This is a genomic window from Streptomyces sp. NPDC026394 (assembly GCF_055567735.1).
Genome location: NZ_JBVHPX010000005.1, coordinates 1 through 56,517 on the forward strand (window position 1 = coordinate 1; position 56,517 = coordinate 56,517).

Annotated in this window: 48 protein-coding genes, 1 rRNA gene and 1 pseudogene; 34 read left to right on the forward strand and 16 right to left on the reverse strand. The window is 73.2% G+C overall.

Features of this window, described 5'->3' with window-relative positions:
- The first annotated feature begins 195 nt into the window (after nucleotides 1–195).
- The 3 genes and pseudogenes from rrf (at nucleotide 196) to ACZ4QV_RS13735 (ending at nucleotide 2,581) form a co-directional block, all read left to right on the forward strand.
- Nucleotides 196–312, forward strand: a 5S ribosomal RNA gene (gene rrf, locus ACZ4QV_RS13725).
- Between the two features lie 802 nt (nucleotides 313–1,114).
- Nucleotides 1,115–1,708, forward strand: a pseudogene (locus ACZ4QV_RS13730) (hypothetical protein); the annotation flags it as partial.
- 24 nt (nucleotides 1,709–1,732) lie between these two features.
- On the forward strand, nucleotides 1,733–2,581 hold the full coding sequence (locus ACZ4QV_RS13735; protein WP_361154626.1) for a hypothetical protein: 849 nt from the start codon (nucleotides 1,733–1,735) through the stop codon (nucleotides 2,579–2,581).
- Nucleotides 2,582–2,669: 88 nt separating this feature from the next.
- Here the strand turns inward: ACZ4QV_RS13735 and ACZ4QV_RS13740 are convergent, their stop codons facing one another.
- The 5 genes from ACZ4QV_RS13740 to ACZ4QV_RS13760 form a co-directional block, all read right to left on the reverse strand.
- Nucleotides 2,670–4,493, reverse strand: a complete 1,824-nt coding sequence (locus ACZ4QV_RS13740; protein ID WP_361154565.1) for an IucA/IucC family protein — start codon at nucleotides 4,491–4,493, stop codon at nucleotides 2,670–2,672.
- Complete coding sequence (locus ACZ4QV_RS13745) at nucleotides 4,487–5,059, reverse strand: GNAT family N-acetyltransferase (protein ID WP_125057089.1); 573 nt, start codon at nucleotides 5,057–5,059, stop codon at nucleotides 4,487–4,489. The genes ACZ4QV_RS13740 and ACZ4QV_RS13745 overlap by 7 nt, the downstream gene beginning before the upstream one ends.
- The gene (locus ACZ4QV_RS13750) at nucleotides 5,056–6,378 is read right to left on the reverse strand and encodes a lysine N(6)-hydroxylase/L-ornithine N(5)-oxygenase family protein (protein ID WP_361588141.1); all 1,323 of its coding nucleotides are present in this window, start codon (nucleotides 6,376–6,378) and stop codon (nucleotides 5,056–5,058) included. Before ACZ4QV_RS13750 ends, ACZ4QV_RS13745 begins: the two co-directional genes overlap by 4 nt.
- A gap of 64 nt (nucleotides 6,379–6,442) precedes the next feature.
- The gene (locus ACZ4QV_RS13755) at nucleotides 6,443–8,029 is read right to left on the reverse strand and encodes a pyridoxal phosphate-dependent decarboxylase family protein (protein WP_467762923.1); all 1,587 of its coding nucleotides are present in this window, start codon (nucleotides 8,027–8,029) and stop codon (nucleotides 6,443–6,445) included.
- Between the two features lie 272 nt (nucleotides 8,030–8,301).
- Complete coding sequence (locus ACZ4QV_RS13760) at nucleotides 8,302–9,564, reverse strand: DUF1015 domain-containing protein (RefSeq protein WP_361640434.1); 1,263 nt, start codon at nucleotides 9,562–9,564, stop codon at nucleotides 8,302–8,304.
- 141 nt (nucleotides 9,565–9,705) lie between these two features.
- On the opposite strand from ACZ4QV_RS13760, the gene ACZ4QV_RS13765 reads away from it, so the two are divergent.
- Nucleotides 9,706–10,734 (forward strand): HAD-IIA family hydrolase, encoded by a 1,029-nt coding sequence (locus ACZ4QV_RS13765; RefSeq protein ID WP_361588146.1) that lies wholly within the window; start codon nucleotides 9,706–9,708, stop codon nucleotides 10,732–10,734.
- Between the two features lie 128 nt (nucleotides 10,735–10,862).
- On the opposite strand, the gene ACZ4QV_RS13770 is transcribed toward ACZ4QV_RS13765, so the two are convergent.
- Both ACZ4QV_RS13770 and ACZ4QV_RS13775 read right to left on the reverse strand, forming a co-directional pair.
- Entirely contained in the window at nucleotides 10,863–11,750 is an 888-nt protein-coding gene (locus tag ACZ4QV_RS13770) for a siderophore-interacting protein (RefSeq protein WP_361620415.1), read from the reverse strand.
- A gap of 103 nt (nucleotides 11,751–11,853) precedes the next feature.
- Complete coding sequence (locus ACZ4QV_RS13775) at nucleotides 11,854–12,879, reverse strand: ABC transporter substrate-binding protein (RefSeq protein WP_361154550.1); 1,026 nt, start codon at nucleotides 12,877–12,879, stop codon at nucleotides 11,854–11,856.
- A 185-nt stretch (nucleotides 12,880–13,064) separates the two neighbouring features.
- Here ACZ4QV_RS13775 and ACZ4QV_RS13780 point away from each other — a divergent pair, with 185 nt between their 5' ends.
- The 3 genes from ACZ4QV_RS13780 (at nucleotide 13,065) to ACZ4QV_RS13790 (ending at nucleotide 16,128) form a co-directional block, all read left to right on the forward strand.
- A complete protein-coding gene (locus tag ACZ4QV_RS13780) occupies nucleotides 13,065–14,105 on the forward strand; it encodes an iron chelate uptake ABC transporter family permease subunit (RefSeq protein ID WP_467762924.1) in 1,041 nt (346 codons plus the stop codon).
- A complete protein-coding gene (locus ACZ4QV_RS13785; protein WP_467762925.1) occupies nucleotides 14,102–15,214 on the forward strand; it encodes a FecCD family ABC transporter permease in 1,113 nt (370 codons plus the stop codon). The genes ACZ4QV_RS13780 and ACZ4QV_RS13785 overlap by 4 nt, the downstream gene beginning before the upstream one ends.
- A 116-nt stretch (nucleotides 15,215–15,330) precedes the next feature.
- Nucleotides 15,331–16,128, forward strand: a complete 798-nt coding sequence (locus ACZ4QV_RS13790; protein WP_361154547.1) for an ABC transporter ATP-binding protein — start codon at nucleotides 15,331–15,333, stop codon at nucleotides 16,126–16,128.
- A 54-nt stretch (nucleotides 16,129–16,182) separates the two neighbouring features.
- Here ACZ4QV_RS13790 and ACZ4QV_RS13795 read toward each other — a convergent pair whose 3' ends face one another.
- Nucleotides 16,183–16,530, reverse strand: coding sequence for a sterol-binding protein (locus ACZ4QV_RS13795; RefSeq protein ID WP_030024178.1), 348 nt, complete (start codon nucleotides 16,528–16,530; stop codon nucleotides 16,183–16,185).
- A 76-nt stretch (nucleotides 16,531–16,606) separates the two neighbouring features.
- On the opposite strand from ACZ4QV_RS13795, the gene ACZ4QV_RS13800 reads away from it, so the two are divergent.
- Genes ACZ4QV_RS13800 through ACZ4QV_RS13810 form a run of 3 tightly spaced genes read left to right on the forward strand, consistent with a single transcriptional unit; the run spans nucleotide 16,607 to nucleotide 18,817 of the window.
- Nucleotides 16,607–17,017, forward strand: coding sequence for a hypothetical protein (locus ACZ4QV_RS13800; RefSeq protein ID WP_361154544.1), 411 nt, complete (start codon nucleotides 16,607–16,609; stop codon nucleotides 17,015–17,017).
- A gap of 7 nt (nucleotides 17,018–17,024) precedes the next feature.
- Nucleotides 17,025–17,840 carry a TlyA family RNA methyltransferase gene (locus ACZ4QV_RS13805; RefSeq protein ID WP_361588149.1) on the forward strand — a complete coding sequence of 272 codons (816 nt, stop codon included), beginning with the start codon at nucleotides 17,025–17,027 and terminating at the stop codon, nucleotides 17,838–17,840.
- The gene (locus ACZ4QV_RS13810; protein ID WP_361638227.1) at nucleotides 17,837–18,817 is read left to right on the forward strand and encodes an NAD kinase; all 981 of its coding nucleotides are present in this window, start codon (nucleotides 17,837–17,839) and stop codon (nucleotides 18,815–18,817) included. Before ACZ4QV_RS13805 ends, ACZ4QV_RS13810 begins: the two co-directional genes overlap by 4 nt.
- 328 nt (nucleotides 18,818–19,145) lie before the next feature.
- Here the strand turns inward: ACZ4QV_RS13810 and ACZ4QV_RS13815 are convergent, their stop codons facing one another.
- Both ACZ4QV_RS13815 and ACZ4QV_RS13820 read right to left on the reverse strand, forming a co-directional pair.
- Complete coding sequence (locus ACZ4QV_RS13815; RefSeq protein WP_361638225.1) at nucleotides 19,146–19,577, reverse strand: CPBP family glutamic-type intramembrane protease; 432 nt, start codon at nucleotides 19,575–19,577, stop codon at nucleotides 19,146–19,148.
- 360 nt (nucleotides 19,578–19,937) lie between these two features.
- Complete coding sequence (locus ACZ4QV_RS13820; protein WP_361638223.1) at nucleotides 19,938–21,425, reverse strand: S41 family peptidase; 1,488 nt, start codon at nucleotides 21,423–21,425, stop codon at nucleotides 19,938–19,940.
- Between the two features lie 396 nt (nucleotides 21,426–21,821).
- Between ACZ4QV_RS13820 and recN the strand changes: the two genes are divergently transcribed.
- The 4 genes from recN to ACZ4QV_RS13840 all read left to right on the forward strand — a co-directional run bounded on the left by recN (nucleotide 21,822) and on the right by ACZ4QV_RS13840 (nucleotide 26,764).
- Nucleotides 21,822–23,558: a DNA repair protein RecN gene (gene recN / locus ACZ4QV_RS13825; protein ID WP_361154616.1), complete on the forward strand. Its 1,737-nt coding sequence runs from the start codon at nucleotides 21,822–21,824 to the stop codon at nucleotides 23,556–23,558.
- A gap of 135 nt (nucleotides 23,559–23,693) precedes the next feature.
- Nucleotides 23,694–24,476, forward strand: a complete 783-nt coding sequence (locus tag ACZ4QV_RS13830) for a hypothetical protein (protein WP_361618459.1) — start codon at nucleotides 23,694–23,696, stop codon at nucleotides 24,474–24,476.
- A 270-nt stretch (nucleotides 24,477–24,746) separates the two neighbouring features.
- Nucleotides 24,747–25,889, forward strand: coding sequence for a glycosyltransferase family 4 protein (locus tag ACZ4QV_RS13835; RefSeq protein WP_361618456.1), 1,143 nt, complete (start codon nucleotides 24,747–24,749; stop codon nucleotides 25,887–25,889).
- 197 nt (nucleotides 25,890–26,086) lie between these two features.
- Complete coding sequence (locus ACZ4QV_RS13840) at nucleotides 26,087–26,764, forward strand: LysE family translocator (RefSeq protein ID WP_361588157.1); 678 nt, start codon at nucleotides 26,087–26,089, stop codon at nucleotides 26,762–26,764.
- A gap of 22 nt (nucleotides 26,765–26,786) precedes the next feature.
- On the opposite strand, the gene ACZ4QV_RS13845 is transcribed toward ACZ4QV_RS13840, so the two are convergent.
- A complete protein-coding gene (locus tag ACZ4QV_RS13845) occupies nucleotides 26,787–28,412 on the reverse strand; it encodes a PucR family transcriptional regulator (RefSeq protein ID WP_361154522.1) in 1,626 nt (541 codons plus the stop codon).
- 130 nt (nucleotides 28,413–28,542) lie between these two features.
- A complete protein-coding gene (locus ACZ4QV_RS13850; RefSeq protein ID WP_361638220.1) occupies nucleotides 28,543–29,616 on the reverse strand; it encodes a LacI family DNA-binding transcriptional regulator in 1,074 nt (357 codons plus the stop codon).
- Between the two features lie 173 nt (nucleotides 29,617–29,789).
- On the opposite strand from ACZ4QV_RS13850, the gene ACZ4QV_RS13855 reads away from it, so the two are divergent.
- Nucleotides 29,790–30,755 carry a glycoside hydrolase family 16 protein gene (locus tag ACZ4QV_RS13855; protein WP_361638218.1) on the forward strand — a complete coding sequence of 322 codons (966 nt, stop codon included), beginning with the start codon at nucleotides 29,790–29,792 and terminating at the stop codon, nucleotides 30,753–30,755.
- Nucleotides 30,752–31,918, forward strand: coding sequence for a beta-1,3-glucanase family protein (locus ACZ4QV_RS13860; protein ID WP_361638216.1), 1,167 nt, complete (start codon nucleotides 30,752–30,754; stop codon nucleotides 31,916–31,918). Before ACZ4QV_RS13855 ends, ACZ4QV_RS13860 begins: the two co-directional genes overlap by 4 nt.
- Before the next feature lie 147 nt (nucleotides 31,919–32,065).
- Here the strand turns inward: ACZ4QV_RS13860 and ACZ4QV_RS13865 are convergent, their stop codons facing one another.
- On the reverse strand, nucleotides 32,066–33,877 hold the full coding sequence (locus ACZ4QV_RS13865) for a glycoside hydrolase family 15 protein (RefSeq protein WP_361154511.1): 1,812 nt from the start codon (nucleotides 33,875–33,877) through the stop codon (nucleotides 32,066–32,068).
- A 436-nt stretch (nucleotides 33,878–34,313) separates the two neighbouring features.
- On the opposite strand from ACZ4QV_RS13865, the gene ACZ4QV_RS13870 reads away from it, so the two are divergent.
- The 11 genes from ACZ4QV_RS13870 to ACZ4QV_RS13920 all read left to right on the forward strand — a co-directional run bounded on the left by ACZ4QV_RS13870 (nucleotide 34,314) and on the right by ACZ4QV_RS13920 (nucleotide 47,574).
- Nucleotides 34,314–36,011 (forward strand): CTP synthase, encoded by a 1,698-nt coding sequence (locus ACZ4QV_RS13870; protein ID WP_361154613.1) that lies wholly within the window; start codon nucleotides 34,314–34,316, stop codon nucleotides 36,009–36,011.
- 125 nt (nucleotides 36,012–36,136) lie between these two features.
- Nucleotides 36,137–36,763: an NUDIX hydrolase gene (locus ACZ4QV_RS13875; protein ID WP_361154508.1), complete on the forward strand. Its 627-nt coding sequence runs from the start codon at nucleotides 36,137–36,139 to the stop codon at nucleotides 36,761–36,763.
- Nucleotides 36,764–36,936: 173 nt separating this feature from the next.
- Entirely contained in the window at nucleotides 36,937–39,165 is a 2,229-nt protein-coding gene (locus ACZ4QV_RS13880) for a tetratricopeptide repeat protein (RefSeq protein ID WP_361638214.1), read from the forward strand.
- A 157-nt stretch (nucleotides 39,166–39,322) separates the two neighbouring features.
- Nucleotides 39,323–40,447: an alanine dehydrogenase gene (ald, locus tag ACZ4QV_RS13885; RefSeq protein WP_361154502.1), complete on the forward strand. Its 1,125-nt coding sequence runs from the start codon at nucleotides 39,323–39,325 to the stop codon at nucleotides 40,445–40,447.
- A 489-nt stretch (nucleotides 40,448–40,936) separates the two neighbouring features.
- Entirely contained in the window at nucleotides 40,937–41,953 is a 1,017-nt protein-coding gene (locus ACZ4QV_RS13890; protein ID WP_030019435.1) for a ParA family protein, read from the forward strand.
- The gene (locus ACZ4QV_RS13895; RefSeq protein WP_361638212.1) at nucleotides 41,950–42,531 is read left to right on the forward strand and encodes a hypothetical protein; all 582 of its coding nucleotides are present in this window, start codon (nucleotides 41,950–41,952) and stop codon (nucleotides 42,529–42,531) included. The genes ACZ4QV_RS13890 and ACZ4QV_RS13895 overlap by 4 nt, the downstream gene beginning before the upstream one ends.
- A gap of 180 nt (nucleotides 42,532–42,711) precedes the next feature.
- Nucleotides 42,712–43,866 carry a segregation and condensation protein A gene (locus tag ACZ4QV_RS13900; RefSeq protein ID WP_467762926.1) on the forward strand — a complete coding sequence of 385 codons (1,155 nt, stop codon included), beginning with the start codon at nucleotides 42,712–42,714 and terminating at the stop codon, nucleotides 43,864–43,866.
- Nucleotides 43,863–44,522, forward strand: coding sequence for an SMC-Scp complex subunit ScpB (gene scpB / locus ACZ4QV_RS13905; protein ID WP_361154496.1), 660 nt, complete (start codon nucleotides 43,863–43,865; stop codon nucleotides 44,520–44,522). Before ACZ4QV_RS13900 ends, scpB begins: the two co-directional genes overlap by 4 nt.
- Nucleotides 44,522–45,706, forward strand: coding sequence for a pseudouridine synthase (locus ACZ4QV_RS13910; RefSeq protein WP_361154494.1), 1,185 nt, complete (start codon nucleotides 44,522–44,524; stop codon nucleotides 45,704–45,706). Before scpB ends, ACZ4QV_RS13910 begins: the two co-directional genes overlap by 1 nt.
- A 79-nt stretch (nucleotides 45,707–45,785) precedes the next feature.
- Complete coding sequence (locus ACZ4QV_RS13915; protein WP_361638208.1) at nucleotides 45,786–46,796, forward strand: ADP-ribosylglycohydrolase family protein; 1,011 nt, start codon at nucleotides 45,786–45,788, stop codon at nucleotides 46,794–46,796.
- Nucleotides 46,789–47,574, forward strand: a complete 786-nt coding sequence (locus tag ACZ4QV_RS13920; protein WP_361154491.1) for a nucleotidyltransferase domain-containing protein — start codon at nucleotides 46,789–46,791, stop codon at nucleotides 47,572–47,574. The genes ACZ4QV_RS13915 and ACZ4QV_RS13920 overlap by 8 nt, the downstream gene beginning before the upstream one ends.
- Here ACZ4QV_RS13920 and ACZ4QV_RS13925 read toward each other — a convergent pair.
- Nucleotides 47,527–48,255, reverse strand: coding sequence for a nucleotidyltransferase domain-containing protein (locus ACZ4QV_RS13925; RefSeq protein ID WP_361638206.1), 729 nt, complete (start codon nucleotides 48,253–48,255; stop codon nucleotides 47,527–47,529). The two genes, ACZ4QV_RS13920 and ACZ4QV_RS13925, sit on opposite strands and share 48 nt — an antisense overlap.
- Nucleotides 48,256–48,396: 141 nt before the next feature.
- On the opposite strand from ACZ4QV_RS13925, the gene ACZ4QV_RS13930 reads away from it, so the two are divergent.
- From ACZ4QV_RS13930 to der, 6 genes are all read left to right on the forward strand, one after another.
- Nucleotides 48,397–48,852: a YidB family protein gene (locus ACZ4QV_RS13930; protein ID WP_361588167.1), complete on the forward strand. Its 456-nt coding sequence runs from the start codon at nucleotides 48,397–48,399 to the stop codon at nucleotides 48,850–48,852.
- Between the two features lie 238 nt (nucleotides 48,853–49,090).
- Nucleotides 49,091–49,453 (forward strand): chorismate mutase, encoded by a 363-nt coding sequence (gene aroH, locus ACZ4QV_RS13935; RefSeq protein ID WP_361154483.1) that lies wholly within the window; start codon nucleotides 49,091–49,093, stop codon nucleotides 49,451–49,453.
- Nucleotides 49,450–50,535, forward strand: a complete 1,086-nt coding sequence (locus ACZ4QV_RS13940; RefSeq protein ID WP_361154481.1) for a prephenate dehydrogenase — start codon at nucleotides 49,450–49,452, stop codon at nucleotides 50,533–50,535. Before aroH ends, ACZ4QV_RS13940 begins: the two co-directional genes overlap by 4 nt.
- A 147-nt stretch (nucleotides 50,536–50,682) precedes the next feature.
- The gene (cmk, locus tag ACZ4QV_RS13945) at nucleotides 50,683–51,396 is read left to right on the forward strand and encodes a (d)CMP kinase (RefSeq protein ID WP_361154479.1); all 714 of its coding nucleotides are present in this window, start codon (nucleotides 50,683–50,685) and stop codon (nucleotides 51,394–51,396) included.
- Nucleotides 51,345–52,073 (forward strand): lysophospholipid acyltransferase family protein, encoded by a 729-nt coding sequence (locus ACZ4QV_RS13950; protein ID WP_467762927.1) that lies wholly within the window; start codon nucleotides 51,345–51,347, stop codon nucleotides 52,071–52,073. The genes cmk and ACZ4QV_RS13950 overlap by 52 nt, the downstream gene beginning before the upstream one ends.
- A 65-nt stretch (nucleotides 52,074–52,138) precedes the next feature.
- On the forward strand, nucleotides 52,139–53,599 hold the full coding sequence (gene der, locus ACZ4QV_RS13955) for a ribosome biogenesis GTPase Der (RefSeq protein WP_361154476.1): 1,461 nt from the start codon (nucleotides 52,139–52,141) through the stop codon (nucleotides 53,597–53,599).
- 104 nt (nucleotides 53,600–53,703) lie between these two features.
- Here the strand turns inward: der and ACZ4QV_RS13960 are convergent, their stop codons facing one another.
- Together ACZ4QV_RS13960 and ACZ4QV_RS13965 are read right to left on the reverse strand one after the other, a co-directional pair.
- Entirely contained in the window at nucleotides 53,704–54,015 is a 312-nt protein-coding gene (locus tag ACZ4QV_RS13960) for a hypothetical protein (RefSeq protein ID WP_361154474.1), read from the reverse strand.
- 263 nt (nucleotides 54,016–54,278) lie between these two features.
- Complete coding sequence (locus tag ACZ4QV_RS13965; RefSeq protein ID WP_361154604.1) at nucleotides 54,279–55,091, reverse strand: SH3 domain-containing protein; 813 nt, start codon at nucleotides 55,089–55,091, stop codon at nucleotides 54,279–54,281.
- Nucleotides 55,092–55,694: 603 nt separating this feature from the next.
- Between ACZ4QV_RS13965 and ACZ4QV_RS13970 the strand changes: the two genes are divergently transcribed.
- Nucleotides 55,695–56,357 carry a LysM peptidoglycan-binding domain-containing protein gene (locus ACZ4QV_RS13970; RefSeq protein WP_361588172.1) on the forward strand — a complete coding sequence of 221 codons (663 nt, stop codon included), beginning with the start codon at nucleotides 55,695–55,697 and terminating at the stop codon, nucleotides 56,355–56,357.
- Nucleotides 56,358–56,517: the final 160 nt, after the last annotated feature.

Consider the following 56,517-nt stretch of genomic DNA (forward strand, 5'->3'; position numbering starts at 1 on the left):
GGTTGATAGGCCAGATATGGAAGCCTGGTAACGGGTGGAGTTGACTGGTACTAATAGGCCGAGGGCTTGTCCTCAGTTGCTCGCGTCCACTGTGTGGTTCCCGGGTTGCGAACAGTCGCAGCGTCGGTTGAACCAAGTTCCACTGTTTCATTCTTTAATTGAAGAGTGTGCTTGTTCGCTTGAACCCGATAGGGTTTCGGTGGTCATAGCGTTAGGGAAACGCCCGGTTACATTCCGAACCCGGAAGCTAAGCCTTTCCGCGCCGATGGTACTGCAGGGGGGACCCTGTGGGAGAGTAGGACGCCGCCGAACAATCTTTGGAGGACCCTTGGTCCCAGCGTTCACGCTGGGGCTGAGGGTCCTTTTTTGTTTGGTCGAAGCGCGCCGGAGTGGTCGGTGCGCGAGAATGTTTGCAGTACCGAAGACAGGAGTCACGTCGATGTCCCCCAACTCTTCCGACGATCGCTCGGAGCGCCGGCCCCAGCGGCGCGAGGGCGGTGACCGCGGCGGTTTCCGGCGTGACGACCGCGCCCCGCGCCGCGACGACCGGGCCGGCCGGCCCTCCGGCAGCGGCTTCGGCGGTGGACGCCGGGACGACCGCGGCGGCAGCTTCCGTCGCGATGACCGTGGCCCCCGTCGTGACGACGACCGTGGCGGCCGCCCCACCGGTGGCGGCTTCGGCGGCCGGGACGATCGCGGCCCGCGCCGCGACGACCGCCGGGACGACCGCGGCGGCTTCCCGCGCGACGACCGTGCCCCGCGCCGTGACGACCGTGGCGGTTTCCGCCGCGACGACCGCCCTGGCTTCTCGCGTGACGACCGTGCCCCCCGCGGCCCGCGCCGCGATGACGACCGCGGTGGCAGCTTCCGTCGCGACGACCGTGGCCCCCGCCGGGACGACCGCCCGCGCGGCCCGCGCAGGGACGATGACCGTGGCAGCTTCCGCCGTGACGACCGTGGTCCGCGTCGTGATGACGACCGTGGTGGCCGCCCGTCCGGTGGTGGCTTCGGCGGTGGCCGGGACGACCGTGGCGGTTTCCGTCGCGATGACCGTGGTCCGCGTCGTGATGACGACCGTGGTGGCCGCTCCTCCGGTGGTGGCTTCGGCGGTGGCCGGGACGACCGTGGCGGTTTCCGCCGCGACGATCGCGGTCCGCGTCGTGATGACGACCGCGGTGGCTTCCGCCGCGATGACCGTCGGGACGACCGTGGTCCCCGCCGTGACAACGACCGTGGTGGCCGCCCGTCCGGTGGTGGCTTCGGCGGTGGCCGGGACGACCGTGGCGGTTTCCGCCGCGATGACCGTGGCCCGCGTCGCGACGACGACCGCGGTGGCTTCCGCCGGGACGATCGCGGTCCGCGCCGTGACGACGACCGCGGTGGCTTCCGCCGCGACGATCGCCGGGACGACCGTGGTCCGCGCCGTGACGACGACCGCGGTGGTCGCCCCTCCGGTGGTGGCTTCGGCGGTGGCCGGGACGACCGTGGCGGTTTCCGCCGCGACGATCGCGGTCCGCGCCGTGATGACGACCGCGGTGGCTTCCGCCGCGATGACCGTCGGGACGACCGTGGTCCCCGCCGTGACAACGACCGCGGCGGTTTCCGCCGCGACGACGACCGGGGCGGGCGCCGCCCGTACGGTGCCGGGCGTGGCCGCGACGACCGGGGTGACCGCGGCGGTTTCCGCGACGACCGCCGGGACGACCGCCGCGACCGGGAGCCGATCAAGCGGCTGCCGATCCCGGACGACGTCACGGGCGAGGAGATCGACAAGGACGTACGGCAGGAGCTGCTGAGCCTGCCGAAGACGCTCGCGGACGACGTCGCCAGGAACCTGGTCATGGTGGCCAAGCTGCTCGACGAGGAGCCGGAGAAGGCATACGGGTACTCCCGCGTGGCGCTGCGGCTCGCGTCGCGGGTTCCCGCCGTGCGCGAGGCGGCCGGCTTCGCCGCGTACGCCGTGGAGAAGTACGGCGAGGCGCTGGCGGAGTTCCGTGCGGCCCGCCGGATGACCGGCAGCGTGGAGCTGTGGCCCGTGATGGCCGACTGCGAGCGCGGTCTGGGCCGTCCCGAGAAGGCCCTGGCGATGGCCGGTGAGCCCGAGGTGCAGAAGCTGGACCGGGCCGGTCAGGTCGAGATGCGGCTGGTCGCGGCCGGTGCCCGGCGCGACCTGGGCCAGACCGACGCGGCCGTCGTGACGCTGCAGAGCCCCGAGCTGGCGTCGAACTCCGTCCAGCCGTGGACCGCCCGTCTGCGCTACGCGTACGCCGACGCGCTGCTGGAGGTCGGCCGCGAGGACGAGGCACGCGAGTGGTTCGCCAAGGCGCTGGAGGCCGACCAGGGCGGCACCACGAACGCCTCGGACCGGCTGGCCGAGCTGGACGGCGTGGAGTTCACCGACGCGCTGGACGAGGACGAGGGCGAGGACGGGGACGACCGCGAGATCACGGACGCGGCCTCCGAGGCCGGGAACGTGGCCCAGGCCGCGACCGATGAGCCCGCCGCCCCCGCGCTGCCGGACTCCTCCGAAGGCGGCGCCACCGCGGACGCCCCGCGTGAAGGGCGCCCCGAGCAGGGCTGAGGCCGTCGCGGCCCGGCCGCTTGACGGCACATGAGTGAAGGGCGGGACCCCACCGGGGTCCCGCCCTTCACTCATGTCCGCCCGGGTGTCAGGCTCCGGCGGTCGGGGCGAAGCGGGCGATCGGGTTCTCCAGGGTGCCGATCAGCTGGAGGGCGCCGGCCGGGTCCTGGAGGTCCACCATCTGCTCGTTGTTCCGCAGCTGGAGGCGGTTCAGGCAGGACAGCGCGAACTCGTCCGCGAACATGTCGTACTGCCGGAACTTGTCGGCGAGCTGCGGGTTGGCCTCCTGGTAGGCGGTCACGCAGTCGGCGACCGTACGCCAGAAGGTGTCCTCGTCCAGCACGTCCTGGGTGACCAGGATGCCGCTGAGGAAGCGGAAGAAGCAGTCGAAGACGTCCGTGAAGAGGGAGAGGAGTTTCTTGTCCTCGGGGACGTCGGCGCGGATGCGCTCGACGGCCGGCGGCAGCACCGCGTCCGGGTCCATCACCGCGATCTCCTCGGCGATGTCCTTGAAGATCGCGCGCTGTACGGTGCCGTCCTCGATGACCAGGATGACGTTCTCGCCGTGCGGCATGAAGACCAGGTCGTAGGCGTAGAACGCGTGCAGGACGGGCGTGAGGTAGGCGTCCACGTAGCGGCGGAGCCAGTCCGCCGGGGCCAGGCCGGACTCCTCGACGAGGGCGGCGGCCAGCGAGCCGCCCTCGGGGTCGGTGTGCAGCAGGGACGCCATGGTGGCGACCCGCTGGCCGGGTTCGAGGGTGGGCACCGGGCTCTCGCGCCACAGGGCGGCGAGCATCTTCAGGTACGGGGAGCCCTTGGCGGTGGCGGCCTCGTACTGGCGGTGGTGGTAGCCGATGGCGGCGCGCTCGCGGATGATCGAGAAGCGGACGGCCCGGAAGGTCTCGTCGCTCGCGATCAGGCCGGCCAGCCAGTCGTTGATGGCCGGGGTGGCCTCCATGTAGGCGGCGGACAGCCCGCGCATGAAGCCCATGTTGAGGACCGACAGCGCCGTCTTGACGTAGTGCTTGGACGGGTCGCTGGTGTTGAAGAACGTGCGGATGGACTGCTGCGCCAGGTACGCGTCGTCACCGGGGCCGAGGCAGACGAGGTGCTGCTGGGCGACCTCGGCGGCGAAGGTGACGGAGAGCTTGTTCCACCACTGCCACGGGTGGGCGGGGATGAGGTGGTAGTCGGCCAGGTCCAGGCCGAGATCGCGCATCGTGGCGGCGAACCGGTCCAGGGTGGCGCCGCCCAGCTCGGCCCGTACCAGCCCGTCGTAGTCCAGGCCCTCGCCCGCGGTGAAGGTGGAGCGGTCGCGGCGCGCGGCCAGCCAGATCAGATGGACCGGGCTCGCGGCCTCGGGGGCGTACGCGTGGTACTCGTGCACGCCGAAGCCGAGGCGGCCGTTGTTGGCGACGAAGCAGGGGTGGCCCTCGGACATGCCCGTCTCGATGGCCTGGAAGTCGCCCTTCGCCAGCTCGGCGGCGGACGCGGGGCCCGCGGCCAGCTTGTACGCCGTACCGGAGAGGGTGGAGCTGATCTCCTCCAGGTAGACGGGGAGGATGTCGTCGCTGAGGGCGAGGGTGCGGCGCAGCTCGATGAAGAAGTCGAGGGCGTCCAGGGGGGCCTCGGCGCCGTCGCGGCGGCGGGTGATGTCGTCGGCGTCGATGTGCCAGTGGTCCAGGCTCAGCCGGCGGGCGGCGAAGCGGTACTCGACACGGTCGTCGTCGCTGCGTACGACGTAGTGGCCGTCCTGCGGCAGGCGTTGCGGGGTCAGCAGGCGCTCGTGGGCGAACTCGGCGAGGGCCTTGCGGACGAGGAGGCGGTTGGCGCGCGCCCACAGCTCGGGGGTGAGGTGGCGGACGGCGTCGGGTGCCGCGGCCTCGGTGGTGTCCGCGGTGGGGTTCAGCATGGGTTTTCTCCTCGGGCGGCCAGGAACTGGTCGCGGGTGCAGGTGCTCAGGTACGCCTCGCCCTTGGGCAGCGTGACCGTGCGTTCGATCTCGAAGCCGACGGCCTTGTTCAGGGCGTGTACCGCGGTGTTGCCGGTGGCCGGTTCGACGACGACGCGCCGGTTGCCGGGCTCGGCGAACAGCGCGTCCATGACGGTGGTGATCACGGCGAGGGTGAAGCCGTGCACCGGGGTGTCGGTCGGCGCGGTCAGGAAGTGCATGCCGATGTCGCCGGGCGCGGCCTCGTGGACCTCGGTGACCTCGCGGTGCGCCGGGTCGTAGCGCTCCATCAGGAAGGCGGGGACGCCGTTGTGCAGACCGATGAAGGCATCGTGGTACGGGTCGGCGTCGATGCGAGCGAACTCCGCCTCGACGGCCGCGAGGTCCGCGTCCTGCATCATCCAGTACACGGCTTTGGGGTGGGTGACCCAGCCGTGCAGCAGTTCCGCGTCGCCGGCCGGGTCGACCGGGCGCAGCGCGAACTCGCCGAGCGAGGCGTGGGTGCGGGTGAAGACGGGCGCGGTCATACGGGCGAGACCTCCACGGGGTGGTGCGGGCCGGCCGGAGCGGCGAACTCCTGGAAGGCGATGGACTTCTCGACCGGGTAGTACTCGCGGCCGAGCAGCTCGCGGATGATGCAGGAGTTGCGGTACGCGGCCATGCCCAGGTCGGGGGTGACGAAGCCGTGGGTGTGCAGTTCGGCGTTCTGCACGAAGATGTCGCGGCCCGCGGTGTCGACGCTGTAGTTGCGGGCGACCGCGTAGCGGCCGGCGTCGTCCCAGGCGATGCGGTCGGTCAGCGGGGCGAGGAACTCCGGTGTGGCGTACCGGTATCCGGTGGCGAGGACCAGGCCCTGGGTGGCGTGAGTGAAGTCCTGGCCCTGTTCCTCCTGGCGCAGGCCCAGGGTGTACGTGGCGGAGGCCGCGTCGTACGAGGCCTCGGCGAGCGCGGTGTTGGTGAGCAGCCGGGTCGGGCAGGGGCCGTGCAGGTTCTTCTGGTAGAGCAGGTCGAAGATCTCGTTGATCAGCTCGGAGTCGATGCCCTTGTAGAGGTTCTTGTGCGAGGCGTTGAGCCGGTCGCGGGTGGCCGCGGGCAGGGCGTGGAAGTAGTCCACGTACTCCGGAGAGGTCATCTCCAGGGTGAGCTTGGTGTATTCGAGGGGGAAGAACCGCGGGGAGCGGGTGGCCCAGGTCAGGTGGTAGCCGTGGCTGTCGATGTCCTGGAGGAGGTCGTAGTAGATCTCCGCCGCGCTCTGGCCGCTGCCGACGATGGTGATGGAGTCCTTGGCCTGGAGGGTGGCCTTGTTCTCCAGGTAGTCGGCGTTGTGCAGGAAGTCGCCGCCGAGGCCCTGGCAGGCTTCGGGGATGTGCGGCGGGGTGCCGGTGCCGAGGACGAGTTTGCGGGCGCGGTAGGTCTTCTTCTCGCCGGTGGGCAGGTGGTCGGCGTGGACGACGTAGACCTGCTCGGTCTCGTCGTACTCGACGGTGGTGACCTGGTGGCCGAAGCGGATGCTGTCCAGCTTGGCGGCGGCCCAGCGGCAGTAGTCGTTGTACTCGGCGCGCAGCGGGTAGAAGCTCTCGCGGATGTAGAAGGAGTACATCCGTCCCGATTCCTTCAGGTAGTTCAGGAAGGAGAACGGGGAGGTCGGGTCGGCGAGGGTGACCAGGTCGGCCATGAAGGGCACCTGGAGGGTGCTGGTCTCCAGCATCATGCCGGGGTGCCAGTCGAAGGACGGTTTGTTGTCCAGGAACAGGCCGTCGAGTTCGTCGATGGGCTCGGTCAGGCAGGCGAGGCCGAGATTGAAGGGCCCGAGGCCGATGGCGATGAAGTCGTGAGGGGCGGACACGTGGGGTCTCCGTTTGCGGGGTGTCGGTCGGCCGTCGGCTGTGGGGGCCGGTCGGCGGGGACGGTCAGCTCGCGGCGCTGAGGGCCGGTTCGGGGCGCGCGGCGAGGTACGCGCCGGCGTGCTCGGCGATCAGGTCGAGGACCGTGGCGATGTCGGCCAGCGTGGTCTCGGGGTTGAGCAGGGTGAACTTCAGGTAGTGCCGGCCGTCGACGACGGTGCCCGCGACGATGGCGTCCCCCGAGGCGAACAGCGCTTCCCGGGCGTGCAGGTTGACCTCGTCGCTCAGCACCGGGTCCCGGTCGTCGGTGTACGGCAGGTAGCGGAAGACCAGGGTGCTCAGTTGGGGTTCGACCACGACCTCGAAGCGCGGGTCGTCGTTGAGGATCTTCCAGGCGTCGGCGGCGCGGTCCACGACCTCGTCGAAGAGTTCTCCGATGCCGTCGGCGCCCATGGTGCGCAGCGTCAGCCACAGTTTGAGCGCGTCGAAGCGGCGGGTGGTCTGGATCGATTTGTCGACCTGGTTGGGGATGCGGCGCTCGGCCATCCGCGCCGGGTTCAGGTAGTCGGCGTGGTACGTGACGTGCCGCAGGGTGGCGTGGTCGCGTACCAGGACGGCGCTGGAGCTGACCGGCTGGAAGAAGGACTTGTGGTAGTCCACCGTCACCGAGTCGGCACGCTCGATGCCGTCCAGGAGGGCGCGGCGGCGGGAGACCAGCAGGCCGCAGCCGTACGCGGCGTCCACGTGCATCCAGGTGCCGTACCGGGCGCACAGGTCGGCGACCTCGGGCAGCGGGTCGATGCTGCCGAAGTCGGTGGTGCCCGCGGTGGCGACGACGGCCATCGGGATCAGGCCCTCGGCCTCGCAGCGGGCCAGCTCGGCGGCGAGCGCGTCGGTCCGCATCCGCTTGTCCGGGCCGCACGGCACCGCGATCACGGCTTCCGCGCCGAGGCCCAGCAGGGTGGCGGCCTTCTCGATGCTGAAGTGGCCGACCTGGGAGGCGAAGATGCGCAGCCGGGGCAGGATGTCGGTACGGCGTACCGGAGTTGCCCCGCCCTGAGGGGTCATGTCCGGGTCGTTCTCGCGGGCGAGAACCGTACGGCACGCCTCGTCGCGGGCCAGGAGCATGGCCTGGAGGTTGGACTGGGTGCCGCCGCTGGTGAAGATGCCGTCGGCGCGTTCGCCGAGGCCGATGCGCCGGGCGGTCCAGTCGATCAGGCGGCGCTCGATGAGGGTGCCGCCGGCGCTCTGGTCCCAGGTGTCCAGCGAGGAGTTGACCGCGGACAGCACCGCCTCGCCCACCAGGGCGGGGATGACGACCGGGCAGTTGAGGTGGGCGAGGTAGCGCGGGTGGTGGAAGTAGACGGCGTCGCGGAGGTAGACCTCTTCGAGTTCGTCGAGTGCGGCGGCGGGGTCGTGCAGCGGCTGTTCGAGGTCGATGCCGGCCACCGTGGGGGAGAGGCCGTCGACCGTGACGCCGGTGAAGGGGCGTTCGGTTGCGGATATTTTGTCGGCTATGCGGGCTACGCCTTCGGCGACGGAGCGGCGGTAGTGCTCGGTGGTGCTGTCGTTGAACAACTGTGACCGGCTGTCCGGCGCCCCGGTGTGTGCGGCGGGCGACGGGTCCTCGGCGGAGTGCGCGAGGAGACTCATGAACGTGTCCTCCCTGATGCGGACTTGCTCACGTGGGGGGATGCGCATGGAACGCCCGCGCTGGGGCAGAAGACCGTCGGCGCAGGGGGGAACGGCTCCATCCGCTTACGTGATGAGGTAAGCCTAACCTAACCTGTGTGGCGAGAGGGAAACGGGTGCCGAGGCACCGGCGCGGGACACGCGCGCCGGGTCGCCGGCGGGCGGCAGGAAGCCGTACAGCCCGGAATCAGGCCCCGGAACGGCCTGGAGCAGGCGGCCGGTACGGCCCGGAATCAGACCTCTTCGTCCAGTACGCGCAGAACCAGACCGGTGGCCGGCTTGGGCCCGAAGGATGTCGACTTGCGCGGCATGGTCACCCCGCCCAGTGCGAGTTGGCGCACCGTTTGCTCAAGGACCGGGCGCATCAGGACGGCCGTACCGCCGTGCTTCGCCGCCTGCTCGACGGCGTCCGCGGCACTGTGCAGATAGCTGATCTCGGACGAGTGGTCCCGGATGCGCCACACCTCGTCCAGCAGGACCGAGTGCAGCACGGTGGCGTCCAGCTCACGCCACGCCGCGGGGCGGTCCCGGCGGATCGTCCGGTCGAGCAGCTCCGGGTCGGGACGGTCGAGTACGCAGAACCGCTCCGGGCTCGACGCCAGCAGGAAGGCGCTGCCCGGCGTCCCGTCGAGCACCGCCAGCGCCGCGTCGAGCGGGCCGTCCACCGGCCGGACGCGGAAGGCGCCGTCCAGCCCGGCCAGCGCGCCGTCCAGCGGCAGGTGCGGCAGCACACGGTGGATGGCCCGTACCTGGAGCGGGTGGCGCGCGGAGTCCACCAGCAGCACCAGGCCGCTCGCCCAGGGGCTCGCCGAACCGTTGCCGGGGTGCTCCTGGCGCAGCCGCTGGTAGGTGGCCCAGCGGTGGTGCCCGTCGGCGATCAGGGCGTGCCGTATCGCGAGGTCCTCGTCGACGGCGGTCAGGTCGGCGGGGTCGGTGACCGCCCACAGGCGGTGCGCGAAGCCGTCCTCGGTCGTGGTGGCGAGCAGCGGCGTGGTGCGGACGGTCCGTTCGATGACGCCGGTGGCGCCGTTGCCGGTGCCCTGGCCGACGTAGGACAGGAGCAGCGGCTCGAAGTTGGCGGCGGCCTCGCGCATCAGCGCGGCGCGGTCCTCGACGACCTCGGGGATCACGTCCTCGTGCGGCAGGACGGGGCCGTCGAGTTCGAGTGCGCCGATCAGGCCGCGTTGCAGGAGGCTGCCCTTGCTCTGCTCGTACACGTAGAGCGCGGGCCGGTCGTCGGTCGCCAGGACGCCCTGCGCGCGCCAGCGGCGCAGCGTCTCGGCGGCCTGACGGTGCCGGGTGGCGGGGTCGGGGGCCTGCGGGAGGATGAGCCGCACGATGTTGTACGGGTCGGCCGTTTCGAGGTGGCGCACACCGTCCGGGCGTACGACGACGTCGTACGGCGGGGAGGTGACGGCCGTGAGGCTGCTGACGCGGTCCGGGGCGTAGCGCAGCCCGCGGAAGGGGTGGAGGCGGAGGCCGTCGGTGCTGGTCATTGGGGAATGCTATGCCGCCTTCGGGAGTGCGGGATGATCGGGGGGAAACCGTCGTCCCACCGGATATATCGGTAGGCCGGGTTCCGTTTCGCGGGGCCCGCGGAACCGGCGGGAACACCTGTGCAGAAGGAGCGAAACGGCATGAGCGAGCGGGTGCGCAAGCAGCCCGGACGGTGCGAACGGGCACTGAGCGAGGCGTACGACACGGCGCTGCTGGACCTGGACGGAGTCGTCTACGCCGGCGGCTCGGTGATCGAGCACGCCGTCGCGTCGCTCAGCACCGCCCGGGACGGCGGCATGCACCTGGCGTACGTGACCAACAACGCCTCCCGGACACCGGACGCGGTCGCCGACCAGCTCACCGGCTTCGGGCTGCCGACCGCCCCGACGGACGTCATCACCTCGGCGCAGGCGGTCGCCCGGCTGATCGCCGGACAGGTGCCCGACGGGGCACGGGTGCTGGCGGTCGGCGGCGAGGGTCTGCGGGTGGCGCTGCGCGAACGCGGGCTGGTGCCGGTGGACTCCGCGGAGGACGACCCGGCCGCGGTGGTCCAGGGATTCGACCCGAAACTGAACTGGGAACGGCTGGCGGAGGCCGCTTACGCGGTCCAGCGCGGCGTGCCCTGGTTCGCCTCGAACACCGACCTGACGATCCCCAAGGAGCGCGGCATCGCGCCGGGCAACGGCGCCCTCGTGGAGGTCGTACGGACCGCAACCGGCGGCACGCCCCAGGTGGCGGGCAAGCCGGAGACGCCCATGCACCGCGAGACGGTGCTGCGTACGGGAGCGCAGCGGCCGCTGGTGGTCGGCGACCGGCTCGACACGGACATCGAGGGCGCCTACAACGGCGGCGTGGACTCGCTGCTGGTGCTGACCGGCGTGACCACCGCGGCCGAACTGCTGGCCGCTCCGCCGCAGCACCGCCCCACGTACGTCGACGCGGACCTGCGCGGCGTGCTCGGCCCGCAGCCGGAGGTGTCCGAGGAGACGGACGGCGGCTTCGGGTGCGGCGGCTGGACGGCGTCCCTGCGGGACGGCGCGCTGGCGCTGGACGGGGACGGCGCGCCGCTGGACGGGTTGCGGGCGCTGTGCGCGGCGGCCTGGACGGCGGCCGGGGACGGTACGTGCGGCGCCGACGCGGGGAAGGCGCTGGCGCGGCTCGGGCTGTGACGCGCGCGCCGCGACGTGGCGCACGAAGGAGGGAGGGGCCCCGCTCGGTGATGAGCGGGGCCCCTCCCTCTGGTGCGTGTACGGACCGTCGTACACGCACGGTATGGGGGACCGGAGTCGAGGCCCGGTCAGTCCTCGTCGGTGGCGGCCGTGCTCGCGATGTACTCCGCGAGCAGGTCCTCCTCGCTGGCGCCGCGCCGCCAGTAGCCGGTGAACTTCACGGCCCGGCGGTCGAACCCGCGCTCCCGCACGAGGTGGCGGCGCAGCATCTTCACGTTGCCCGCCTCGCCCGCGATCCAGGCGTACGGCGTGCCCTCGGGCAGTTCGGCGGCACGGACCGCCTCCAGCAGCGCGTCCCGCCCGTCCGCCGGCCGCTCGTCGGCCGCGAGCCAGGTGATGTCGGCGTCCGCGAAGGTGGGCAGGTCCTGGCGGTCCGCCGCGTGGGCGACGGAGAGGAAGACCTTGGCCTGGGTGCCGGGGGAGAGCCAGGCCAGGATGCCGGCCACGGCGGGCAGCGCCGTCTCGTCGCCGGTCAGCAGGATCCAGTCGGTCCCGGGCGGCGGGCGGAAGTCGACGCCGCCGTTGTCCTCGACGGCCGGGCCGAGGACCGAGACGCGGTCGCCGGGCTCGGCGGACGCCGCCCAGCGCGAGGCCGGGCCGCCGGCCGCGGCGCCCGGGGTGTCCGCGCCGTGCAGGGCGAAGTCCACGTCGATCTCGGCCGGCTCGTGGCGCTGCTCGCGGATGGTGTACGAGCGCATCAGCGGCCGCTCGGCCGGGTCCTGGGCGCGCCAGGCGGGGTACCAGTTCTCGCTCTGGTCGGCGAAGACCGGCTCGGACTGGTGGGCCTGCGGGAGGAACAGTTTGAAGCGCTGGTCACGGCCGCCGGAGGCCATCTCGTCGAGCCGTTCGCCGCCGAAGGTGATCCGGACCATGGAGGGGCTGAGCCGACGGGTGCGCACGACGTGCACGTCGAAGAAGCGGAACGGGGTGGTGGCGGGTGCGGCGGTCGTGGTCATGCGGAGGAACCTCCCGGAACCGTGACTCGGTGACTGCGGTGGGGGCGGGCGCTGCGGCGCGGTCGCCGTGGCCGGCCGGTGCGGCGGCCGGCCACGGCGTGCGTCAGGCGACCTTCTTGGCGTTCTGGATGACCTTGGTGAGTTCTTCCATCAGCGGTGCGGCGCCCGCGTAGGAGAAGCGCGGCTCGCTGGACCAGCCCGTGACCTGTCCGGCCTTGACGGCGGGCAGCTTGTTCCAGGCGGGCTTGGCGGCCAGGTCCTTGGGCTGGAGGGCGGAGGTGCGGTTGTCGAGCATGAGCACGTCGGCCGGGTACTTGTCGGCGTTCTCCCAGCTCAGGTTCTCGAAGTAGCCGCCCTTGTCCAGGTTGTCGGGGACGATGATGTCCACGCCCAGCGACTTGAAGTACATGATGTCGGAGTTGATGCCGGGGTTGGAGGCGTAGAAGAGGTCGGCGCTGCCGGAACAGGCGAGCACCCGGACCGGGTTGGACTTGGCGGCCTTGCGCAGCTCGGCGGCGGCCTTCTCGAAGCGGGCCTTGGCGTCGGTGACCTTCTTGGCCTTCAGGTCGGCGCCGAGGGACTGCGCCAGTTCGGCGTACCGCTCGATGATCTTCACCAGCGGGGTGCGGGACGCGGTGATCGCCACCGTCTCGGCCAGCTTGGTGATCTTGTCCTTGCTCTCCTCCGGCACGAACCACAGGGCGCCCGGCTCGAACATGTTGGTGATCAGCAGGTCGGGGTCGAGGCCCGCGTACTTCTCGACCGCGAACTGGTTGTACGCGTTGCCGATGATGGTGAGGCGGTCCACGTCGATGTCGCCGGCCTGTGCGTCCGGCTTGCCGTTCTTGAGCTTGGTCGGACCGAAGACGCCGACGATCTGCTTGTCGATGCCGAAGTCGTACAGCGCGGCCGCGGTGCCGGTGAAGGCGACGATGCGCTGCGGCGTGTGGTCGAGCGAGACCTTTTTCTTGCGGTCGTCCGTGAAGGACCAGGCGCCGCCCTTGACGTTCCCCTGCGCGCCCGAGTCCTTGCCGCCTCCGCAGGCGGCCAGCAGGGCGCCGATGCCGACGGCGCCACCGGCGGCGAGAACGCCGCGTCGGGACAGGGATACGCTACGGGGGGTGCTCATGGTCGATGCGCTTCTCTCTGGGCTGGGCCTCGGCACGGCCGTCAGGGCTTGACGGGACTTCAGCCGGTCGTTCACGGTCTTCAGTGCGTTTTCGGACGGACTTCAGGCCGGACGGCAAAGGGCCGGTAAAAGGCCCTGCAGAACGACTTGATGTCTGATCGTGAGGGTAGGCTAACCTAACTCCCGTGTTGGTTGACAGTCCCCCCGAAGCAAACGCCCCCGCGGCTCCGCGGCGGCGGCAGATCACTCGCTCGGCGGGGCTCGTCGCCTCCGTCGGCGCACTGGTGGTCGTGGCCGCCCTGGGTATCGCCGTCGGCGCGAAACAGGTACCCCTCGACCAGGTATGGCACGCCCTCTTCCACTACACGGGTGACGACACCGACGTGGTCGTACGGGACGTCCGCCTGCCGCGCACCCTCCTCGGCCTGCTGGCCGGCGCGGCCCTGGGCCTGGCCGGCACCGTGATGCAGGCACTGACCCGCAACCCCCTCGCCGACCCCGGCGTCCTCGGCATCAACGCGGGCGCCTCGGCGGCCGTCGTCTCCGCCATCAGCTTTCTGGGGATCACCTCACTGACCGGGTACGTGTGGTTCGCCTTCCTCGGCGCCGCGGTCGTCTCGGTCGCCGTGTACGTGCTCGGCGGCACCCGCAGCGCCACCCCCGTACGGCTGGCGCTGGCCGGCACCGCCCTGTCCGCCGTCCTGATCGGCTACATCAACGCCGTCAACCTCCTGGACACCGCGGCGCTGGACCGGATGCGCTTCTGGACGGTCGGCTCGCTGGCCTCCGCCACCATGGACACCGTGCGGGAGGTCACGCCGTTCCTCCTGATCGGTGCCGTCCTGGCGCTCGCCGTCGGACGCCCCCTGAACGCCATCGCGCTCGGCGACGACCAGGCGCGGGCCCTGGGTGCCCGGCTGACCCGCACCCGGGTGCTGGCGATGATCGCCGTCACCCTGCTGTGCGGCGGCGCGACCGCCGCCTGCGGCCCGATCGTCTACGTCGGCCTGATGGTCCCGCACGTCGTCCGCGCCGTCACCGGCCCCGACCTGCGGTGGATCCTGCCGTACTCGGCGGTCCTGTCGCCGGTCCTGCTGCTCGGCGCCGACGTCCTGGGGCGCGTCGTGGCGCGGCCCGGCGAGATCCAGGTCGGCATCGTGACCGCCGTCGTCGGCGGCCCGGTCTTCATCTACCTCGTACGGCGTCGGAGGATGGCCCAGCTGTGAGTTCCACCGTCAAGACCGACACCGGCCGGAACGATTCCGCGGCCACCGGCCGGGCCGCCGCCGGGCAGACCGGCGGGTCCGTGCGGGCGGTCCGCACCGCCGGCGGGCTGTCCGTACGCCTGGACGTACGGACCCTCGTCGTCTCCCTGCTGCTGGCGGCCGTGGCCCTGTTCGCGAGCGTGCTGCTGATCGGCACCGGCGACTTCCCGATGGGGCCGGGGGACGTCCTCGCCACCCTCACCGGGTCCGGCACCACGGCACAGGAGTTCATCGTCAACGACCTGCGGCTGCCGCGGGTCCTGGTCGGACTGCTGGTCGGCGCCGCCTTCGGGGTCGCCGGCGCGGTCTTCCAGGCCGTCTCCCGCAACCCGCTCGGCAGCCCCGACGTGCTCGGCTTCTCCCAGGGCTCGACGGTCGGCGCGCTGCTCGTCATCGTCTTCTTCCAGGGCGGTACCTTCGCCATCGCGGCCGGCTCGGTCGCCGGCGGCATCGTCACCGGGCTGGCGATCTTCCTGCTGGCGTGGAAGGGCGGCATCCACGGCTACCGCTTCGTGCTCGTCGGCATCGGCGCCGCCGCGATGCTCTACGCGATCGTCCTGTACCTGATGACCAAGGCGAACATCGTCGAGGCCACCCAGGCCGTCACCTGGATGACCGGCACCCTCAGCGGCCGGGACTGGGACCAGGTCTGGCCGCTGGCGATCGTCTGCGCCGTCCTGATCCCGCTGTCGCTGCTGTACGGGCGGCCGCTGCGGATGCTGGAGATGGGCGACGACGCCGCGTACGCCCTGGGCGTCCAGGTCAACCGGGTACGCGTCGTCCTGCTGGCGGCGGCCGTCCTGCTGGTCGCCGCCGCCACCGCGGCGGCCGGGCCGATCGCCTTCCTCGCGCTGACCGCCCCGCAACTGGCCCGCCGGCTGACCCGCTCGCCCGGCCCCAACCTGCTGCCCGCCGCCCTCATGGGCGCCGCCCTCCTGGTCACCGCCGACTGGCTCTCGCAGCAGATCTTCGGCGCCGACCAGCTCCCGGTGGGCGTGCTGACCGGACTGCTCGGCGGCAGCTACCTGCTGTGGCTGCTGGCCTCCGAACGCAAGGCGGGACGGATATGAGCCCGCAGGACGCCGCACGGCGGCCCGCAACGGCCACCGCTTCCGCTCCGGCCCCCGCCACACCGACCGAGCCGCCCCAGGCCCCCGCGCCGCAGACCGCTACAAGGAGCAACGCAGTGAGCCGTCTCACGGCCGAGAACGTGACCCTCGCCTACGACCAGCGGGTCATCGCCGAGGACCTCTCGGTGGCCATACCGGACCAGTCCTTCACGGTCATCGTCGGACCGAACGCCTGCGGCAAGTCCACGCTGCTGCGCGCGCTGTCGCGGATGCTCAAGCCCGCCGCCGGCTCCGTACTGCTGGACGGCGCGGCCATCTCCTCGCTGCCCGCCAAGAAGGTCGCCCGCACCCTCGGGCTGCTCCCGCAGTCCTCCATCGCGCCCGACGGCATCACCGTCGCCGACCTGGTCGCGCGCGGCCGCTACCCGCACCAGGGACTGCTGCGCCAGTGGTCGGGCGAGGACGAGCGGATCGTACGGGAGTCCATGGACGCGACCGGCGTCGGCGAACTGGCCGAACGCTACGTCGACGAACTCTCCGGCGGGCAGCGGCAGCGCGTGTGGATCGCGATGGCCCTCGCCCAGCAGACACCGCTGCTCCTGCTGGACGAGCCGACCACCTACCTCGACATCCAGCACCAGATCGAGGTGCTGGACCTGTGCGCCGAACTCCACGAGGAGCAGGGCCGCACCCTCGTCGCCGTCCTGCACGACCTCAACCACGCCGCGCGCTACGCCACGCACCTGATCGCGATGCGGGCGGGCGAGATCGTCGCCGAAGGACCGCCGGAACAGGTCGTCACGGCGGACCTCGTCGAGCGGGTCTTCGGCCTGAAGTGCCAGGTCATCGACGACCCGGAGACGGGTACGCCGCTGGTGGTGCCGGCGGCGCGCAAGGCGCGGGCCGGGGTCTGAGGCGTACGGGCGAGGGGCCGGGCGGTGGCCACGGTCAGAGGCCCGCGGCCACCGTCAGAGCAGCGACCGCAGGCGCAGCAGGTCGCGGAAGCCCGCCTCCAGCTTGACCCGGCCGCTGCCCCACGCCTTGGCGAAGTGCAGTTTGCCGTCGACCATGGCGACCAGGTCGTCGCCGCGCATGGCCAGGCGGATCTGGGCGCGTTCGGGCGGCGGCCCGGGGACGTTCGTGACGTCCTCCAGGGTGCCGTTCGCCAGCCGGCCGGTGAAGGTGACGTCCAGGTCGGTGATCCGGCAGCTCAGCGAACGGTCGAAGGCGGCCGCGCTCCGGACGTCGCCGTCGGCGGTGGACAGGTTCTGTGCGAGCCGGCCGAGGGCGGCGCGGCACTCTTCGAGGGTTGCCATCGAGATCGACGATACGCCGGTACGGGACGGGCGGGCGGTGGCCCGGTCGGCGGGCGGTTCGAGGTAGCGTCGAGGCATGGAAGAGCCGAAGGAGCCGGTGGGCGGCGGGGTACCGGACGAGCGGGTGCCGGACGGGCCTGGTTCCGGTGGCCCGGACGGCCGGGACCGGTCTGAGCGCGGCGGTGCCGGGCCGGACGGACCGGATCGGGGCGGCGCCGGGCCGGAGCGGGACGGTGCCGGGCCCGCCGGGCCGCAGCCGCTGGGTGTCGCGGTGACGCCCACCGGGGACGCCGCGGTCGACGCCCAGCTCCGGCGCCTGGCCGACGCCGACCACCTCGCCGCGAGCGGGCACCTGGAGGTGTACGAGGATGTGCACCGGGGACTACGCGACGCGCTGGCCGCGCTCGACCGGCGCCCCGGGCCCGCCGGCCCGTCCGGCGCGGCCCCGTCCCCGCAGCCGTCCGCAACGTACGACAACAGGAGCTGAACCACAGGTGGCAGGAGTGGCACGACGCCGACTCGACGCGGAGCTGGTGCGCCGCAAGCTGGCCCGTTCCCGCGAGCACGCGAGCCAGCTGATCGCCGCGGGGCGGGTGACCGTCGGCGGAACGACGGCGACCAAGTCCGCCACCCAGGTGGAGACCAGCGCGGCCCTGGTCGTGCGCGACGACGACAGCGATCCGGACTACGTCTCACGCGGCGGCCACAAGCTGGCCGGGGCCCTCGCCGCGTTCGAACCCCGCGGCCTGAAGGTGACGGGCCGCCGCGCGCTCGACGCGGGCGCCTCCACCGGCGGCTTCACCGACGTCCTGCTGCGGGCCGGCGCGGGACACGTCGTCGCCGTGGACGTCGGGTACGGGCAGCTCGCCTGGTCGTTGCAGAGCGACGACCGGGTCACCGTCAAGGACCGCACCAACGTGCGCGAGCTGACGCTGGAGCAGATCGACGGCGAGCCCGTCGACCTCGTCGTCGGCGATCTGTCCTTCATCCCGCTGGGTCTGGTGCTGCCCGCCCTCGTCCGCTGCGCGGCGCCCGACGCCGACCTGGTGCTGATGGTCAAGCCGCAGTTCGAGGTCGGCAAGGAGCGTCTCGGCAGCGGCGGAGTGGTGCGCAGCGCCGACCTGCGGGCCGAGGCGGTACGCGGTGTCGCCGAGCGGGCCGCCGCGCTGGGACTGGGGGTGGCCGGGGTGACCGCCAGCCCGCTGCCCGGGCCCTCCGGCAATGTCGAGTACTTTCTGTGGCTGCGCGCCGGGGCGGACGCACTCGACCCGGCGGACGTCGACCGAGCAGTGGCGGAGGGGCCCCGTTGACCAGTTCTGAAACATCCGGAGCGGCTGAGACAGCCGGCTCGCGCACCACCTGTACCGCACCGTCCCCGGGCGGCCCGGAGCCGTCCGGGCAGCGCACCGTCTTCCTGCTGGCGCACACCGGCCGCCCCGCGGCCGTCCGCAGCGCCGAACTCGTCGTCCAGGGGCTGCTGCGCAGCGGCATCGGCGTACGGGTCCTGGCCGAGGAGGCGGCGGACCTGCCGCTGCCGGCGTCCGTGGTCCGCGTCGAGTCCGAGCAGTGCGCGGCCGAGGGCTGCGAACTGCTGGTGGTCCTCGGCGGGGACGGGACACTGCTGCGCGGCGCGGACTTCGCCCGTACGTCCGGCGTGCCGATGCTCGGCGTCAACCTCGGCCGGGTCGGCTTCCTCGCGGAGGCCGAGCGGGACGACCTGGACAAGGTCGTCGACCGGGTCGTGACCCGCTCCTACGAGGTCGAGGAGCGGATGACCATCGACGTCCTGGTGCGCAACAACGGCAGCATCGCGCACACCGACTGGGCCCTGAACGAGGCGTCCGTCGAGAAGGCCGCGCGGGAGCGCATGCTGGAGGTCGTCACCGAGGTCGACGGGCGGCCCGTCTCGCGCTTCGGCGGCGACGGTGTCGTGTGCGCGACCCCGACCGGCTCCACCGCCTATGCCTTCTCGGCGGGCGGCCCGGTGGTCTGGCCCGAGGTCGAGGCCCTGCTGATGGTGCCGATCAGCGCCCACGCGCTGTTCGCCAAGCCGCTGGTCACCTCGCCGGACTCGGTGCTGGCCGTCGAGGTGCAGCCCAAGACGCCGCACGGCGTGCTGTGGTGCGACGGCCGCCGCAGCGTCGAACTGCCCGCGGGCGCGCGGGTGGAGGTCCGCCGCGGCGCCACCCCGGTACGCCTCGCCCGTCTGCATCACGCCTCCTTCACCGATCGTCTGGTGGCCAAGTTCGCCCTGCCGGTGGCGGGCTGGCGCGGCGCACCGCAGTAGCCGCGGCGGCGCGGACGGATATCGGTTCCGCGGCAGCGCGGACCGGCACCGGCTCGTCCCGGGCCCGGAGCGGGCGTACGGCCGCGGCTCCGGGCCCGAGGAGCGTCATGAGCGCGGCCGCGAGCGACACGGCCGCCGAGCCCTGTCGTCACCTTCCCGTCGTTCCGCCCGGAGGGCGGGCCGCGCGGCGTCTGGTGCACGTCGCTTCGCCACGGCTCGGCTCTTCGGATCTGCCTTTCGGAAGCCGAGCCGATCGCAAGGCGGAGGGTCTTCCCGGTACTGGGTGTACCGGGAAGAGCCCGACAATGACGGGGTCCCCCCGCGCCGTTCAGGCGTGGGGGAGAGCGTGCGTGCTGGGGTCCCCCAGCGGTAGCTGGGGGAGTCGCGCGGCAGGCGGGAATCTGACGCCTAGGACCAGGGCGGGTGCGGCGTGGTCGGTCCAGCCGGGGAACACCGACTCGGCGACGTTGATCGTGGTGTGCACCGCGACGGCGGTCGGCACGATCCCGCCGGAGCTGTCGTACAGCCGCACCATCAGGACCCGCACCGCGACCGAGCCGAGCACCTGACCGGCTGTCCACGCGGCGGAACGGCCCGCCTGGGTGTGTGCGACAAGGTGCCAGGCCGCCCACACCAGGCCGATGACCAGGCCCGCGCCGAGCGTGCCCCACCGCTCCCGCAGCGGTTGCAGCAGATATCCCGTCCACCCCGCCTCCTCGGCAGCGGCGGCGAAGAAGTACAGGACGAGGAGCAGCGGCACGGACGAGCGGGGAGTGCGGCCCGGTGGGCGGTGCTCCGGCCGCCGACAGCAGTCCGTACGTCGCGAGGAACGGGGCGGGCAGCAGGAGCACGGGCAGCGCCCAGCAGCCGGGCCGCGCCGCACCGCGCACCGCGAACGTCCGCCGCACCAGCCGTCGCACCCCGTGCCCGCCCTCCTCGCGGAAGAGCAGGAGCGAGGCCACCGCCACCGGCAGGACGAACTGGAACGCGGTCAGCGGCATGCCCATGGGCAGCGCACCGGACAGGTCGAAGACCGCACCGGCCACCCAGAACGGGACGGAGAGGGCCGCCAGTAACGCGATGAACGTGCAGGGCGATCCGCCGCCCCTCGCAGCCCGGGTCATGACATCGGGTGGCCGGCGGCCAGGAGGGCTCGGGCACGGGACAGGGCCGGGTCGCGGCGGGCCGCCAGGTCCTCGGCGGCGAAGACCGGGACGCGGACAGTCGGCGGGATGCCCGTCCCGTCGAACGTGCGGCCCTCCGCGGTCAGGAACTCCTCGTTGGGCAGCGCGAACCTCCAGCCGTTCGGCAGGGCGCGGTCCAGGGTGTCGGAGAAGACGCCCTGGGTGTTCTCCCCGATGCGGACCGGCGCGGGGGCACGGCCGAGCAGGGCCTGGGCGAAGGTCTCGCCCGCGCTGATCGTGAGCGGACCGGTCAGCAGCGCGAGCGGACCCGTGTAGCGGGGGCCGTCGTGCGGACGTACCCGTGCGGGCTGGGCGGGGGTGAATTTCCGCGGGTCGGCGGGGTCGTTGCGCGCGTGTTTGCGGTACGCGAGATACGGGCGGCCCGTCAGGCGGGAGGCGACGCGCAGACCCAGCCGGTCCGATCCGCCGCCGTTCAGCCGCAGGTCGACGACGAGGCCGCGCAGGGCCCTCGGCCCGGACGTACGGCCCGGGGTGAACACGGCGTCCAACGCGCGGTCCAGCTCCGCGACATCGCTCTCGTGATCGTCCTGGTCGGTGTAGCCGTGGAAGGACGTGATGCGGAGGTAGCCGAGCCGGCCGGGGAGGTCGGTGTAGGAGAGCGCACCCCCGGCCCACCGGCGCAGGGTGACGTCCCGGCCGAGAGCGGCCGCGACCGCCGCGTCCACCTGCCTCAGGAGCGCGGGGGTGGGGGCGGTCGTCCCGGGCCGCGCCCCCGCGTACACCCGGCCGGGGCCCGCGGAGAGGTTGGTGTGCCCGTCGTGGAGCGGTTCGATCATCCCGCGCAGCACGGCGAACAGCTCGTCGTCGGTGGTCCGCGCCGTGACCCGCGGACGGTACCGGGCGCGGACGGCGGCCCAGTCGGTCCCCTTGGCGGCGAAGAACGGGTAGTTCTCGGCGTAGGTGTGCCAGAAGACGTCGAAGACCGTACGGGGGTCCTTCGCCGGGCGCCGGTGACAGCGGGCGGGCAGCGCGGCGATCCGGTGGAGTGTGCGGTACCCGACATTGTCCTGGATGCTCAGGCGGGCCACGCCGGGGCTGTGCGGCGCGACCGTGACGCGCGCCGCGTCCGGCACGGCGAACTCCACCCGGCCGGCGGCGTCCGGCGGCCCCGTACGGACACCGTCGGCGGAGCCGGGGAGACAGCTGACGGCCGTGGTCTCGTACGTACGCAGCCGTCGGCTGTCGATCGTGACGAGGGTGCCGTACCCGTCCATCCGCCACACGCCCTCCAGAGAAGCCGGATGCCGTGCGGCGGGCCGTGCCGCACCGCCGCCCGGCGTACGTGCCGCACGGGCTCCGGCGGACGGCGCGCAGACGGTGACCAGGGCGGTGGCGGCCAGCAGGAGGGCGGCCCGCCGGGTGGGCGGCTGCTCAAGTGGCTGTTCGGGTGGCTGTTCGGTCATGGTGGTTCCCCCGTGGTGCGATGGTTCAGATGGTCGTCGGCCGCGGCGTCCGGCGGAACGTCCTCCGGCGGCGTCCGGAAGGGCGCCCTCCGGATCTTCGGCGCCTGCCGCCGCGCCGGCCCGCAGCGGCCCCGCTGCCGCCTGCCGGACCGCCGTGGGCAGGAGCCCCGGACCCGGCCCCGGGCTCCGCCCCGCCGTCCACCGCCGCTCCGCCGACCATGCGGCCCCCTTCCGATCGTGTCCTCTTCCTCAGCGTGACAGGCGGGGCGGGGGCAGCGCCCTGAGGAAAACATCCGTCCTGTGGTGGGGTTTTCCGCAGGGCGGAGCGGTAAGGGGAGGGGAGGCCGTCGCGGGGCGGGCCCGGGACCTCGTAAGGTCGTATCCGTGTTGGAGGAGATGCGGATCAGGTCCCTGGGCGTCATTGACGATGCCGTCGTCGAGCTGTCGCCGGGTTTCACGGCGGTGACCGGCGAGACGGGCGCGGGCAAGACCATGGTCGTCACCAGCCTCGGGCTGCTGCTCGGCGGGCGCGCCGACCCCGCCCTGGTGCGGATCGGAGCCAAATCGGCGGTCGTGGAGGGCCGCATAACGGTGGGACCGGCGGCACCGGCCGCGGTGCGCGCCGAGGAGGCGGGTGCCGAGCTGGACGACGGGACGTTGCTGATCAGCCGCACGGTCTCGGCCGAAGGCCGCTCCCGCGCCCATGTCGGCGGCCGTTCCGTCCCGGTCGGGCTGCTGGGCGAGTTGGCGGACGACCTGGTGGCCGTGCACGGCCAGACCGACCAGCAGGGTCTGCTGCGCCCGGCCCGGCAGCGGCAGGCACTGGACCGCTACGCGGGCGACGCGGTGTCCGTACCGCTCGCCAAGTACACCGCCGCGTACCGGCGGCTGCGCGCCGTCGCCGCCGAACTGGACGAGCTGACCACCCGGGCCCGCGAACGGGCCCAGGAGGCCGACCTGCTGCGCTTCGGCCTGGAGGAGATCGCCGGGGTCGAACCGCAGCCGGACGAGGACACCGAGCTGGCCGCCGAGGCCGAACGGCTCGGCCACGCCGAGGCACTGGCGTCGGCCGCGTCGGCCGCGCACGCCGCGCTCGCCGGAAACCCCGAGGACCTGGAGGCCGTCGACGCCAGCACCCTGGTCGCGGGCGCACACCGGGCACTGGACGCCGTACGCAGCCACGACCCGGCGCTGTCCGCGCTCACCGAGCGGCTGGGCGAGATCGGCATCCTGATGGCGGACGTGGCCGGCGAACTGGCCAGCTATGCGGACGGACTGGACGCGGACCCGCTGCGGCTGGCCGCCGTCGAGGAGCGCCGGGCCGCGCTCACGCACCTGACGCGCAAGTACGGCGCGGACATCGCCGCCGTGCTGGCCTGGGCCGAGGAGGGCTCGGCCCGCCTCGCCGAGCTGGACGGCGACGACGACCGGATCGGCGAACTGGCGGCGGAGCGGGACGCGCTCCGCGCGGAACTGGGCGAGCTGGCGCAGGCGTTGACCGACGCCCGAGCGGCGTCGGCGAAGCGATTCGCCGACGCGGTGACGGCCGAGCTGGCCGAGCTGGCCATGCCGCACGCCCGGGTCAGCGTCCAGATCAGCCAGACGGGGCTGCCGGAGACCGCCGACGAGAGCGACGGCATCGAGGTCGGCGGCCGAACGGTGGCCTACGGCCCCACCGGCGCCGACGAGGTGGAACTCCTCCTCGCCCCGCACCCCGGCACGCCGCCCCGCCCCATCGCCAAGGGCGCCTCGGGTGGTGAACTCTCCCGGGTGATGCTCGCGGTCGAGGTGGTCTTCGCCGGTTCCGACCCCGTACCGACCTATCTGTTCGACGAGGTGGACGCGGGCGTCGGCGGCAAGGCCGCCGTGGAGGTCGGCCGCCGGCTCGCCCGCCTGGCCCGGTCGGCCCAGGTCGTGGTCGTCACCCACCTCCCGCAGGTGGCGGCCTTCGCCGACCGGCAACTGCTCGTGGAGAAGACCCACGACGGTTCGGTGACCCGCAGCGGGGTCACGGTCCTGGAGGGCGAGGACCGGGTGCGCGAACTCTCCCGGATGCTCGCCGGGCAGGAGGACTCCGAGACGGCGCGGGCGCACGCGGAGGAACTCCTGGAGACGGCCCGCGCGGGACGCTGAGGCGAGGGCGGACGGCCGAGGGCTGACGGCTGAGGGCCGACAACCGGGGCCGGAAGCAGGGGCCGGCCCCCGGAGCCGTACGGACGCACCGGCCCGGCGTACGCCACGCCGCCCGGCCGCCCTACGCTGCCGATCATGATCGGAACATTGCGCAAGGGCCTGCCGTTCGCCGTCGCGGCAGGTGTCACGCGGGTCGTGTACGGACAGGTGCGGCGCCGGCCGCCCGGTGGGCGCGGGCGCTGGGAGCGTACGAACCACGCGGGCCGCACGGTCGGCCTGTACAGCGGACCCGCCACCGTGGCGGGCACCGCGCTCGCCGCCGTGACCGCGCCGGGACTGTCCGCCCGTACGCGCACGGCGGCAGCGCTGGCCGTCCTGGCGGCCGGGGGCTGCGGTACGTACGACGACCTTGCCGCGGCGGGTGACACCCGGCGCGGCTTCCGGGCCCACCTGTCGGCCCTGCGGGACGGGGAGTTGACCAGCGGCGCGGTGAAGCTGTTCGGGATCGGCGCGGCCGGGCTGGCCGCCGGCGCGCTGCTCAAGGAGCGGCCGCTGGACAAGGCGCTCGCCGGGGTGGTGATCGCGGGCGCCGCGCACGCCGTGAACCTGGTGGACGTACGGCCGGGCCGGGCGGCGCTGGCCACGCTCGCCGCGTCGGCGCCCGGGCTGCTGCGGCGCGGCCCCGCGGGAGCCCTGGCCGCGGCGCCCGCGGGGGCCGCGGCGGCGGTCCTCGCGGACGACCTGGGGGAGCGCACCATGATCGGCGACGCGGGCGCCCACGCCCTGGGCGCCGGACTCGGCCTCGCCGTCGCCGCCGGGTGCGGCCGCGCGGGGCTGGCCGTGCACGCCGCCGCCCTGGTCGGAGCCGCGGTGGCCGGTGACCGGGTCGGCCGGGCGGCCACGTCCGGCGGCGCGTAACGGCCGGACCCCGCGTCAGGTCACTGCCGCTGGGCCGACGGAGTGGGTGGTTTGTCGCCCATATGGGTGGTCAGATGGGTGTATGGGCGATGTGTGCCCTTGGAACGGCTCGTCGGCGGTCCCGGATCCACGGCGCGGGCTGGCATCCTGGGGGCGCAGCGCGTACAGCTGCGCGACCGCGCCCCCCCCCGTACCGGCGCCTGCCCCGGGCGGAGCCGGACGCCGCGGCGCGCCGCCAGGCCCGCCACCGACCCCAGGAGCACCGCCCACGTGACCAGCACCCCGGCCCCGCCGCACGGACCGTCGCCGCTGCGCACGGTCCAGGTGCTGGGCCGTGGCAGCGCGGGCAGCGCCGCCCATGTGCGTTCGCTGGCCGCCGGGCTGGTGGCGCGCGGGGTCCGGGTGACGGTGTGCGCCCCGCCCGACGCCGAGGACACGTACGACTACACGGACGCGGGCGCGCGGTTCGTGCCGGTCCCGCCGCGCGCCGACCCGGCGAGCGTCACGTCGCTGCGGGCCGCCTGCGGGGACGCCGACCTCGTGCACGCGCACGGCCTGCGGGCGGGCCTGCGCGCCGCGATGGCCCTCCAGGGCCAGCGGAGCCGCCGCGTCCCCCTCGTCGTCACCTGGCACACCAAGGCGCACACGGACGGGCCGCGGGCCCGTCTGGTCCAGCTCCTGGAACGGCGGGTGGCGCGGACCGCCGCGGTCGTCCTGGGCGCGTGCTCGGACCTGGTGGACCGGGCACGCGAACGCGGCGCCCGGGACGCGCGCCTGGCCCCCGTCGCCATCCCGGCTCCCCGGTCGGGCGGCCGCCCGCTGACGGCCGAGGACCGCCCCGCCCACAAGCAGCGTGCCGAACTGGGTGCCGTGGACCGCCCCTTGATCCTCGTCGTCGGCCGCCTGGAGACGCACCAGGGGCACGACTTCCTGCTGGACGCCGCGCACGCCTGGTGCGCCCTGGACCCGCAGCCGATGGTCGCGGTGGCGGGGGAGGGCGGGCAGCGTGAGATGCTCCAGCGGCGTATCGACGCCGAGCACCTGCCGGTACGGCTGCTCGGCCGCCGCGGCGACGTGCCCGAACTCCTCGCCGCCGCCGACCTGCTGGTGCTGCCCAGCCGCTGGGAGGCCCGCTCGCTGATCGCCCAGGAGGCGCTGCGGGCCGGTGTCCCGCTGGTGGCCACCGACGTCGGCGGCACCCGTGAACTGGTCGGCCACGCCGCCGAACTGGTCCCGTACGGCGACGCGGCGGCCCTCGCCCGCACCGTCCTGGACCTGCTGGCCGATCCCGCCCGCCGGGACACGCTCGCCGCCGCCGGGCGCGCGCAGGCCGCGGGCTGGCCGACCGAGGACGCCACGGTCGCGCAGGTGCTGAGCGTGTACGACGAGCTGATGCAGCGGCGGGAGCGCTGAGCGACCGGGACGGGGCGCTCGGAGCCGGGCGTCCGGCCCTGGCGTCCGGCCTTCGCCGTCCGGTCCTTGACGTCCGGCCTTCGCCGTCCGGAAATCGGAGCGCCTCCGCAGACCGGCGGTGGGTAGAGTCGCCCGGCACCGCGCGCGATCTTCACATCGCCCGCGGCCAGGCACGCCCCGTACGACAGGAGGCCGCTGTGACGGCTGCGCTTCTCGGCTTCGCGCTCTTCGCCCTGCTGGTGACGATGGCCCCCGGGCCGGACACCCTGCTGGTGCTCCGCAACTGCCTGCGCGGCGGCAGACGCGCCGGAGCCGCCTCCGCGCTCGGCTCCGCGGCGGGCTCGCTGGCCTGGGCCGTCGCCGCCGCCGCGGGACTGGCGGCCGCTCTGCAACGCTGGGACGCCGCCTTCATGGCCGTACGGCTGGTGGGCGCGGCCTATCTGGTGCTCCTGGGGGCGCAGGCCCTGTGGACGTACCGGCGGGCGGCCGCCGGTGGCACGGGCCCGGCAGGGGAGAGCGGCGACGAGGGCACGACGGACCCCGCGTACGACACGGATACCACGGCGGTCCGGCCGACGCAGGCGTTCCGGCAGGGCCTCTACAGCTGCCTGCTCAACCCCAAGGTCGGCATCTTCTTCGTCGCGGTCGTCCCGCAATTCCTCCCGCAGGACCGCTCGGTGCTGGGGGTGACCCTGCTCTTCGGCGTCATCGACGCGGTGATCGCGGCGGGCTGGCTGCTGCTGGTGGCGGTGGGTGCCGGGCGGCTGCTCCGCTGGCTGCGGCGGCCCCGGGTGCACCGCAATCTGGAGCGCGGTACCGGCGGCGTCCTGCTGGCCCTGGGCGTCGGCACGGCAGCCGAGACGCTGCGGGCCTGAGCGAGCATCCCTGGGGACGCTATCACCCCCGTTCCGTGTGCCTCCTGGCCCGCAGGGCCAGCCGTAGCCCGAGGACCGTCTGCGGGTCGTCCAGGTCGGTGCCCAGCAGCTGGGCGATGCGGGCCAGCCGGTCGTAGAGCGTCTGCCGGTTGACGTTCAGGTCGCGTGCCGTCTCCGCCTTGCGGCCCGCGCTGGCCAGGTACGCCTCCAGGGTCGGCAGCAGCGGCTGGCGGGCGGACCGGTCGTGGACGAGCAGCGGCCCGACGGCACGGTCCACGAAGTCCGTCAGCACGCCCTGTTCGCCGTGTTCGCGCATCCGCCACAGCAGCAGCTCGATGTCGAGCCGGCGTGCGTCGTGCCAGGGCTGCTCCGGCAGGCCCTGCGCGGCGGCGGCTGCCTCCGTCGCGTGCCGCAGCCCGGGGCCCGCCGCAGGCCAGTCGCCCGCCGTGCCGACCACGACCACCGGGCGCCGCGCTGCCGGGGAGTCCGCCCCGGCCCGTTCGACCCCCGCGCGCAGGGCCTCGGCGACCCGGTCGGCGACGGCCGTACGGTCCTGGCCCGCGCGCAGCGCGACGAGCAGCGGCACCCGGCCTTCGACGGGACGTACACCGAGCAGGACGGGTACGCCCAGCGCGGCCAGCTCCTCCCGCAGGGCGCGGGCCAGTACGGCCCAACTGCCCGGTGCGGGCAGTTGGGAGGGCAGCCGCATGACCACGGGAAGGATCGGTTCGCCGCCCGGCCGGAACCCCAGCAGGCGGGCCTGGGCAGGGGCCTCGCCCGCGGTGATCCGGCCCTCCGCCAGATCGGCCAGGAAGTCACCGCGGCCGCGCGCGGCCAGCACCTCCTCCTGCCGGGACTGGAGCATCACGACGGCGAGCAGGTCGGCGGCGCGCTCGGCGGCGATCCGGTGCACCGGCGCGACGGGCGCGTTGACGGGCAGCAGGACCAGGCGGGCGCGTACGGCGTCGGGACCGGGCCCGCCGCCGGGTACGTCCACCCGCAGTCCGGTCTCCCGCAGGCCCTCCCACGCCTGGAGGGGATCGGCGTCCGCTGCCCCGCCGCCGTCCGGGCCCGCCGCGTACAGGGGACTGCCGTCGGGGGTCTCCAGGCAGAGCGGGTTGCCGGTGAAGGCGGCCAGCCGCCGCAGCACCTCAGGGGCGCCGCCGCCGCGCAGCAGGACGTCCGTACAACTGCGCAGGAGTTCGTCGGCCTGCCGCAGCAGCAGGTAGTGGCTGTTGACCAGCTCGGTGTGGATCTCTTCGGTGACGGTGACGTACGGGACCTCGCGGTGCAGTTGCACCAGCGGCAGGCCACAGGCCCGCGCGCTGTCCACGACGGCGGACGGCAGCGCCTCGAAGCGGGAACCCAGCTCCACCACGAGGGCGGCGATCTCCCGGTCGGCCAGCTCACGGACGAAGGCGCGCTGCTCGGAGGGGCGGGTGCCCAGGCCCAGGCCGGTGGTCAGCAGCAGCTCACCGCCCTTGAGCAGGGAGGCGATGTGCGGCACCTCGCCCGCGTGCACCCAGCGCACGGCGCGGTCGAGACGGTCCTCACCGGCCAGCACCTCGGGCAGCCCGCGCCGCAGCGCGGGCAGCTCCAGTGCCCTGCGTACCGTGATCACCGCTTCGACTTCCGCTTCCGGCCCCATGGCGGGGAACGCTACCCGCAGTCCGCTGGCCGGACGTACCGGGACGGGACGCCGCCCGGCAGGCCAGGCTCCTCACCCCGGCCCTCTTCACCCGGGCGCCCGCACCCCGGCCCCCGCCTCGCCGGCCCTCTCACCCCGACTCCCTCACCACCAGCCGAGCCGGCGTGACCACCGGAGCCGGCTCTTCCGACTCGTCCGCCTCGCCCCCGGCCGCCTCCCGCCCCGTCCGGCCCGCGGCCAGGCGCCGCAGCAGCAGCCGTGCCATCAGGCGGCCCATCTCCTCCACGTCCTGGCGCACCGTGGTCAGCGGCGGGTCCGTCCACGCCGCGGGGTCCAGGTCGTCGTACCCCACCACGCCGACGTCCTCCGGCACCCGGCGGCCGTGTGCCCGCAGGGTCCGCAGCGCTCCGGAGGCCATCAGGTCGGAGCAGACGAAAACGCCGTCCAGGTCGGGTGCGGCGGCCAGCAGCCGGGCCATGGCGCGCTCGCCGCCCTGGGCGGTGAAGCCGCCGTCGGCGATCAGCCGGGGGTCGGGTACGGCGGGGGCCAGCGCGTCGCGGTAGCCGTCCAGGCGGTCCTGGGCGGAGGTCTGGTCGAGCGGGCCGGTGATCACGGCGATCCGGCGGCGGCCGCGGTCACGGAGGTGGCGCACCGCCTGCCTCGCGCCGTCGCGGTTGTCGGTGTCGACGTACAGCGGGCGCGGTCCGTGGCCGGTGTCCGCCCAGCCGGGGCGGCCGCCGTAGACCGTGGGCAGGCCGGACGCCTCGGCCATCGCGGGCAGCGGGTCGTCGCGGTGCAGCGAGAACATCAGTACGCCGTCGGCGTGTCCGGCGGCCAGGTAGCGGCCGACGCGGTCGCAGTCGGCGCGGGTCTCCTGGAGGAGCAGCAGGAGTTGGATGTCGGCGGCCGACAGTTCCCGGCTGATACCGCGGAGTTGGCGGCCGAAGAACGGGTCGGCGAAGATCCGGGACTCCGGTTCGGCGATCACCACGGCGACCGCGCCGGTCCGGCGGGTCACCAGGGAGCGGGCCGCGCTGTTCGGTACGTAGCCGAGGTCGGCGACCGCGCGCCGGACCCGTTCGCGTACTTCGCCGCGGACTCCGGCGCCGCCGTTGACCACGCGGGAGACCGTGGCGCGGGAGACGCCGGCCCGTGCGGCGACCGCTTCCAGAGTCGGACGCCCGCCTTTTGATGGATGCACCATTGAACCCCCGTAGCTGAATTCGGGCCAACTCGTCGGCCCTTGCCAAGCCTTGACGGCTCGGCAGGAAGTCGGCACTGTGTGCCCCAACACGGCATGAGAGCGCTCTCACATCTTCTCAGGCCGCGTGTGAACACGGAACTCCTCATCACCCCACGTCGCCGAGGAGCTATGTCATGAACACGAAAATACCGGTAAGGAAGCGGGCCCGGGCCAGAACGGCGTCCCTGCTCGGCGCGCTCGGCGCCGCCTTCGCCCTCGTCCTCGCCTGGCCACCCGCCCTGCCCACCGCTTCGGCAGGCGCACCGGTCGCCGCGTTCAAGGAAGTGTGGCGCACCGACTTCAACGGCCCGGCGGGCTCCCGCCCGTCCGCCAACGACTGGATCATCGACACCGGTAAGGGCTACCCGGGCGGCCCCGCCAACTGGGGCACCGGCGAACACCAGACCTACACCGACCGCCCCGAGAACCTCCAGCTCGACGGCGCGGGCCGCCTGAAGATCACCGCCCTCAAGAACGGCGCCACCTGGACCTCGGGCCGCATCGAGACCCGCCGTACCGACTTCGCCGCCCCGGCCCGCGGCAAGCTGCGCATCGAGGCGCGCGTCCAGATGCCGAACATCTCCGGCGACGCGGCGCTCGGCTACTGGCCCGCGTTCTGGACGCTCGGCGCCGAGTTCCGCGGCAACTACTGGAACTGGCCCGGCATCGGCGAGTACGACATCATGGAGAACGTCAACGGCGCCAACCGCGTCTGGGGCGTGCTGCACTGCGGCGTCAACCCCGGCGGCCCCTGCAACGAGGCGCAGGGCATCGGCAATTCCCGTGTCTGCCCCGGCGCCGCCTGCCAGGCCGGTTTCCACACCTACGCACTGGAACTGGACCGCACCGGGCCCACCGAGTACCTGCACTGGTCCGTGGACGGGCAGCGCTTCCACACCGTCAGCTCCGCCCAGATGGACGCCGCCACGTGGGCCAGGACGACCCATCACGGCCACTTCCTCCTGATCAACCTCGCGATGGGCGGCGCCTTCCCCGACGCCGTCGCGGGCCGCGCCACTCCCACCGACGCGACACGCCCCGGAGCCTCCCTCCTGGTCGACCACGTGTCCGTCTCCGTACAGCAAGGAGCCACCGCATGATCTCCCGTCGCACCCTCATCGGCGGTGTCGCCGCGACCGCCGCCGCCGGAGCCGGCGCGGGCCTGTTCGCCCGCACCGCCGGTGCCGCGCCGTCCGGCGCCACCGCGGCCGGACTGCCGCTGCACGTCGTCAACCGCACGGGCCGCTACGCCAACTCGGCTGTCTGGATCTACATCGTCGGCAATGTCGGCGGCGAGCAGGTACGGGTCACTCCACAAGGTGACATCAAGCCCATAGCCCTCGGCGACAACCGCCCGGACGGCTTCACCGACTACGCCATGCCGCTCGCCGCGAACGGCAACACCACCCTGCGGATTCCGCGGATGTCCGGCCGCATCTACGCGTCGCTCGGCTCCAAGCTCAAGTTCAAGGCCGTACGGGACGGCAACGGCAAACCCGCGCTGGCCTACCCCGCGGGCTGGGTGTCCGGCGACCCCAACTACCCGATCGTGCACGACTGCGCGGAGTTCACGTACGACGCGGCCGGCATGCACTGCAACACCACGTCGGTCGACATGTTCAGCGTCCCGATGTCCATCCGACTCACCGGCGCGCGGGACCAGACGGCCGGGGCGCTCAAGGCCGGTGCCCGCTCCCGCATCTTCTCCGAGATCGGCCGTACGCCGGGCTTCGGCAAGCTCGTCGTCGGCGACAAGCGCGTCATCGCCCCCAGCCACGGCCTGGACGCCGGGCTGTTCGACCGGAACTACCTCGCGCCGTACATCGACCGCTCCTGGAACGCGTACACGTCCAAGGACCTGAAGGTCACCACCAACAGGGGCACCTTCACCGGCCGGGTCAGCGGCGGGCAGTTCACTTTCCGGGGCCCCGCCCAGTTCTCCATCGCCAAGCCCTCCACCCGCGACGTGCTCTTCTGCCACGGCGCCCTGCAAGCGCCCAACGACGGACTGCGGGGCCCCGTCGCGGCGGTCCTCGGCGCCGCCCTCAACCGCGCCACCCTCGCCGACCACGCGGCCCAGCCCACCACCGACGCGGGCACCTTCTACAAGGGACAGCTCGCCAACCACTACGCGCGCGTCCTGCACGCCGAGGCCGCCGACGGCAAGGCGTACGGCTTCGCCTTCGACGACGTGGCCAACTTCGCCTCGTACATCGAGGACGGCGCGCCGCGCGAGATGACCCTCACGCTGACGGCCTTCTGAGCCACCACGGCCCTGGGCCACCACGGCCCTGGGCCACCACGGCCCTGGGCCACCACGGCCCTGGGCCACCACGGCCTCCTGAGCCACCGGACACGACGAGGGGCCACGGCACCGCTGCCGTGGCCCCTCGGCCGTCCGTGTCCTCCGTCAGCCGCCGTACGCGCCGCTGGCCGTCAGCCGCAGCGCCGTGTCGATCAGCGGGACGTGGCTGAACGCCTGCGGGAAGTTGCCCACCTGCCGCTGGAGCTTGGAGTCCCACTCCTCGGCCAGCAGGCCCAGGTCGTTGCGGAGCGCGAGCAGCTTCTCGAACAGGATCCGCGCCTCCTCGACCCGCCCGATCATCGCCAGGTCGTCGGCCAGCCAGAACGAGCACGCCAGGAACGCGCCCTCGTCGCCCTCCAGGCCGTCCACGCCCGCGTCGTCGCCCGAGGTCGGGTAGCGCAGGATGAAGCCGTCCTCGGTGCCCAGCTCCCGCTGGATGGCCTCGATGGTGCCGATCACCCGCTTGTCGTCGGGCGGCAGGAAGCCCATCTGCGGGATCAGCAGCAGCGAGGCGTCCAGCTCCTTGGAGCCGTAGGACTGGGTGAAGGTGTTGCGCTCCGGGTCGTAGCCCTTGGCGCACACCTCCCGGTGGATCGTCTCGCGCAGCTGCCGCCAGCGGTCCAGCGGGCCGTCCACGTCACCGGACTCGATCAGCTTGATCGTGCGGTCCACCGCGACCCAGGTCATCACCTTGGAGTGCACGAAGTGGCGGCGCGGACCGCGCACCTCCCAGATGCCCTCGTCCGGCTCGTCCCAGTGCTTCTCCACCCACTGGATCAGCTTGAGCTGGAGCAGCGAGGCGTAGTCGTTGCGGGCCAGGCCGGTGTTGTGCGCCAGGTGCAGCGCCTCGGTGACCTCGCCGTACACGTCGAGCTGGAGCTGACCGGCGGCGCCGTTGCCGACCCGGACCGGCTGCGAGTTCTCGTAGCCGGTCAGCCAGGTCAGCTCGTTCTCGCCCAGCTCCCGCTCGCCCGCGATCCCGTACATGATCTGGAGGTTCTCGGGGTCGCCGGCCACCGCGCGCAGCAGCCACTCGCGCCAGGCGCGGGCCTCCTCGCGGTAGCCGGTGCGCAGCAGCGAGGACAGGGTGATCGCCGCGTCGCGGAGCCAGGTGAAGCGGTAGTCCCAGTTGCGGGAGCCGCCGATGTCCTCGGGCAGCGAGGTGGTGGGCGCCGCGACGATGCCGCCGGTCGGCGCGTACGTGAGCGCCTTCAGCGTGATCAGCGAACGGACCACCGCGTCCCGGTACGGGCCGTGGTACGTGCAGTGGTCGACCCACTCGCGCCAGAAGTCCTCGGTCGCCTCCAGCGCCGCCTCCGGCTCCGGCACGCCCGGCGGGCGGCTGTGCGAGGGCTGCCAACTGATCGTGAAGGCGATCCGCTCGCCCGGGCCGACCGTGAAGTCCGCGTAGGTCGTCAGGTCCTTGCCGTAGGTCTCGGCGTCCGTGTCGAGCCACACCGAGTCGGGCCCGGCGACGGCGACCGTACGCTCGTCGATCTTGTGGACCCACGGCACCACCCAGCCGTAGGAGAACCGCATGCGCAGCGCCGAACGCATCGGCACCCGCCCGCTGACCCCCTCCACGATCCGGATGAGCTGCGGTGCCGCGCCCTCGCGCGGCGGCATGAAGTCGATGACGCGCACGGTGCCGCGCGGGGTGTCCCACTCGGACTCCAGGACGAGCGAGTCGCCCCGGTAGCGGCGTCGGTCGGCGGGCAGCGGCCCGCCTTCGGGGCTGTGCGCGGGCCCCAGCCGCCAGAAACCGTTCTCTTCCGTGCCCAGCAGTCCTGCGAAGACCGCGGGTGAGTCGAAGCGGGGCAGGCACAGCCAATCCACCGTGCCGTCCCGGCACACAAGACCGGCGGTCTGCATATCGCCGATGAGTGCGTAGTCCTCGATGCGCCCGGCCACGTGCATCTCCCGTCGAACTGGAGTGACGCCCCCCATGGGACGTGTGATCTTGTCCGTCCTGCCCATGAAACTCCGCCGAGCAGCGAGTCCGGAAATCGGGCGGGGGTGGTGCCTTGCCGGACGGCCCGTGGCGAGTGTCCGAGCAGGATACGACGCACGGCAGTGATCCGCTCGCCGCTGCGGTGAGACAGCACTGCGCCGAACGGGTGGCCTGGGTCACGTGCGGCGCCGCACGCCCCGCGGGAGACGGCCGTACGTGTGCGCCGCGAGCGTGGCCGGGCGCGACCATGCCCGGTCGCTGATAGCCTGGTACCCCGTGGACCGGTGGGCCCGGCGCAAGTCACAAGGCACCCCCGACCGCAGCGAAGGCACCCCTGAAAACCGCAGGGCGTGGCTGATTCGCACCTCTTCACCACGCGACCACGGGAGCCCCCTCTTGGCCATGCCGCCCAGTGCCTTTCGGAACAACACAGGCACGACGACCAAGCACCTCTTCGTCACCGGGGGCGTCGCCTCCTCGCTCGGCAAGGGCCTCACCGCCTCCAGCCTGGGCGCGCTGCTCAAGGCGCGGGGCCTGCGGGTCACGATGCAGAAGCTCGACCCGTACCTGAACGTCGACCCCGGCACCATGAACCCGTTCCAGCACGGTGAGGTCTTCGTCACCAACGACGGCGCCGAGACCGACCTGGACATCGGCCACTACGAGCGCTTCCTGGACGTCGACCTCGACGGCTCCGCGAACGTCACCACCGGCCAGGTCTACAACACCGTGATCGCCAAGGAGCGGCGCGGCGAGTACCTGGGCGACACCGTGCAGGTCATCCCGCACATCACCAACGAGATCAAGCACCGCATCCGCCGGCTGGCCCACGAGGACGTCGACGTCGTCATCACCGAGGTCGGCGGCACGGTCGGCGACATCGAGTCGCTGCCGTTCCTGGAGACCGTCCGCCAGGTCCGCCACGAGGTCGGCCGCGACAACGTCTTCGTCGTGCACATCTCGCTGCTGCCCTACATCGGCCCCTCCGGCGAGCTGAAGACCAAGCCGACCCAGCACTCGGTCGCGGCGCTGCGCAACATCGGCATCCAGCCGGACGCCATCGTGCTGCGCGCCGACCGCGAGGTGCCCACCGCCATCAAGCGCAAGATCTCGCTGATGTGCGACGTGGACGAGGCCGCCGTCATCGCCTGCCCGGACGCCCCGTCCATCTACGACATCCCCAAGGTCGTGCACGCCGAGGGCCTGGACGCGTACGTCGTGCGCAAGCTGGACCTGCCGTTCCGCGACGTGGACTGGACCGTCTGGGCCGACCTGCTGGACCGGGTGCACAACCCGGACCACGAGGTGAAGGTCGCGCTGGTCGGCAAGTACATCGACCTGCCCGACGCCTACCTGTCGGTCACCGAGGCGCTGCGCGCCGGCGGCTTCGCCAACAAGGCCCGCGTCAAGATCAAGTGGGTCACCTCCGACGACTGCAAGACCCCGGCCGGGGCCAAGCAGCAGCTCGCCGACTGCGACGCGGTCTGCGTCCCCGGCGGCTTCGGCGACCGTGGCGTGGACGGCAAGGTCGGCGCCATCACGTACGCCCGGGAGAACAAGCTCCCGCTGCTCGGCCTCTGCCTGGGCCTGCAGTGCGTGGTCATCGAGGCGGCCCGCAACCTGGCCGGCATCGAGGGCGCGAACTCCACCGAGTTCGACCCGGCCGCCGCCGACCCGGTCATCTCGACCATGGCCGAGCAGATGGACATCGTCGCCGGCGAGGGCGACATGGGCGGCACCATGCGGCTGGGCATGTACCCGGCGAAGCTGGCCGAGGGCTCGATCGTGCGCGAGGTCTACGACGACCAGCCGTACGTCGAGGAGCGCCACCGCCACCGCTACGAGGTCAACAACGCCTACCGCGGCGAGCTGGAGAAGAAGGCCGGCCTGCTGTTCTCCGGCACCTCCCCGGACAACAAGCTGGTCGAGTACGTCGAGTACCCGCGCGAGGTGCACCCCTACCTGGTCGCCACCCAGGCGCACCCGGAGCTGCGCTCCCGCCCGACCCGCCCGCACCCGCTCTTCGCGGGCCTGGTGAAGGCGGCCGTCGAGCGCAAGACCGGCGCCGCCGCCGGTGCCAAGAAGGGCGCCAAGGGCTGATCCGCGGGCGGCCGGTCCCCCTCGCAGCGCGCGCGGGGGACCGGCCGCCGTTGGGTACGGTTGACCGGGGTACCTGGCCTTTCCCGGCCGGGTGCCCCGGTCGACTGCTTTGCGGAAGGACGTACATGGCCATCCAGGACAGCCCGGAAGCGTGGCGGGTCACCGCCACCGCGACGCCGTTCACCGGCAAGAAGACCAGCATGCGTACGGACGAGGTCGTCATGCCGGACGGCTCCACGGCCACCCGCGACTACCAGGTGCACCCCGGCTCGGTGGCCGTCGTCGCGCTCGACGAGGAGGACCGGGTGCTGGTCCTGCGCCAGTACCGCCACCCCGTGCGGCACAAGCTCTGGGAGATCCCGGCCGGACTGCTGGACGTCCCAGGCGAGAACCCGCTGCACGCCGTCCAGCGCGAGCTGTACGAGGAGGCCCACGTCAAGGCCGAGGACTGGCGGGTGCTGACGGACGTCTACACCACCCCCGGCGGCTGCGACGAAGCCGTACGGATCTTCCTGGCCCGCGATCTGTCCGAGGCCGAGGGCGAGCGCTTCGAAGTCTCCGAGGAGGAGGCCGACATGGAGCTGGCGCGGGTGCCCGTCGCCGACCTGGTACGCGGCGCGCTCGCCGGCGAACTGCACAACAACTGCCTGGTGGTCGGCGTGCTCGCGCTGGCCGCCGCCCGCGCGGGGGACGGACTGGACGCGCTGCGCCCGGCCGACGCGCCGTGGCCGGCCCGCCCGTTCGAAGCCTGAGCGCCGCCGCGCCGGCTCCGTACACACCCGCGGTCCGATGATGTGCTGATCCGGACGAGTGACGCAACCGTCGCGCTCCACCGGGCGTGTGACGGGTCGTGAACTACGCTCGACGGCGTGCCCGTACGCGACCGCGGCGGGCTCGTAAGCGCAGGTGGACGGGAGCGTGACCCGTGGCGGATCAGGCGGTGGGCGGGGGAGGTGCCCCGCCGGGGAAGGCGGGCGGGCCCGCGACGGCGGCACGGCAGCGGCCGGGACCGGACCCGGACGGCACGGCCGTGGAGACCGCCACCGACCGCGCCGCCCCCGGCCGGAATCCGGCCGGGGGCACCGCCGCGGCCGGACCGGGCAGCCGCAGGCCCCCCGCCCGCCGGACCGTCCCGTCCGCCGCCACCGCGGCCGGCGGGTTCATCGGCCGCCGCCGCGAACTGAAGTCCCTCCGTGCCGACATCGCCCGTACGGGCCTGGACACCCTCTCCGGCCGCCGGGGCGCCCGCAGCCGCGTCCTGCTGATCGCCGGACGCCCCGGCTCCGGCCGCAGCGCCCTCGCCGCCGAACTGGCCCGGCAACTCGCCGACGACTACCCCGACGGTGTCCTGCGCGCCACCCTGAGCACCCCGGGCGGCGGCCCCGTACCCCTCGACCTCGTCGCCCGCGACCTGCTCACCGCACTCGGCGCCCCGGTCCAGCCCGGCGCCGCCGAGGACGAACTGACCGAGGCGCTGCGTGCCGCCCTCGCCGAGCGCCGCGCCCTGCTCCTGCTGGACGACGCGGCCGGTGCCGAGCAGGTCGAACCGCTGCTGCCGGACGCCGCCGACTGCCTCGTCGTCGCCGTCTCCGAAGGCCCGCTCACCGGCATCACGGACGTGCGTCCCTGCACCCTCGGCGGCCTGGACAACGCGTCCGCGGTCGAACTGCTCAGCCGGTACGCCGGCCCCACCCGCATCACCGTCGACCCGCGCTCCGCCGACGCCGTCGCCGAGGAGTGCGGCGGCCGCCCCGCCGCGCTCGTCCTGGCGGGCGGCTGGCTCGCCGGGCACCCCAAGAACTCCGTCGCCGAGCTCCTCCAAGCGCTGCGGGACGTACCCGAGCAGGCCGACGAACCGGCCGGCGGCCGCCCCATGGCCCGCGCCTTCCGGCTCGTCTACGCCACCCTGCCGCCGGTCGCCGCCCGCACCCTGCGGCTGCTCACCCTCGCCCCGGCCGGGCTGGTGGACGCGCACATCGCCTCCGCCCTGGCCGGCTGCTCGGTGGCCGCGGCCGAGGCGGCGCTCCAGGACTTCGCCGCCCGGGGGCTGCTGCGGCCGGTGGAGGACGCGGAGCCGCAGCCGTCCGGGCCCGGGGCCCCGGCCGCCGGGAGCGCCGGCCTCCAGGCGCAGTACCGGATGCCCGGCTGCCTGGTCCAGCTCGTCCGCGCCGCGCTGCACGAGAAGGAACGGCCCGCCGAGATCCAGCTCGCCCGGGCCCGGATGCTGGAACGCACCGTACGGCTCCTCCAGTCGTGCCGGGCGCTCGGCGAACCCGCCGGGTCGCCGGCCCGGCAGAAGGTGGCCGGCCTGCCGCGCTCGCTGCGCTTCGCGTCCGCCGCCTCCGCCGCCGCCTGGCTGCGCAGCCGCCGGCCCGCCCTGCTGGAGGCGGCCCGGATCGCCGTCGAGGAAGGCGAGCTGGACACCCTGGACCGGCGGCTGATGGCCGCGATCGTGCGCACCCTGATCGCCCACCAGGGCGCCGAGGCCGCCGCGCCCGACCTGTACGGGCTGCACGGCCTGGTCCTGGAGGTCGCCGAACGGCGCGGTCTGGCGCGGGAGCGGGCCGCGGCGCTGCTCAACCTCGGCGATCTGGACGCGCAGGCCGGGCGGACCGCGGACGCGATGGCCCGCTACCGGGGCGCGCTGACCGCGGCGCGCGAGGTCAGGGACCCGATCGCGACGGTACGCGCGCTGGAGTCGCTGGGCGGTACGTACACGGAGCTGGGGGACTGGCAGCGGGCCGCCGACTGGTACGGGCGGGCGCTGGAACTGCGGATGACCCGCGGCGAGAACGCGGACGGGGCCCGGCTGCACGGCCGGATCGGCGCGGTGCTGACCTATGCGGCGCGGTGGGGCGAGGCCCTCAAGGAGTGGCGGGCCGCCTACGGCGCGTACCGGAGGCTGGGCGATGTCGCGGGCCAGGCGCGCGCGCTCGGCGAGGCGGCGCGGGTGCAGGAGTACGCGGGCCGCCCCGAGGAGTCGCTGCGGACCTGCACCGCGGCCCTCTCGCTGGCCGCCGAGGCCCGCGACGGACGGCTGGAGGCGGCGCTCCAGCTACGGATCGCGGACACCCTCGACCGGCTCGGCGACCCGGCAGCCGCAAGGCTGCACCGCGGGCTGGGGGAACGTCTCCTCTCAGATCACCCACAGTGACCTACGAAATCGGTGGTGTTCCTCTCAGTAACGGATGCTTTGCAAGGCTAGACAACTCGGAATCCTTAAATAGACTGGCCGGGCCGCGGACACCGCGGTCAGTCCCGGCATGCCTGGCATGCATGGATTTCCTCCTGCAAGCTCTCTTACAAGGACCGTGATCGACGTGAAGGTCGGCATCCCCCGCGAGGTCAAGAACAACGAGTTCCGGGTGGCGATCACGCCCGCCGGTGTGCACGAGCTGGTCCGCCACGGCCACCAGGTCGTCATCGAGAAGGACGCCGGCCTCGGCTCCGCCATCCCGAACGAGGAGTACGTCGCGGCCGGCGCCGAGATCCTCGGCACCGCCGACGAGGTCTGGGCCGCCGCGGACCTGCTGCTGAAGGTCAAGGAGCCGATCGCGGAGGAGTACCACCGCCTCCGCAAGGACCAGACCCTCTTCACCTACCTGCACCTGGCCGCCTCCCGCGAGTGCACCGACGCCCTCCTGGAGTCCGGCACCACCGCCATCGCCTACGAGACGGTGGAGACCCCGGGCCGCCAGTTGCCGCTGCTCGCCCCGATGTCCGAGGTCGCGGGCCGCATCGCCCCGCAGGTCGGCGCCTACCACCTGATGCGCCAGGCCGGCGGCCGCGGCGTGCTGCCGGGCGGCGTCCCCGGCGTGGCCGCGGGCAAGGCCGTCGTCATCGGCGGCGGTGTCTCCGGCTGGAACGCCGTGCAGATCGCCGTGGGCCTCGGCTTCCACGTCACCCTGCTCGACAAGGACATCAACAAGCTGCGCGAGGCGGACCGGATCTTCGGCACCAAGGTGCAGACGATCGTCTCCAACGCCTACGAGCTGGAGAAGGCCGTCGTCGAGGCCGACCTCGTCGTCGGCGCGGTCCTCATCCCGGGCGCCAAGGCCCCGAAGCTGGTCACCAACGAGCTGGTCGCCAAGATGAAGCCCGGAAGTGTCCTTGTCGACATCGCCATCGACCAGGGCGGCTGCTTCGAGGACTCCCGGCCCACCACCCACGCCGAGCCGACCTTCCAGGTCCACAACTCGGTCTTCTACTGCGTGGCCAACATGCCGGGCGCCGTCCCCAGCACCTCCACCTACGCCCTGACCAACGCCACGCTGCCCTACATCGTGTCGCTGGCGAACAACGGCTGGGTCGAGGCGCTGCGCCGCGACGCCGCCCTGGCCAAGGGCCTGAACACGCACGACGGCAAGGTCGTCTACGGTCCCGTCGCCGAGGCGCACGGCCTGGAGGCCACCGACCTGGCGGCGCTTCTCGGCTGAGGCGTCAATAGCGCGCGTCAATGACGCAGTGCCGGCCGGGCCTTGTCCACAAGGCCCGGCCGCGGCCGTTCGCCGACACGCCGCACGCCCGGAACGGCACGAGCGCACCCCAACTCGCCGAGAACGTAACCCTTTAACCGATTCGCACACCCTCGAAACCTCGGGCTTGTGCGGCTTGCACCCTTGACATCGGCATGTTCGATTGCCGACACATCGGGCCGGGTCCGGCGGATTGTGTTGCTGCGAACGCCCGACACGCCATAGAGTCGCCAACCGTCGGCATAGTGCCACGCTGACCTATCGATAAGTTTCCTGGTCACATCCAAGGAGGTAAGACGACTTGTGAATGAGTCGACATTTACTCCCGGAGGTGGTCGACCAGGAGCGGTTGCACGGGGCCAGGGTCCCTCGGGGCTCCAGGCTGTCGGCTCCGTCGCTGTCCACACCTTCGCGACCCAACAGAGCCCCACGACGACAGCCCACCAGAGCATGGACGGCCATCACGTGAACGCCATGGCCGGCGACCGGGGCGGCTCAGATCCCACCCGGCTCGCCGACTACGACGACCTGCCCGAGGGGCACTTCTACGACCCGGACGCGGAGTACGAACCGGACCCCGAATACGCGGCCACGCTCGCGCCGGACGCCGCCCGCCAGCGCCGCGAACGTGTCGGCCCCACCGGGCGCCCCCTTCCCTACTTCCCGATTCCAGGACCGTTGACGGACCACGGCCCCGCCAAAATCATCGCGATGTGCAACCAGAAAGGCGGGGTGGGAAAGACCACCTCGACCATCAATCTGGGTGCCGCGCTCGCCGAATACGGCCGACGGGTGCTGCTCGTCGACTTCGACCCGCAGGGCGCGCTGTCCGTCGGGCTCGGAGTCAACCCGATGGAACTGGACCTGACGGTCTACAACCTGCTCATGGAGCGGGGCATGTCGGCCGACGAGGTGCTGCTGAAGACCGCGGTCCCCAACATGGACCTGCTGCCCAGCAATATCGATTTGTCAGCCGCCGAGGTCCAGCTGGTCAGCGAGGTCGCGCGCGAGTCGACGCTCCAGCGCGCGCTGAAGCCGCTGATGGCCGACTACGACTACATCGTCATCGACTGCCAGCCCTCGCTCGGCCTGCTCACCGTCAACGCGCTGACGGCGGCTCACAAGGTCATCGTCCCGCTGGAGTGCGAGTTCTTCGCGCTGCGCGGTGTGGCGCTGCTCACCGAGACGATCGAGAAGGTCCAGGAACGGCTCAACCCCGACCTGGAGCTCGACGGCATCCTGGCGACCATGTACGACTCGCGGACCGTCCACAGCCGTGAGGTCCTCGCGCGCGTCGTCGAAGCCTTTGACGACCACGTGTACCACACGGTCATCGGCCGTACCGTGCGATTCCCGGAGACCACCGTCGCGGGTGAGCCGATCACCACGTACGCGTCCAACTCCGTCGGTGCCGCCGCCTATCGTCAACTGGCCAGGGAGGTGCTCGCCCGGTGTCACGCCGAGTGAGTCTGCCCGGAGCCGACGAATTGTTCCGCACGACCGGGGGGTCGGGGCTGCAGTCCCCGGCGCCCCGCAAGACGAATGGGGTCCCGCCGGGCGGCGGGGAGACGGCACGGGTACCCGCTCCCGGCGGCGAGCCGGAGCCTGCGCCCGGGCCGGGGTCCGGCGAGGAAACGACCCCGCGGCAGCGGCGGGCCGAGCCGGATTCCGGCGCGGAGGGTTCGGCGGCCGAGCACGGGGGCCGCGGCACGGAGACGGATGCCCCGAAGGGGCGGCGTCGGCAGGACGCGGAGTCCGCGGCGGCGCAGCCGGCCGCGGGCCAGCAGACCGCTTCCTCGCGCCGCCGGGGGCGCGGGGCGAACCGGCGGCCCAGTGGCCGGGAGCGGCACGACGAGAAGATCACGGTCTATGTGTCCGCCGAGGAGCTGATGGACCTGGAGCACGCACGGCTGGTCCTGCGGGGCGAGCACGGGCTCGCGGTCGATCGGGGGCGCATTGTCCGCGAGGCGGTGGCGGTGGTTCTGGCGGATCTGGAGTCGCGGGGGGATGCGAGCATTCTGGTTCGGCGGTTGCGGGGGCGCTGACACGGCGGGCGGGTAGTGGGTCTTGCGCTGCGCGCTGCGCTTGATCGCATTGGTTGCGTTGTGGGGGCGGGGGCGCGCAGGGGGCCAACTCTCCCCCAGCCTTCGGCCGGGGGTACCCCCACGGCATCCTTTAGCTGAGGTGCATCGGATAGTGGGCCAGTTTCCGGACTGCCTGCGGGGATGGCCCCCTACGCGCCCCCTCCGGCCGGTTCCGCGAGCTCGGCCCGGTGGGGGGAGAAGAAGAACGATCGCCCTGGTGCGCGCCGACCTGGCGGTGAGGCTCACGTTGGTGTAGGCGCCGCTGCTGTGCCCCTCCGGGGCGCCTCCCGCGCTGCGCGCGGGGACGGGCCACTCGCACGGCGTGCGCCTCCGTCGGCTCCCTGCTCTGGGCGCGCCCAGCGGTTCGGGTGGTCTCTGGGGCGGCTACGCTTGGGTGGTCCTGAAACCCCCACCTGGATCGCGATGCCCACGACCGAAGACCATGCCCCGTCCGTCGAGGACGGTGCGGCCGGGGACGGGAAGTTCACCGTTCGACTGGAGAACTTCGAGGGGCCTTTCGATCTGCTGCTTCAGCTGATCTCCAAGCACAAGATGGACGTCACCGAGGTCGCGCTGTCCAGGGTGACGGACGAGTTCATGGCGTACATCCGGGCCATGGGGCCGGACTGGGACCTGGACCAGACCACGGAGTTCCTGGTCGTGGCGGCGACGCTGCTCGATCTGAAGGCGGCGCGGCTGCTGCCGGTGGCCGATGTGGAGGACGAGGCGGACCTCGCGCTGCTGGAGGCGCGTGACCTGTTGTTCGCGCGGCTGCTGCAGTATCGCGCGTACAAGCGCATCGCGGACATCTTCGGTGAGCGGCTGGAGGACGAGGGGCGCCGTTGTCCCCGTACGGTCGGCCTGGAGCCGCACCACGCGGAACTGCTGCCCGAGGTCGCCATCAGCATCGGTACCGAGGGTTTCGCGCGGCTCGCGGTGAAGGCGATGCAGCCCAAGGCGCGGCCGCAGGTGTATGTGGACCATATTCACGCGCCGCTGGTCAGTGTCAGGGAGCAGGCGGAGGTGCTGGTGGCCCGGTTGCGCGCGGTGGGGGAGGCCGGATTCCCGGAGCTGGCCGCGGACGCGCCGGACACGCTCACCGTCGTCGCCCGCTTCCTGGCGCTGCTGGAGCTGTACCGGGAGCGGGTGGTGGAACTGGACCAGGAGCAGGCGCTGGGTGCGCTGACGGTCCGGTGGACGGGCGGGGCGGAGGCCGAGCCGGTCGTTACGGACGAGTTCGACCGGGAACCCGGGCCGGAGGCGCCGGCGGGTGAGGGTGAGGAGGACGCGGGGTGAGTGACGTGGAGGTGGCCCACGCGGAGGCGCAGGACGCCCCGGCGGGGGCGCTCGGTGTGGCGGAGCTGGAGTTGCGGCCCGCGCTGGAGGCGGTGCTGATGGTCGTGGACGAGCCCGCGACCGAGGAACACCTGGCCAGGGTGCTGGAGCGGCCCCGCCGGGAGGTCGCGCTGGCGTTGCGGGAGCTGTCGGAGGACTACACGCGGCAGGGGCGCGGTTTCGACCTGCGGCTGGTGGCCGGGGGCTGGCGGTTCTACACCCGTCCGGCGTACGCGGACGCCGTGGAGAGCTTCGTGCTGGACGGCCAGCAGGCGCGGCTGACGCAGGCCGCCTTGGAGACTCTGGCGGTGGTCGCGTACCGTCAGCCGGTCAGCCGTTCCCGGGTCTCGGCCGTTCGCGGGGTGAACTGTGACGGTGTGATGCGCACCCTTCTCCAGCGCGGTCTGGTGGAGGAGACGGGGACGGAACCTGAAACAGGTGCGATCCTGTACAGGACGACGAACTACTTTCTGGAGCGGATGGGCCTGCGCGGCCTGGACGAGCTCCCGGAGCTCGCTCCCTTCCTCCCGGAGGCGGAGGCGGTCGAAGGCGATTCCCGGGAAGGTGTTCCGTCGTTCGACGTAGACGACAGCGGCGACTCTCAGACGGATCATTGATGCGAAGCAGCGGCAGGAACAACAGGGACACCGGTAGGGGCAACTACCGGGGTGCGGGCAACAAGAAGGACGAGAAGCAGCAGCGCGCCGGCCGGCCCCGTCCCGAGGAGCGCCGCTACGACGTGGGCGAGGGCGGTCCGGGCCGTGGCGACGGCGGGGGCCGGGGCGGCTCCGGCGGCCAGAGCGGCGGCGGCCAGGGCGGCCGTGGCGGCTCCGGCGGCCGTGGCGGTGCTCCGGACCGGGGCGACGAGCGCAGGGGCCGCGGTGCGGCCGCCCGCGGCGGCGCCAAGGGTGGTCCCCGTACCAGCCCGAAGAGCGGCGGCAAGCCCGGTGGCAAGGGGCAGCCGCGCGGGCGGGGGCAGGCTCCGGCGCGGCCGCGTGAGTACGACGCGCAGGTGGAGGAGCGCAACCGCGCCCGCCACAGCAAGCCGCAGATCAAGACGCCGAAGACGTTCGGTGACCAGGAGGGCGAGCGCCTGCAGAAGGTGCTGGCCCGTGCGGGCATGGGTTCGCGCCGGGCGTGCGAGGAGCTGATCGAGCAGGCCCGGGTCGAGGTCAACGGGCAGATCGTCATGGAGCAGGGCGTCCGTGTCGACCCGGAGAAGGACGAGGTCAAGGTGGACGGCCTGACGGTCGCCACGCAGTCGTACCTCTTCTTCGCGCTGAACAAGCCGGCCGGTGTCGTCTCGACCATGGAGGACCCGGACGGGCGCCAGTGCCTGGGCGACTACGTGACCAACCGCGAGACGCGGCTGTTCCACGTGGGCCGGCTGGACACGGAGACCGAGGGCATCATCCTGCTCACCAACCACGGCGAGCTGGCCCACCGGCTGACCCACCCCCGGTACGGCGTGAAGAAGACCTACCTGGCCGCGATCCAGGGGCCGCTCCCGCGTGACCTGGGCAAGCAGCTCAAGGACGGCATCCAGCTGGAGGACGGCTACGCGCGCGCCGACCACTTCCGGGTGGTGGAGAACACCGGCAAGAACTACCTGGTCGAGGTGACCCTGCACGAGGGCCGCAAGCACATCGTGCGCCGGATGCTGGCCGAGGCGGGCTTCCCGGTGGACAAGCTGGTGCGGACGGCGTTCGGGCCGATCGCGCTGGGCGACCAGAAGTCGGGCTGGCTGCGGCGGATGACCAACACCGAGGTCGGCATGCTGATGCGTGAGGTCGAGCTCTAGCCACCTGGAGCCGTGTGCCTTGGCAGGCGGTAGGACCACCCCTTATTGTCACTGTGACGATTAAGGGGTGGTTCTTTTCATGGCGTCCGCCGCGACCGGATCGCTCATCGGGCTGGCGCTCGGTGACGCGCTCGGGTACCCGACCGAGTTCCAGGATGTCCGCGCGATCGAGGCCGCGTACGGCCCGTGGCGGGGGATGGGGCTGCCCGATCCCGCGTACGTCACCGACGACACGCAGATGACGATCGCCCTCGGGCGCGGCCTGCGCACCGCCATGGCGACCGCGGGTGGCGGTCTGGACGCTGCGGGCCTGCTCCCGCCGGTCCGGCGGAACTACGTCGAGTGGTGGCGTTCCCCGGACAACAACCGGGCGCCCGGCAACACCTGCCTGACCGCCTGCTCCCTGCTCAGTGACGGCGACCGCCCGTGGGCCGAGGCCAGCCGTACCGGCTCCAAGGGCTGCGGCGCGAACATGCGGGTGGCGCCTGTGGGACTGGTGCCGGGGCTGAGCCGGGAGCAGCGGTCCGGCGCCGCGCAGCTCCAGTCCGCGCTCACGCACGGGCACCCCACCGCGCTCGCCGCCAGCGACCTCACGGCGTACGCCGTGCACCTGCTCGCCGAGGGGGCCCGGCCGGACGAGCTGACCGGGTCGCTGCGCTCGTACGCGGTCGAGAGCCGTGGCGTGTACAGGGCCGACTGGCTCGGTGAGCTGTGGCGGTACGCCCAGGATCCCACCCCGGAGCACTTCGTCGCGCGCGGCTGGGACGACTGCCTCGGCGCCCTGGACCGGCTGGACGCCGCGCTGCGCGCGCCCGACCCGGAGGCCGACCCGTGCCTGGCCACCGGCGCCGGCTGGATCGCCGAAGAGGCGCTCGCCACCGGTCTGTTGTGCTTCCTGCTCTTCCCCGCCGAGCCACTGGCCGCGCTCCGCCGGGCCGCCTGCTCGTCCGGCGACTCCGACTCCGTCGCCTGTCTCGCAGGTGCCTTCGCCGGTGCCCACCTGGGCGCCGGGGCGTGGCCCGAGGAGTGGGCGGGCCGGATCGAGTACCGCGACGAGCTGCTGGCGCTCGGGGAGGCGTGGGATGCGTAGCACGGTGCTGGAGGCGGCCGGGCTGCCGGAGACCGACCTTGGCGTGGTGACGGCGGGGGAGGGGGACCCGCTGGTCTTCGCGACGGTCTCCGGCGCGCATCTGTACGGCTTCCCGTCCCGTGACTCCGACGTGGACCTGCGCGGGGCGCATCTGCTGCCCACCGCGGCGCTGGTCGGCCTGCGGGAGCCGGACGAGACCCGGTCCTGGACGGCGGACCGGGACGGCGTCGAGGTCGATCTGGTGACGCACGACCTGCGCAAGTTCGCGCGGCTGATGCTGCGCCGCAACGGCTACGTACTGGAACAACTGCTCTCCCCGCTGGTGGTGCGGACGAGCGCGGTGCACGAGGAGCTGACGGCGCTGGCGCCCGCCGTGCTCACCCGCCATCACGCCCACCACTACCGCGGCTTCGCGACCACGCAGTGGCGTCTCTTCGAGAAGACCGGCGAGCTGAAGCCGCTGCTGTACACGCTGCGGGTGCTGCTGACCGGCATTCACCTGATGGGAAGTGGTGAGGTGCAGGCGCATCTGCCCACGCTGACCGGGCTGGTGGCGGCGCCCTCGTACGTACCGGAGCTGGTCGAGGCCAAGGCGGAAGCGGAGCACGGGCCGGCGGCCGAACTGGTGGACGTGGCGCGGCTGCGGGAGGACGTGGCGGCGCTGCACGCCCGGCTGGACGCGGCGCAGGCCGCCTCCGCGCTGCCGGACGCCCCCGGCGGCCACGACGCGCTACACGACCTCGTCGTACGCGCCCGCCTCGGCGCAGCGCAGCGCTGAGGCCCGCCGGGCGCGGTACAGGAAGTCCTCGACGCGGCGGCGGTCGGGCTCGGGCGGCAGCGGGGAACCGGACCCGGCCGCCGCGGCCTGCTCGGTCAGGACGGCCATCCGGCGCTCGACCTCGGCCCAGGGCACCTCACCGCGCCGGACGGCGAGCAGTTCCTCGCGCGCCTCGCCGACGTCCAGCGTCAGGATGCCCGTACGCAGCAGGTCACGGGCGGAACGCAGCAGCCGCAGCAGATGCATCGCATGCTTCCAGCGGGGCGCGCCGTGCTGCCGTACGTCCGCCTCCAGCTTCTTGAACTGGCCGGCCGCGTAGCCGGTGAAGGTGCGGTGCACGTGGCGGGAGAGGAAGGCGCCGCGCAGCGCGAGGAGTTCGCGGCCGGTGGCGTCGGCGTGTTCGACGAGGGGGGAGTGCAGGCACTCCAGGGCGTTCGGGTCGGCGCTCAGCGCCAGTGCGCAGAAGCGCTCCAACTCCCAGGAGAACTCCTCCTCGCGCGGCCCGTCCACATGCGTCGGCGGCTTCTCGAAACGCCAGAACAGCGGGGTGGGCGCGAGGTAGACCCCGCGCCGGTCGGTGTCGCTGGCGCCGGTGGCCAGTCCGAAGGCGCGCGAGCCCATGACGCAGGCGTAGACAGTGTGTCCGGTGACCAGGGCGTGGCCTGCGGCGGAGGTCGGCATGAGGGGGATTGTGGCTGGTGGGAGGGGTGCGGCGCCAGCCGGTTCCGGGTGGCGGAAACCCCGCGCGTCGGTACGTTGGAATGACGTCACTCGTCGCGCGGGCCTCATCGACACTGCCGGAATTCGCGGAAGGGCACGGACATGACGGGATCACCAGACCTCGGGAGACCGACGGGCGGACTGCCCGGTGGCGGTCAGGGCGGCGCGGCAGGAAACCTCGTCGGATCGCTGCTCGGAGCGCTGGGCGGCACCGGCCCCGGCGGACACGGCGGCGCCGTTCCCGGCGGCCATGGCGGCGGCATACAGGCCGTGCTCGGCAAGCTCCTCCAAGGGGAGCTGGGACGGCAGGCGCACTCCTGGGTGGGACACGGCGCCAACGAACCGGTCACCCCCGAACAGGTCGCCCAGGCGCTGCCGGGCGAGACCCTGCGGCGGATCGCCGAGGAGAACGGTGTCAGCGCCCGGGAGGCGGCCCGGCAGCTCGCGCACACGCTGCCGCAGGCCGTGGACCGGCTGACGCCCGACGGCCGGATACCGCAGGACCCCGCGTTGCAGGACCTCGTCGCCCGGCGGCACCGGACCGCCGGGCGGACGTAGCCGCACGTGACCGCTCCTTCCCGGACGGTGTCCCGGACGCGGCCACGCGTCCCGTGTCCGGCCGGTTCGCGACCCGCGTGCGGCCGGTCCGTGTCTCGTGCCCGGCCGCTCCGCGTCTCGCGGACCGGTCGGCGTCGTGTCCGGGTGCCGGAGCTGGCTAGGCTTGTGGGGTAGCAGCCGGCGGCCGGCGCGGAATGCGTGCCGGGCGCCGTACACGGATGTTCAGGGGAGCGGTGACGTGGCGGTACGAGCGGTACGCGGGGCCGTGCAACTGGAGCGGGACGAGGCCGGGCACCTGCACGAGCAGGTGTCCGCGCTGCTGACGGCCGTACTGGAGCGTAACGATCTGGCCCCGGACGACCTGATCAGCGTGTGGTTCACCGCCACCCCCGACCTGCACAGCGACTTTCCCGCGGTCGCCGCCCGTCAGCTGGGCATCACCGACGTTCCGCTGATCTGCGCGCAGGAACTGGACATCGCCGGTGCCATGCCGCGCGTGGTGCGCGTCCTCGCGCACGTCGAGACCGACCGCAGCAAGGCCGAGGTGCAGCACGTCTACCTCGGTGCCGCCGGGGCCCTGCGGAAGGACATCGCCCAGTGAGAACCGCGCTCGTCGTCGGTACCGGCCTGATCGGCACGTCCGTCGCCCTCGCGCTGCACGGCCGCGGCGTCCAGGTGTACCTGGCCGACCACGACCCGGACCAGGCCGAGACCGCCGCCGCGCTGGGCGCCGGCACCGCCGCGGAGCCGCCGGGCCCGGTCGACCTGGCCGTGGTGGCCGTACCGCCCGCCCACGTCGCGCCGACGTTGGCCGCGGTGATCCGGCGCGGTGCCGCCCGCGCCTACCTCGACGTCGCCAGCGTCAAGGGCGGCCCGCGCCGCGAGCTGGAGGCGATGGGCTGCGACCTGACGGCGTACCTCGGCACCCACCCGATGGCGGGCAAGGAGCGCTCCGGGCCGCTCGCCGCGACCGCCGACCTCTTCGAGGGGCGGCCCTGGGTCCTGACCCCCGCCGAGGGCGGCGACACCGAGGTGCTCAACCTGGCGCTGGAGCTGGTCGCGCTGTGCCGTGCGGTGCCGGTCGTCATGGAGGCGGAGGCCCACGACCGGGCCGTGGCGCTGGTCTCGCACACGCCCCAGTTGGTCTCCAGCCTGGTCGCCGCCCGCCTCCAGGACGCGGACGAGACCGCCGTACGGCTGTGCGGCCAGGGGATCAGGGACGTGACCCGGATCGCCGGGTCCGCGCCCCGGATGTGGATGGACATCCTCGCCGCCAACCCGGGGCCGGTCGCCGACGTGCTCGGCGAGGTCTCGGCCGACCTGGAGCGCACCGTACGGGCGCTGCGCGCTCTGCAGGCGGCCGACGAGGACAAGCGCGCCGAGGGCGCGCGCGGCGTCGAGGACGTGCTGGTACGCGGCAACGCGGGCCGCGAGCGGGTGCCGGGCAAGCACGGCGCCGCCCCGGCCGCCTACGAGATCGTCGCGGTGCACATCGGCGACCAGCCCGGCGAACTGGCCCGTATCTTCTCGGACGCCGGCCGGGCCGCGGTCAACATCGAGGACGTCCGCATCGAGCACGCCACCGGCCAGCAGGCGGGCTTCATCCAGCTCATGGTCGAGCCGCAGGCGGCGCCGATACTGATGGCGGAGCTGCGCGAGCGGGGCTGGTCGATCCGCCAGTAGCCGGGTCCGGTGCCCGGGGCGGGGGCCGGACCCGCGGGCCGGGGCGTACGGGCTGCACGGGGCGCCGCTGCTTGCCAGTAACCTTGTGCGGGGCCCCGCGCAGCGGCCCCCTGTCCCGCCCCGTGATCGAGGAAGGTGCCCGACACCGTGGAAACCCCCGCCCGGACCGCCCCGGCTGCAGTGATTGTCGCCATCGACGGCCCCGCAGGCACGGGCAAGTCCAGCACCTCCAAGGCCGTCGCCGCCAAGCTGGGGCTCGGCTACCTGGACACCGGTGCCCAGTACCGCGCGATCACGTGGTGGATGCTGAGCAACGGCCTCGACGTGCACGACGCCGTGGCCGTGGCGGACGCCTCGGCCAAGCCCACGATCGTCTCCGGCACCGACCCGGCCGCCCCGACGATCACCGTGGACGGCCTGGACGCCGCCGGTCCGATCCGCACCCAGGAGGTCACCTCGGCCGTCAGCGCCGTCAGCGCCGTCCCCGAGGTACGGACCCGGATCACCGAGTTGCAGCGCGAGATCGCCGCCGGGGCCCCGGAGGGCATCGTCGTCGAGGGCCGGGACATCGGCAGCACGGTGCTGCCCGACGCCGACCTGAAGATCTTCCTCACCGCGTCGCCGGAGGCCCGCGCGGCCCGCCGCAGCGGTGAGCTGACCGGCAAGGAGGCCGCCGACCTGGCGGCCACCCGCGAGGCCCTGGTCAAGCGGGACGCGGCCGACTCCAGCCGCAAGACCTCGCCGCTGGCCAAGGCGGCCGACGCGGTCGAGGTGGACACCACCGACCTCACGCTGGAGCAGGTCATCGAGTGCGTGGTCACCCTGACCGAGGCGGCGATGGCCGCGAAGGCGGCGCGGTGAGGCAGCGCGGCAGGGCGGCGGACGCCGACGGCGGCCGGCTGCCCAGCGCGAGCGGCGCCGCGGTCGGCCGGCGGATCGGCATCGGCCTGATGTACGGCCTGTGGAAGCCGCGGGTGCTGGGCGCCTGGCGGGTCCCGCCGGCCGGCCCGGTGATCCTCGCGGTCAACCACGCCCACGGCCTGGACGGCCCGATGCTGATGGGCACCGCGCCGCGGCCGGTGCACTTCCTGATCAAGAAGGAAGCGTTCGTCGGCCCGCTGGACCCGTTCCTGCGCGGCATCGGCCAGCTCAAGGTGGACCGCTCCGGCACCGACCGCAAGGCCGTCACCGACGCGCTGGCCGTGCTGGACAACGACGGCGTGCTGGGGATCTTCCCCGAGGGCACCCGGGGCGAGGGCGACTTCGCCTCGCTGCGCGCGGGCCTGGCGTACTTCGCGGTGCGCTCCGGCGCGCCCGTGGTGCCGGTGGCGGTGCTGGGCAGCGCGGAACGCCGGAGCCGGGCGGTCAAGGCGGTGCCGCCGCTGCGCAGCCGGGTCGACGTGGTCTTCGGCGACGCCTTCGCGGCGGGGGACGGCAGCGGCCGGCGCACCCGTACGGCGCTGGACGCGGCCACCGTACGCATACAGGAGCGGCTGACCGCTCACCTTGCCCAGGCCAGGCGCCTGACCGGGCACTGAACGAGACTTGAACGGCGGCCCGTGGACGAGCGGGCACCGATGACGGAGAACGAGGAACGGACTTCATGAACGACCAGACCCCCACCGGCGACGAGCACGGTGCGCTTGGTGACGCCGAGTACACGGAGTTCATGGAGCTCGCCGCCCAGGAGGGCTTCGACCTGGAGGAGGTCGAGGGCGACATCGCCGCGGCCGGGCACGGCCCGCTGCCCGTCCTCGCCGTCGTCGGCCGCCCCAATGTCGGTAAGTCGACTCTGGTGAACCGCATGATCGGCCGCCGGGAGGCGGTCGTCGAGGACAAGCCGGGCGTCACCCGCGACCGGGTCACGTACGAGGCCGACTGGAACGGCCGCCGCTTCAAGGTCGTCGACACCGGCGGCTGGGAGCAGGACGTGCTCGGCATCGACGCCTCCGTGGCCCTGCAGGCCGAGTTCGCGATCGAGGCCGCCGACGCGGTGGTCTTCGTCGTGGACGCCAAGGTCGGCGCCACCGACACCGACGAGGCCGTCGTCAAGCTGCTGCGCCGGGCCGGCAAGCCCGTCGTGCTGGTCGCCAACAAGGTGGACGGCCCGTCCGGCGAGGCGGACGCCGCCATGCTGTGGTCGCTGGGCCTCGGCGAGCCGCACCCGGTCTCCGCGCTGCACGGCCGCGGCACCGGCGACATGCTGGACGCCGCCCTCGACGCGCTGCCCGAGGCGCCCGAGCAGACCTTCGGCACCCCGCTCGGCGGGCCGCGCCGGATCGCGCTGATCGGCCGCCCGAACGTCGGCAAGTCCTCGCTGCTGAACAAGGTCGCGGGCGAGGAGCGGGTGGTCGTCAACGAGATGGCCGGCACCACCCGCGACCCGGTCGACGAGCTGATCGAGCTGGGCGGCAAGACCTGGAAGTTCGTGGACACCGCGGGCATCCGCAAGCGGGTCCACCTCCAGGAGGGCGCCGACTACTACGCCTCGCTGCGCACCGCGGCGGCCGTGGAGAAGGCCGAGGTCGCGGTCGTCCTGATCGACGCGAGCGAGTCCATCAGCGTCCAGGACCAGCGGATCATCACGATGGCCGTGGAGGCGGGCCGCGCGCTGGTCATCGCGTACAACAAGTGGGACCAGCTGGACGAGGAGCGCCGCTTCTACCTGGAGCGGGAGATCGAGCGGGACCTCGTGCAGATCCCGTGGGCGATGCGGGTCAACGTCTCGGCGCGCACCGGCCGCCACATGGACAAGCTCGTCCCGGCGATCGAGACCGCGCTGGAGGGCTGGGAGACCCGCGTCCCCACCGGCCGCCTGAACGCCTTCCTCGGTGAGATCGTCGCCTCCCACCCGCACCCGATCCGGGGCGGCAAGCAGCCGCGCATCCTCTTCGGCACCCAGGCGGGCACCAAGCCGCCGCGCTTCGTGCTCTTCGCCTCCGGCTTCCTGGAGGCCGGCTACCGCCGCTTCGTCGAGCGCCGGCTGCGGGAGGAGTTCGGCTTCGAGGGGACGCCGATCCACATCTCCGTACGGGTGCGCGAGAAGCGCAGCAAGAAGAAGTAGCCGTCGGCGCGACGGCGAAACGGTGGCGGGGCGGCTCCTGGGAGCCGCCCCGCCACCGTTTTCGTGCGCGGGGGTCGTACGGGCGTACGGGCTTGCGGGGCTGGTCAGTGACCGTGCGGGCGGTACTCGCGGGGGGCCGGTGGCAGGGCCGGGGGGAAGTGGCCCCGGTGGTGGCCGCCTGCGTGGTGCGGGTGGCCGTGGAACGGCTGGCGGGAGACCGGCTCCCAGTGGCCGGACGACGGGAGGTGGCCGGTCGCGGTGGTCGTACGGCCCCAGATGCTGCGCATCGCCTCGGCGCTCAGCCCTTCCTCGCCGCTCCGGTCCCCCGGCAGCGCCCGGAAGGACCGGCGGTACTCGGCGTACAGCGCGTCGAAGATCGGCGTGGCCGAGGCGGGGGCGGCGTGCGGGGCCGTCATGGTCGCCGTGGTCGCGTCGTGCGACGGGCGCATACCGGGGATCTGGTAGGGATACGGGACGCGGGAGGAGGGGTCGTATGGGTGCACGTCTGTGCCAACGACCCGGATGCTCCCGGGATGCGGGCTCTGCGAAGAATCGGCTGATCGGAGGGAGCGCGACCGGCTCACGACCGGCTCCCGGCGCCGTCGCGCGGCGGCGCCCCGGCCCCGCCCCGTGCGGGGGCGGGACCGGGGCGCCGGAACCGGAAGGGGACGGGCGCGGGTCAGGTGCCGGCCAGCGGCATGGAGGCGGCCACCAGCCTGCTCTCCGCCGCGGCCTTCTCCATCGCCTCGCGCATCAGGTCCTCCCGCGGCTGGTGGCCGACGGCGCCGACGGGTGCCGCGTACACCAGGACGGTCCGCGCCTTGGCGGCGGCGGCGCGCCAGCCGTCCGAGACGGGCAGCGGCTGGTGTGCCTGCCACCACGAGCTGGGCTGGCCGCCGTCGTCGCCCGGCTGGAGGATGGCGTGCAGCTGCCCGGCGGCCAGCAGCACCGACCAGCCGGGGTTGGGGGCGGGCAGCAGGGCCATGTCCGTCACCGTGGCGAAGCCGTGCTCCAGGAGCAGCGGCAGGAACGCGTCGCCCGGCTCGGTGGAGCCGGGGCGGGCGATGGGCCCGGCGGGCTCGACGACCAGCGCCGGCCGCAGGTCGTTCTCGACCAGGACCAGACCGCAGGTGACACCGAGTGTCGCCTGCCGGTGCTCGCCGGGGAGGGCGGCGAAGGGGGTGGCGGGCGGCGGCGCCGCGGGCGGCTCGGCGGCCCGGCCGTCCTCGCCGGTGATGGAGCGCACGGCGCCCTGGAGCTGTTCCTCGGAGACCGGTACGACCTGCGAGGGGATGCACGACGCGTGGGCGAAGGCGAGCACCGCGGTCTCCTCGCCCACGAACAGGACGGTGCTGGTGCGCTCCTGCTCGCTGTCGCCGGGGGTGCGGCAGGAGGTGCAGTCGTAGTTGCCGGGGGCGTTGCCACCGGCCAGCAGGCGGTCGGCTTCTTCGTCACCGATCTCGGCGCGAACGTCGTCACTGACGTCGAGCATGCGCGGCACGGATGGCTCCTCGATCGTTGCGCGGGCTGCCGGGCGGTGCCCGGCTCGTACCAGGACAACGGGCGATCTGTGGCAGGAGTCACGCGCGGCCGGGTACCGGATCGCACCGTTCGAAGCGGAGCGTGAGCTGCGGACCGGAACCGCTCACTCCCTGCCAACTCGTGCTGCGGGCACGGAAGTTGGGCTGGTGAGGTGGGTCACAGATCGCCGGGCGGTCCGGGTGACAAATGCGGAAATCAAGCAATCAAGTGGGTGGCCGGTTTTGGCTGATACCTCCGGTAACAACCGACTGGCCAGGCAGGACGGCGCCACGGTTGATAACCGTGCGTGAGCCTCCCTACATTCTCCGGCCGTGTGCACCGAGCACCACCCGGGGACGCCCGCCGTCCGCATCCGCCGGCCCGCACCACGGCCGGTGCGCCACGCGACTCCCGGCTCACGGGCCGGATCGTGTGGCACCGGATGCACCGCACGCAGCACCACCGAGCACGACCGGCACCACCCCGCGGCGGGCGGGGTGCCGCGGACCGCGGACGCACGATGCGCCCGCACCGCGTCACCAGGGGGACTCCCGGGGTCGTGGAGAGGGATTCCATGCCTTTTTCGAAGGGCGTCATACGCCGTGACATCGCCGCGCTCGCCGGGGCGGCCCTGGTGGCCCCGCTCGCGCTGGTGGCCGCGACCGCCGGACCGGCGCAGGCGGCGGACGGCGGAGTGTGGGACCGCATCGCCCGCTGCGAGAGCAGCGGCAACTGGCACATCAACACCGGCAACGGCTTCTCGGGCGGCCTGCAGTTCACCCACAGCACCTGGCGCGCGTTCGGCGGCACGGCCTACGCGCCGACGGCCGCCGGAGCCACCCGTGCCCAGCAGATCGCCGTGGCAACCCGGGTCCAGGCGACACAGGGCTGGGGCGCCTGGCCGACCTGCGCCGCACGTGCCGGTGCGTACGGGAGCGCCCCCAAGGCACCGAAGGCGTTCCGTTCCGGCCAGGGCAGCGGCAAGCGGCAGATGCAGAAGGACGTCCGCCGGGACGTGGGCGCCAAGGTCGGCAAGAAGGCGCGCGGCACCGGCGGGCACGCCGACCGTGGCCGGGCGCGGGCCGGCGCCGGCGGTTACACGGTGCGGCAGGGCGACACGCTCAGCCGGATCGCCGCCGCGCACAACGTGAGCTGGCACCGGCTGTACGCCGCCAACCGGGCCGTCGTCGGCGGCGACCCGAACCTGATCGTCCCGGGGCAGCGGCTCTCGATCTGAGCCACGGGGCCGCCGCGCGGCACGCCCGGGCCGCGACACGGCCCCCGGCCCCGGAGCCCGTACTCCGAACGCCCCACCCGGCCGTCCACCGACCGGGTGGGGCGTCGCGCTGTCCGGGCGCGGCGGCGCGCAGGTACGCGTGTCCCTGTTTAGCGTGACC

Bases quoted from the DNA above. Each gene is read 5' to 3' on its own strand.
- ACZ4QV_RS13920 (WP_361154491.1), top strand. From the start codon at position 46,789: ATGCGTAGCACGGTGCTGGAGGCGGCCGGGCTGCCGGAGACCGACCTT.
- ACZ4QV_RS13770 (WP_361620415.1), bottom strand. From the start codon at position 11,750: ATGACCACGACCGCCGCACCCGCCACCACCCCGTTCCGCTTCTTCGAC.
- ACZ4QV_RS13745 (WP_125057089.1), bottom strand. From the start codon at position 5,059: ATGACCGCGCCCGTCTTCACCCGCACCCACGCCTCGCTCGGCGAGTTC.
- ACZ4QV_RS13900 (WP_467762926.1), top strand. From the start codon at position 42,712: ATGGCCCCCTACGCGCCCCCTCCGGCCGGTTCCGCGAGCTCGGCCCGG.
- ACZ4QV_RS13740 (WP_361154565.1), bottom strand. From the start codon at position 4,493: ATGCTGAACCCCACCGCGGACACCACCGAGGCCGCGGCACCCGACGCC.
- ACZ4QV_RS13820 (WP_361638223.1), bottom strand. From the start codon at position 21,425: ATGACCGAACAGCCACCCGAACAGCCACTTGAGCAGCCGCCCACCCGG.
- ACZ4QV_RS13800 (WP_361154544.1), top strand. From the start codon at position 16,607: ATGGAAGAGCCGAAGGAGCCGGTGGGCGGCGGGGTACCGGACGAGCGG.
- ACZ4QV_RS13765 (WP_361588146.1), top strand. From the start codon at position 9,706: ATGAGCGAGCGGGTGCGCAAGCAGCCCGGACGGTGCGAACGGGCACTG.
- ACZ4QV_RS13910 (WP_361154494.1), top strand. From the start codon at position 44,522: ATGCGAAGCAGCGGCAGGAACAACAGGGACACCGGTAGGGGCAACTAC.
- ACZ4QV_RS13855 (WP_361638218.1), top strand. From the start codon at position 29,790: ATGAACACGAAAATACCGGTAAGGAAGCGGGCCCGGGCCAGAACGGCG.
- ACZ4QV_RS13970 (WP_361588172.1), top strand. From the start codon at position 55,695: ATGCCTTTTTCGAAGGGCGTCATACGCCGTGACATCGCCGCGCTCGCC.
- ACZ4QV_RS13775 (WP_361154550.1), bottom strand. From the start codon at position 12,879: ATGAGCACCCCCCGTAGCGTATCCCTGTCCCGACGCGGCGTTCTCGCC.
- recN (WP_361154616.1), top strand. From the start codon at position 21,822: ATGCGGATCAGGTCCCTGGGCGTCATTGACGATGCCGTCGTCGAGCTG.
- ACZ4QV_RS13870 (WP_361154613.1), top strand. From the start codon at position 34,314: ATGCCGCCCAGTGCCTTTCGGAACAACACAGGCACGACGACCAAGCAC.
- ACZ4QV_RS13845 (WP_361154522.1), bottom strand. From the start codon at position 28,412: ATGGGGCCGGAAGCGGAAGTCGAAGCGGTGATCACGGTACGCAGGGCA.
- ACZ4QV_RS13875 (WP_361154508.1), top strand. From the start codon at position 36,137: ATGGCCATCCAGGACAGCCCGGAAGCGTGGCGGGTCACCGCCACCGCG.
- ACZ4QV_RS13925 (WP_361638206.1), bottom strand. From the start codon at position 48,255: ATGCCGACCTCCGCCGCAGGCCACGCCCTGGTCACCGGACACACTGTC.
- ACZ4QV_RS13865 (WP_361154511.1), bottom strand. From the start codon at position 33,877: ATGCACGTGGCCGGGCGCATCGAGGACTACGCACTCATCGGCGATATG.
- ACZ4QV_RS13830 (WP_361618459.1), top strand. From the start codon at position 23,694: ATGATCGGAACATTGCGCAAGGGCCTGCCGTTCGCCGTCGCGGCAGGT.
- ACZ4QV_RS13960 (WP_361154474.1), bottom strand. From the start codon at position 54,015: ATGACGGCCCCGCACGCCGCCCCCGCCTCGGCCACGCCGATCTTCGAC.
- ACZ4QV_RS13850 (WP_361638220.1), bottom strand. From the start codon at position 29,616: ATGGTGCATCCATCAAAAGGCGGGCGTCCGACTCTGGAAGCGGTCGCC.
- ACZ4QV_RS13930 (WP_361588167.1), top strand. From the start codon at position 48,397: ATGACGGGATCACCAGACCTCGGGAGACCGACGGGCGGACTGCCCGGT.
- der (WP_361154476.1), top strand. From the start codon at position 52,139: ATGAACGACCAGACCCCCACCGGCGACGAGCACGGTGCGCTTGGTGAC.
- ACZ4QV_RS13915 (WP_361638208.1), top strand. From the start codon at position 45,786: ATGGCGTCCGCCGCGACCGGATCGCTCATCGGGCTGGCGCTCGGTGAC.
- ACZ4QV_RS13795 (WP_030024178.1), bottom strand. From the start codon at position 16,530: ATGGCAACCCTCGAAGAGTGCCGCGCCGCCCTCGGCCGGCTCGCACAG.
- ACZ4QV_RS13860 (WP_361638216.1), top strand. From the start codon at position 30,752: ATGATCTCCCGTCGCACCCTCATCGGCGGTGTCGCCGCGACCGCCGCC.
- ACZ4QV_RS13890 (WP_030019435.1), top strand. From the start codon at position 40,937: ATGGACGGCCATCACGTGAACGCCATGGCCGGCGACCGGGGCGGCTCA.
- ACZ4QV_RS13755 (WP_467762923.1), bottom strand. From the start codon at position 8,029: ATGAGTCTCCTCGCGCACTCCGCCGAGGACCCGTCGCCCGCCGCACAC.
- ACZ4QV_RS13760 (WP_361640434.1), bottom strand. From the start codon at position 9,564: ATGACCAGCACCGACGGCCTCCGCCTCCACCCCTTCCGCGGGCTGCGC.
- ACZ4QV_RS13965 (WP_361154604.1), bottom strand. From the start codon at position 55,091: ATGCTCGACGTCAGTGACGACGTTCGCGCCGAGATCGGTGACGAAGAA.